The organism is Amycolatopsis melonis (assembly GCF_040064235.1).
GTDB classification, from domain to species: Bacteria; Actinomycetota; Actinomycetes; order Mycobacteriales; family Pseudonocardiaceae; genus Amycolatopsis; species Amycolatopsis melonis.
The window spans coordinates 376854-434524 of sequence record NZ_JBDZYD010000004.1 but is presented as its reverse complement, the minus strand read 5'-3'; the positions used below and the strand labels follow the sequence as shown (position 1 = coordinate 434524).

At 72.8% G+C, this 57671-nt stretch carries 46 protein-coding genes (1 of these 46 only partly in view); 27 read left to right on the top strand and 19 right to left on the bottom strand.

The genetic code is table 11. The features are described 5' to 3' along the window. From ABJI51_RS12905 to ABJI51_RS12885, 5 genes are all read left to right on the top strand, one after another. A protein-coding gene (locus tag ABJI51_RS12905; protein ID WP_348950453.1) for a hypothetical protein crosses the window boundary here: on the top strand, positions 1-353 show its 3' portion. Its footprint begins 262 nt before the window's first position; the window shows 353 of its 615 coding nt (coding positions 263-615); the start codon falls outside the window, past its left edge; it ends in the stop codon at positions 351-353. 3 nt (positions 354-356) lie between these two features. Continuing rightward, positions 357-1265 (top strand): copper resistance D family protein, encoded by a 909-nt coding sequence (locus tag ABJI51_RS12900; protein WP_348950451.1) that lies wholly within the window; start codon positions 357-359, stop codon positions 1263-1265. A gap of 28 nt (positions 1266-1293) precedes the next feature. After that, entirely contained in the window at positions 1294-2274 is a 981-nt protein-coding gene (locus ABJI51_RS12895; RefSeq protein ID WP_348950449.1) for a cupredoxin domain-containing protein, read from the top strand. A gap of 74 nt (positions 2275-2348) precedes the next feature. Then, positions 2349-2771 (top strand): hypothetical protein, encoded by a 423-nt coding sequence (locus ABJI51_RS12890; RefSeq protein ID WP_348950448.1) that lies wholly within the window; start codon positions 2349-2351, stop codon positions 2769-2771. Further along, positions 2768-3406, top strand: coding sequence for a cupredoxin domain-containing protein (locus tag ABJI51_RS12885; protein ID WP_348950446.1), 639 nt, complete (start codon positions 2768-2770; stop codon positions 3404-3406). The genes ABJI51_RS12890 and ABJI51_RS12885 overlap by 4 nt, the downstream gene beginning before the upstream one ends. A 450-nt stretch (positions 3407-3856) precedes the next feature. Here the strand turns inward: ABJI51_RS12885 and htpG are convergent, their stop codons facing one another. Beyond that, positions 3857-5752 (bottom strand): molecular chaperone HtpG, encoded by a 1896-nt coding sequence (gene htpG, locus ABJI51_RS12880; protein ID WP_348950444.1) that lies wholly within the window; start codon positions 5750-5752, stop codon positions 3857-3859. Between the two features lie 170 nt (positions 5753-5922). Between htpG and ABJI51_RS12875 the strand changes: the two genes are divergently transcribed. After that, on the top strand, positions 5923-6384 hold the full coding sequence (locus ABJI51_RS12875) for an HNH endonuclease (RefSeq protein WP_348950442.1): 462 nt from the start codon (positions 5923-5925) through the stop codon (positions 6382-6384). Positions 6385-6527: 143 nt separating this feature from the next. Further along, complete coding sequence (locus ABJI51_RS12870; protein ID WP_348950440.1) at positions 6528-7874, top strand: protein kinase domain-containing protein; 1347 nt, start codon at positions 6528-6530, stop codon at positions 7872-7874. Here the strand turns inward: ABJI51_RS12870 and ABJI51_RS12865 are convergent. After that, positions 7855-8757, bottom strand: a complete 903-nt coding sequence (locus ABJI51_RS12865; protein ID WP_348950438.1) for a LysR family transcriptional regulator — start codon at positions 8755-8757, stop codon at positions 7855-7857. The two genes, ABJI51_RS12870 and ABJI51_RS12865, sit on opposite strands and share 20 nt — an antisense overlap. A gap of 71 nt (positions 8758-8828) precedes the next feature. On the opposite strand from ABJI51_RS12865, the gene ABJI51_RS12860 reads away from it, so the two are divergent. Continuing rightward, a complete protein-coding gene (locus ABJI51_RS12860) occupies positions 8829-9725 on the top strand; it encodes a DMT family transporter (RefSeq protein WP_348950436.1) in 897 nt (298 codons plus the stop codon). Here the strand turns inward: ABJI51_RS12860 and ABJI51_RS12855 are convergent. Genes ABJI51_RS12855 through ABJI51_RS12835 form a run of 5 tightly spaced genes read right to left on the bottom strand, consistent with a single transcriptional unit; the run spans position 9691 to position 16019 of the window. Continuing rightward, the gene (locus ABJI51_RS12855) at positions 9691-10614 is read right to left on the bottom strand and encodes a dihydrodipicolinate synthase family protein (RefSeq protein WP_348950434.1); all 924 of its coding nucleotides are present in this window, start codon (positions 10612-10614) and stop codon (positions 9691-9693) included. The two genes, ABJI51_RS12860 and ABJI51_RS12855, sit on opposite strands and share 35 nt — an antisense overlap. Then, positions 10614-11552 carry an oligopeptide/dipeptide ABC transporter ATP-binding protein gene (locus ABJI51_RS12850; protein ID WP_348950432.1) on the bottom strand — a complete coding sequence of 313 codons (939 nt, stop codon included), beginning with the start codon at positions 11550-11552 and terminating at the stop codon, positions 10614-10616. The genes ABJI51_RS12855 and ABJI51_RS12850 overlap by 1 nt, the downstream gene beginning before the upstream one ends. Then, on the bottom strand, positions 11549-13453 hold the full coding sequence (locus ABJI51_RS12845; protein ID WP_348950430.1) for a dipeptide/oligopeptide/nickel ABC transporter permease/ATP-binding protein: 1905 nt from the start codon (positions 13451-13453) through the stop codon (positions 11549-11551). The genes ABJI51_RS12850 and ABJI51_RS12845 overlap by 4 nt, the downstream gene beginning before the upstream one ends. Then, the gene (locus ABJI51_RS12840; protein WP_348950428.1) at positions 13450-14409 is read right to left on the bottom strand and encodes an ABC transporter permease; all 960 of its coding nucleotides are present in this window, start codon (positions 14407-14409) and stop codon (positions 13450-13452) included. The genes ABJI51_RS12845 and ABJI51_RS12840 overlap by 4 nt, the downstream gene beginning before the upstream one ends. Positions 14410-14420: 11 nt before the next feature. Further along, positions 14421-16019, bottom strand: coding sequence for an ABC transporter substrate-binding protein (locus tag ABJI51_RS12835; protein WP_348950426.1), 1599 nt, complete (start codon positions 16017-16019; stop codon positions 14421-14423). A 142-nt stretch (positions 16020-16161) separates the two neighbouring features. Between ABJI51_RS12835 and ABJI51_RS12830 the strand changes: the two genes are divergently transcribed. The 3 genes from ABJI51_RS12830 (at position 16162) to ABJI51_RS12820 (ending at position 20293) form a co-directional block, all read left to right on the top strand. Next, complete coding sequence (locus ABJI51_RS12830; protein ID WP_348950424.1) at positions 16162-16887, top strand: FadR/GntR family transcriptional regulator; 726 nt, start codon at positions 16162-16164, stop codon at positions 16885-16887. 129 nt (positions 16888-17016) lie between these two features. Further along, positions 17017-19131, top strand: coding sequence for a hypothetical protein (locus tag ABJI51_RS12825; RefSeq protein WP_348950422.1), 2115 nt, complete (start codon positions 17017-17019; stop codon positions 19129-19131). A gap of 10 nt (positions 19132-19141) precedes the next feature. Further along, complete coding sequence (locus ABJI51_RS12820; RefSeq protein ID WP_348950420.1) at positions 19142-20293, top strand: S53 family peptidase; 1152 nt, start codon at positions 19142-19144, stop codon at positions 20291-20293. Between the two features lie 48 nt (positions 20294-20341). Here the strand turns inward: ABJI51_RS12820 and ABJI51_RS12815 are convergent, their stop codons facing one another. The 5 genes from ABJI51_RS12815 to ABJI51_RS12795 all read right to left on the bottom strand — a co-directional run bounded on the left by ABJI51_RS12815 (position 20342) and on the right by ABJI51_RS12795 (position 24727). Beyond that, a complete protein-coding gene (locus ABJI51_RS12815) occupies positions 20342-20974 on the bottom strand; it encodes a LuxR C-terminal-related transcriptional regulator (protein ID WP_348950418.1) in 633 nt (210 codons plus the stop codon). 3 nt (positions 20975-20977) lie between these two features. Beyond that, on the bottom strand, positions 20978-21367 hold the full coding sequence (locus ABJI51_RS12810) for a hypothetical protein (RefSeq protein WP_348950416.1): 390 nt from the start codon (positions 21365-21367) through the stop codon (positions 20978-20980). Positions 21368-21399: 32 nt separating this feature from the next. Continuing rightward, positions 21400-22608, bottom strand: a complete 1209-nt coding sequence (locus tag ABJI51_RS12805; RefSeq protein WP_348950415.1) for a cytochrome P450 — start codon at positions 22606-22608, stop codon at positions 21400-21402. A 115-nt stretch (positions 22609-22723) separates the two neighbouring features. Then, positions 22724-24115 carry an aspartate aminotransferase family protein gene (locus ABJI51_RS12800; protein WP_348950413.1) on the bottom strand — a complete coding sequence of 464 codons (1392 nt, stop codon included), beginning with the start codon at positions 24113-24115 and terminating at the stop codon, positions 22724-22726. 111 nt (positions 24116-24226) lie between these two features. Then, entirely contained in the window at positions 24227-24727 is a 501-nt protein-coding gene (locus tag ABJI51_RS12795; RefSeq protein ID WP_348950411.1) for an Lrp/AsnC family transcriptional regulator, read from the bottom strand. Between the two features lie 169 nt (positions 24728-24896). Between ABJI51_RS12795 and ABJI51_RS12790 the strand changes: the two genes are divergently transcribed. Beyond that, positions 24897-26252 carry an APC family permease gene (locus tag ABJI51_RS12790; RefSeq protein WP_348950409.1) on the top strand — a complete coding sequence of 452 codons (1356 nt, stop codon included), beginning with the start codon at positions 24897-24899 and terminating at the stop codon, positions 26250-26252. 1 nt (position 26253) lies between these two features. Here ABJI51_RS12790 and ABJI51_RS12785 read toward each other — a convergent pair whose 3' ends face one another. Beyond that, entirely contained in the window at positions 26254-26808 is a 555-nt protein-coding gene (locus tag ABJI51_RS12785; RefSeq protein WP_348950407.1) for a copper resistance CopC family protein, read from the bottom strand. A 196-nt stretch (positions 26809-27004) separates the two neighbouring features. On the opposite strand from ABJI51_RS12785, the gene ABJI51_RS12780 reads away from it, so the two are divergent. Genes ABJI51_RS12780 through ABJI51_RS12760 form a run of 5 tightly spaced genes read left to right on the top strand, consistent with a single transcriptional unit; the run spans position 27005 to position 29703 of the window. Next, positions 27005-27799, top strand: a complete 795-nt coding sequence (locus ABJI51_RS12780; RefSeq protein WP_348950405.1) for a putative protein N(5)-glutamine methyltransferase — start codon at positions 27005-27007, stop codon at positions 27797-27799. After that, positions 27796-28272 (top strand): RNA polymerase sigma factor, encoded by a 477-nt coding sequence (locus ABJI51_RS12775; protein ID WP_348950403.1) that lies wholly within the window; start codon positions 27796-27798, stop codon positions 28270-28272. Before ABJI51_RS12780 ends, ABJI51_RS12775 begins: the two co-directional genes overlap by 4 nt. Further along, complete coding sequence (locus ABJI51_RS12770) at positions 28269-28865, top strand: methylated-DNA--[protein]-cysteine S-methyltransferase (protein WP_348950401.1); 597 nt, start codon at positions 28269-28271, stop codon at positions 28863-28865. The genes ABJI51_RS12775 and ABJI51_RS12770 overlap by 4 nt, the downstream gene beginning before the upstream one ends. Beyond that, positions 28862-28993 carry a hypothetical protein gene (locus ABJI51_RS12765; RefSeq protein ID WP_348950399.1) on the top strand — a complete coding sequence of 44 codons (132 nt, stop codon included), beginning with the start codon at positions 28862-28864 and terminating at the stop codon, positions 28991-28993. The genes ABJI51_RS12770 and ABJI51_RS12765 overlap by 4 nt, the downstream gene beginning before the upstream one ends. Next, positions 28990-29703, top strand: coding sequence for a 2OG-Fe(II) oxygenase (locus ABJI51_RS12760; protein ID WP_348950397.1), 714 nt, complete (start codon positions 28990-28992; stop codon positions 29701-29703). The genes ABJI51_RS12765 and ABJI51_RS12760 overlap by 4 nt, the downstream gene beginning before the upstream one ends. A gap of 84 nt (positions 29704-29787) precedes the next feature. Here ABJI51_RS12760 and ABJI51_RS12755 read toward each other — a convergent pair whose 3' ends face one another. Beyond that, on the bottom strand, positions 29788-30387 hold the full coding sequence (locus ABJI51_RS12755) for a LysE/ArgO family amino acid transporter (protein ID WP_348950395.1): 600 nt from the start codon (positions 30385-30387) through the stop codon (positions 29788-29790). A gap of 69 nt (positions 30388-30456) precedes the next feature. On the opposite strand from ABJI51_RS12755, the gene ABJI51_RS12750 reads away from it, so the two are divergent. After that, positions 30457-31338, top strand: a complete 882-nt coding sequence (locus ABJI51_RS12750) for a LysR family transcriptional regulator ArgP (RefSeq protein ID WP_431605607.1) — start codon at positions 30457-30459, stop codon at positions 31336-31338. A 4-nt stretch (positions 31339-31342) separates the two neighbouring features. Here the strand turns inward: ABJI51_RS12750 and ABJI51_RS12745 are convergent, their stop codons facing one another. Next, positions 31343-31966: a TetR/AcrR family transcriptional regulator gene (locus ABJI51_RS12745; protein WP_348950391.1), complete on the bottom strand. Its 624-nt coding sequence runs from the start codon at positions 31964-31966 to the stop codon at positions 31343-31345. A gap of 64 nt (positions 31967-32030) precedes the next feature. On the opposite strand from ABJI51_RS12745, the gene ABJI51_RS12740 reads away from it, so the two are divergent. Both ABJI51_RS12740 and ABJI51_RS12735 read left to right on the top strand, forming a co-directional pair. Continuing rightward, the gene (locus ABJI51_RS12740; protein ID WP_348950390.1) at positions 32031-33548 is read left to right on the top strand and encodes an FAD-dependent monooxygenase; all 1518 of its coding nucleotides are present in this window, start codon (positions 32031-32033) and stop codon (positions 33546-33548) included. Positions 33549-33568: 20 nt separating this feature from the next. Further along, positions 33569-34228, top strand: coding sequence for an alpha/beta fold hydrolase (locus ABJI51_RS12735; RefSeq protein ID WP_348950388.1), 660 nt, complete (start codon positions 33569-33571; stop codon positions 34226-34228). 131 nt (positions 34229-34359) lie between these two features. Here ABJI51_RS12735 and dmpG read toward each other — a convergent pair whose 3' ends face one another. From dmpG to ABJI51_RS12720, 3 genes are read right to left on the bottom strand one after another with little or no spacing between them, the layout of a single operon-like run. Then, positions 34360-35388 (bottom strand): 4-hydroxy-2-oxovalerate aldolase, encoded by a 1029-nt coding sequence (dmpG, locus tag ABJI51_RS12730; RefSeq protein WP_348950386.1) that lies wholly within the window; start codon positions 35386-35388, stop codon positions 34360-34362. Beyond that, the gene (locus ABJI51_RS12725) at positions 35385-36284 is read right to left on the bottom strand and encodes an acetaldehyde dehydrogenase (acetylating) (RefSeq protein WP_348950384.1); all 900 of its coding nucleotides are present in this window, start codon (positions 36282-36284) and stop codon (positions 35385-35387) included. Before ABJI51_RS12725 ends, dmpG begins: the two co-directional genes overlap by 4 nt. A 37-nt stretch (positions 36285-36321) precedes the next feature. After that, on the bottom strand, positions 36322-37455 hold the full coding sequence (locus tag ABJI51_RS12720; RefSeq protein ID WP_348950382.1) for an MFS transporter: 1134 nt from the start codon (positions 37453-37455) through the stop codon (positions 36322-36324). A gap of 149 nt (positions 37456-37604) precedes the next feature. On the opposite strand from ABJI51_RS12720, the gene ABJI51_RS12715 reads away from it, so the two are divergent. The 7 genes from ABJI51_RS12715 (at position 37605) to ABJI51_RS12685 (ending at position 55926) form a co-directional block, all read left to right on the top strand. Beyond that, positions 37605-40028: an ATP-binding protein gene (locus ABJI51_RS12715; protein ID WP_348950380.1), complete on the top strand. Its 2424-nt coding sequence runs from the start codon at positions 37605-37607 to the stop codon at positions 40026-40028. A gap of 166 nt (positions 40029-40194) precedes the next feature. Further along, complete coding sequence (locus ABJI51_RS12710) at positions 40195-45225, top strand: amino acid adenylation domain-containing protein (RefSeq protein WP_348950378.1); 5031 nt, start codon at positions 40195-40197, stop codon at positions 45223-45225. Continuing rightward, a complete protein-coding gene (locus ABJI51_RS12705; protein ID WP_348950376.1) occupies positions 45222-52061 on the top strand; it encodes a non-ribosomal peptide synthetase/MFS transporter in 6840 nt (2279 codons plus the stop codon). Before ABJI51_RS12710 ends, ABJI51_RS12705 begins: the two co-directional genes overlap by 4 nt. Then, positions 52058-53002, top strand: a complete 945-nt coding sequence (locus ABJI51_RS12700; RefSeq protein WP_348950375.1) for a threonine ammonia-lyase — start codon at positions 52058-52060, stop codon at positions 53000-53002. The genes ABJI51_RS12705 and ABJI51_RS12700 overlap by 4 nt, the downstream gene beginning before the upstream one ends. Further along, positions 52989-53969, top strand: a complete 981-nt coding sequence (gene sbnA / locus ABJI51_RS12695) for a 2,3-diaminopropionate biosynthesis protein SbnA (RefSeq protein WP_348950373.1) — start codon at positions 52989-52991, stop codon at positions 53967-53969. Before ABJI51_RS12700 ends, sbnA begins: the two co-directional genes overlap by 14 nt. Before the next feature lie 8 nt (positions 53970-53977). Further along, on the top strand, positions 53978-54901 hold the full coding sequence (locus ABJI51_RS12690) for an ornithine carbamoyltransferase (RefSeq protein ID WP_348950371.1): 924 nt from the start codon (positions 53978-53980) through the stop codon (positions 54899-54901). Further along, positions 54898-55926, top strand: coding sequence for an ornithine cyclodeaminase (locus tag ABJI51_RS12685; RefSeq protein WP_348950369.1), 1029 nt, complete (start codon positions 54898-54900; stop codon positions 55924-55926). The genes ABJI51_RS12690 and ABJI51_RS12685 overlap by 4 nt, the downstream gene beginning before the upstream one ends. A 1-nt stretch (position 55927) precedes the next feature. On the opposite strand, the gene tuf is transcribed toward ABJI51_RS12685, so the two are convergent. Next, positions 55928-57118 (bottom strand): elongation factor Tu, encoded by a 1191-nt coding sequence (gene tuf / locus ABJI51_RS12680; protein WP_348950367.1) that lies wholly within the window; start codon positions 57116-57118, stop codon positions 55928-55930. Between the last annotated feature and the right edge of the window lie 553 nt (positions 57119-57671).

Here is a 57671-nt window from a genome sequence, read left to right as displayed (position 1 = left end):
CGGCAATGCCACCCGGCGACATCGTCGCGGCGCCGCCCGCGTCGTCCGACCCCGGCACCCCGCTACCCCCGCCCTCGTCGGAGTCGCCGGCACCGCCGACGTCACCGACGCTCCCGCCGCCTCCGCCGCCGGGGACCGACGTGCCCGCGTGCCAGCCCGGTGTGCCGCAACAGGTCTTGGACACCGTCGGCGGGCTGCCGCTGCTGGGCGCGGTCACCACCGGCCTCGGCGTGACCGGCCCGGACGGGCTCGGCGCGCAGGTCCTCGGCTACTGCCGCACGGCCGACGGCGGCCTGGAGCCCGCGATGGTGCCCGCGGCCGCCGTCACCCCGACCATCCTCAATGGACGGTGAGCCGTGGAACCGGTGAAGGCGTGGTACGTCGTCGCCCGCAGCGTCGACTACGCCGGGCTGACCCTGTTCGCCGGCGGGCTGCTGTTCGTGGCCGTGCTGTGGCCCGGCGGCGCCGCCCACCGCGGCACCCGGGTGCTGCTGGTGACCGGCTGGGTCCTCGGCCTGCTCGGCACGCTCGCCGGGCTGGGGCTGCAGGCGGCGTGGGCCGCGCAGCGCCCGCCCGGCGACTTCCTGGCGCTGGACCTGCTGAGCCAGGCGCTGGACAGCCAGTTCGGCCGCATCTGGTTCGCCCGCGCCCTGCTGTGGCTGCTCGGCGGCGTCGTGCTGGCGTGGCTGCTGCAACGCGACCGGGCCGCCGCGACCGCGTTGCCCTGGCGCGTCGGGGCAGGCGCGGTCCTCATCGGACTGCTCCGCACCACCGGCCTGACCGGCCACGCGGTGGAGAGCACCCGGCCGTGGCTGACACAGCTGGCGGACTTCGCCCACCTGGCAGGCGCTTCGGCGTGGATCGGCGGCCTGGCTGTGCTGCTGTTCGGTGTCCTGGCCCGCCGTGACCCCGGCGAGCTGGCCGCGGTCGTCCCCCGCTACTCGAAGCTGGCGATGGCGTCGGTCTCGCTGGTCGTCGCCGCGGGCGTGGTGCTGACGTGGCAGACCGTCGGCAGCGTCGGCCGGGTGTTCTCCACCTCCTACGGGCAGACCCTGCTGGTCAAGCTCGGCGTGCTCGCCACCGTGCTCGCCGCCGCGCAGTTCAGCCGCCGCTGGGTCGGGCGCCGCCTCGACTTCGCCGTCGTGCTGCGCGGGGACGCCGGCACGGTCCGCCCGTTCGTCTATTCCGTCGCCGCCGAGACCACGCTCGTGCTCGTGGTCCTGCTCGCGGCGAGCTTCCTCGTCACGGCCAGTCCCGGCCGTTGATTGCGCAGTACCCGAAAGGAGTCCTTCGATGGACAACCCCAACCCCGCCGCCCCCGAGCAGCCGGAGGTGGTGCGGCGACGGCGGAACTGGCCGATCGCCGTGGCGATCCTCGCACTGGCGACCGCGTTGTTCAGCCTCGCCACGCTGCGCGGCGGGCAGGCCGACCAGGCGGCGCCGGCGCAGCGCACCGACGTCGACCTCGCCGCGCTCGCGCGGCAGAGCCCCCTGGCCGTCCCGCTGTACCAGGGGCTGGCCCAGGAGCAGGCGGGCGGCGCCGCCGCTCCCGCCGCCGCGGCACCCGCGTCGTCGAAGTCGGTCGAGGCGATGGGCTACAAGTTCACCCCGGCGAGCCTGACGATCTCGGTCGGCGACACGGTGACGTGGACCAACCACGACACCGCGCCGCACAACATCGTGATCACCGACGGGCCGGAGAAGTTCACCTCCCCGACCCTGCAGACCGGGCAGACGTTCAGCCACACCTTCACCAAGGCCGGGACGTACTCGTACTACTGCTCGATCCACCCGGACATGAAGGCGACGGTGACCGTCACCGGCTCGGCCCCGACGACCGCCCCGCCCACTTCGGCCCCGACGTCCACCCCGACGACGTCCCCGACCCACACGATGCCGGCGCCGTCCACCCCGCCCGGCGGCGGCTCGTGCGTGCCGAAGTCGGTCCTGCAGCCGATCTTCGACCACATCAAGAGCGCGCACCTGGAGACCTCGCCTGCCCAGCAGGTGCAGGACATCCTCAACCTCGACCAGTACATCAAGACCCACACGGTGTGGCTGGAAACGGTGCTCGCCCCGGTGTTCGACGGGTCGGCCGACAAGGTCGTCACCGACACGCTGGCGCCGATCATCGCGCACATCAAGAGCGCGCACCTGGAGGAGTCGCTGGGCCAGCAGGTGACCGACCTGCTCAACCTCGACCAGTACATCAAGACGCACACGGTGTGGCTCGAAAACGTGCTCACGCCGTTGCTGAACCAGGCGAGCTGCTGACTCTCGCCCCGCCCCGGGTGGCCCGGTTCCCGGCCGGGCCACCCGTCCCCCTCGTTCCCGGAGGCTCTCCCCCGATGCCCGACACCGCCGTCCTGCCGGTCCCGCCCGCGACCGGCCTCGCCCTGCGCCGCGACCGGTGCGTCATCGAAGTTTCGGTCCTGCGCCTGCCGATGCTGCGCGCCCGCCTGACGGCGACCGGCGGGCACTGGACACCCGGCTCGGAGTTCACGGTGACCGTGACCCTGCCGTTCTCCCGCGGCACGGCGACCTTCACGGCCGCCGAGGTGACCGAAGAGGTGGTGATCGACGGCCGCATCGCGGGCCGCGAGGTCCGCCTGAGCGGCGACATCCGTTGCCGCGACGACGACAGCCTGGTCATCTGGGCGGCGGGAATCAGCCCACCACCCCGCCGCCGCCCCCGCCAGCTCGGCCGTCTCGCCCGGGCGCTGGCGGGCCGCCGCCTGCGCGTCGAGATCGCGATGGAGTTCACCCGATGAGGCGGCGCGCGGCCCTGCTCCTGACGGGCGTGCTGATGTTCCTGAACGTCCCCCTGCTCGTCCCGACGGCGGGAGCGGCAACGCAGCAGGTGATGATGCAGGACTACGCATTTTCCCCGGCATCACTGACGGTCCGGGTGGGCGACACGGTGACGTGGATGCAGCACGACACGGCACCACACGACGTGGTGACGACGAGTGCGCCGGTGGCGTTCCGCAGCCCGCAGCTGTCGGCCGGGCAGAGCTGGAGTTACACGTTCCGCCAGCCGGGCACGTACGCGTACTACTGTTCGGTGCACCCGGACATGCGAGCCTCGGTAACGGTCCTCCCGGCCCCGACAACGGCCCCACCAAAGCCGACAACAGCGGCGGCAGCACCCCGCCCGACGTCACCGAGGACGACATCCGCAGCAACATCACCGGCCGCGGCGGCACCGGCGGCGACTTCCCCGGGCACCACCGCCCCGGCTCAGGCCACGGACGCCCCAGCCACGGAGGTTCCGGCAACGGGACAGCCGGCGGTCCAGGCGGCCGCGGCGACGCCGCCGAGCCTGAACCCGATGCTGCTCGTAGCTGGGGTCGTTACGGGGATCGCAGTGCTGTGCCTGCTGCTGCTCGGCTCCCGCCGCGCCTGACCCGGATCCCGCTTGGAGCAGGACGTAACCCGCGTGATCAGAGCCGGAACTCGCGTGATTGGAGCCGGAACTCGTGTGCTTGGGCCCGCAACTCGCGTGATTGAGCCCGTAACTCGCGAGTTCCGGGCCTGGTCACGCGAATCACGGCACTGATCACGCGAGTTCCGGGCCCCACCAGGCGAATCGGAGCCGGGGCGGAGGCACCGCCCCGGCTCGGACGATGCGGAGCCACGCCGGAATCGGGCCCGAAGCCGCTGACCGCCGAGAGCCACCAGCGGCGGGGTGCCTTCTCCGTGCCTTCTCCGCTGGGGGCGGGCGCCTTCCCCGCCAGCGGCGAGATGCCTCCCCTTCCCCCGGCCCCCGGCCCCCGGCCCCCGGCCCCCGGCCCCCGGCCCCCGGAGGGAGGGTGCCTTCAGAGCCCGCCGAAGGCACCCCGCCCGGTCGCCACTATCAGAGGGTCTTCTCCAGCCGACCCGCCAGGAGCTTGATGAACCGCGACGGGTCGCTCAGCTCGCCGCCCTCGGCGAGGAGGGCCATGCCGTACAGGAGCTCCGCCGTCTCGGCCAGGCCCTCGTCGTCCGGGCGGGCCGTGTGGGCTTCGCGCAGGCCCTTCACCAGTGCGTGGTCCGGGTTGAGTTCCAGGATGCGCTTGATCGGCGGGAGTTCCTGGCCCATCGCGCGGTACATCTTCTCCAGCGTCGGCGTCAGGTCGTGCGTGTCGCCGACGATGCACGCCGGTGACGTCGTCAGCCGCGAGGACAGGCGGACCTCCTTCACCGTCTCGCCCAGCGCCGTCCCCATCCAGGACAGCAGGCCCTCGAACTCCTTCTTCTGCTGCTCGCGCGCGACCTCGGTGGCCTTCTTGTCCTCCTCCGACTCCAGGTCGACCTGGCCCTTGGCGATGGACTGGAACTGCTTGCCGTCGAAGCCCGGCACCGCGTCGACCCACATCTCGTCGATCGGGTCGGTCAGGACCAGCACCTCGTAGCCCTTGGCGCGGAACGCCTCCATGTGCGGCGAGTTCTCGATCGCCGACCGCGACTCGCCGGTCATGTAGTAGATGTGCTGTTGGCCGTCCTTCATCCGGTCGACGTACTCGCGCAGCGACGTCGGCTTCTCCGCGTCGTGCGTCGAGGCGAACGACGAGATCTCGAGGATGGCCTCGCGGTTCTCGAAGTCGTCGAGCAGGCCCTCCTTGACCGCGCGGCCGAACTCGCGCCAGAACGTCGCGTACTTCTCGGCGTCGGCGGTCATCATCGTCTTGACCGTCGAGAGCACCTTCTTCACCAGGCGGCGGCGGATCAGCTGGATCTGCCTGTCCTGCTGCAGGATCTCCCGCGACACGTTGAGCGAGAGGTCCTGCGCGTCGACGACGCCCTTGACAAACCGCAGGTACTCGGGGACGAGCGACTCGCAGTCGTCCATGATGAACACGCGCTTGACGTAGAGCTGCACGCCGCGCTTGCGCTCGCGCAGGAACAGGTCCATCGGCGCGTGCGAGGGCAGGAACAGCAGCGCCTGGTACTCGAACGTGCCCTCGGCCTGCAGCCGGATCGTCTCCAGCGGGTCCTGCCAGTCGTGGCTGACGTGCTTGTAGAACTCGTGGTACTCGTCCTCGGAGACCTCGCTCGACGAGCGCGCCCACAGCGCCTTCATCGAGTTGAGCGTCTCGACCTCCGCGTCGTCCCCCTCGCCCTTCATCCGGATGGGCCAGGTGATGAAGTCGGAGTACTTCTTGACGATCTGCCGGATCTTCGCCGCCGACGTGTAGTCGTAGAGGTGGTCCTCGGCGTCCTCGGGCTTGAGGTGCAGCGTGACGGCGGTGCCCTGCGGCGCGTCCTCGACCGGCTCGATCGTGTACGTGCCCTCGCCGGTCGACTCCCAGCGGACGCCCTCCGCCGTGCCCGCCTTGCGGGTCACCAGCGTGACCTTGTCCGCGACCATGAAGCTCGCGTAGAACCCGACGCCGAACTGCCCGATCAGGTCCTGCGACGCCGCCGCGTCCTTGGCCTCCTTGAGCTTGGCCAGGAACTCGGCGGTGCCCGACTTGGCGATCGTGCCGATCAGCGTGACCACCTCGTCGCGGGTCATGCCGATGCCGTTGTCCCGGACGGTGAGGGTCCGCGCGGCGGGGTCCGCCTCGATCGCGATGTGCAGGTCGGACGTGTCCGCCTCGAGGTCCTTGTCCCGGTACGACTCCAGCCGCAGCTTGTCGAGGGCGTCGGAGGCGTTGGACACGAGCTCGCGCAGGAAGGTGTCCTTGTTCGAGTAGATCGAATGGATCATCAGCTGCAGCAGCTGACGGGCTTCCGACTGGAACTCCAGTGTCTCGATCGGGGTGGTCACTTCCGTTCCTTTCCGGTTCAGCGAAGTTGGGTCGATCCTACCGAGCGGGTCCGACAGTTCCGGCACGCACCCGCCGCCATCCGCGGCGGTGAAACGCGATTGACGCAGGTCAACGGCTCGGTGACGATGTTGCGCACAAGTTTCCGCGTGGTGCGAAGGAAAGGTGCGCTGTGAAGGTTCTGGTCCTCAACGCCGGTTACGAGCCGCTGCAGACGGTTTCGGTGCCGCACGCGATCCGCATGCTGGTGCGGCGCGTCGCCGAGATCCACGAGGCCGAGGACGGCCTCGCCTACGGGCTGTTCCCGCGCCCGAAGATCGTGCGGTTGCTGAGGTACGTCGTCATGAAGTGGCGATATACGCAGCCGCCCCGCTGGTCCCGGAGAGGGGTGCTGACCCGCGACGGCCACCGCTGCGCGTACTGCGGCGCCCGCGCGACGACGATCGACCACGTGACGCCGATCAGCCGCGGCGGCGACCGGACGTCGTGGCTCAACACGGTCGCCGCGTGCGGCGGGACCCCGCGCAGCTGCAACGCCCGCAAGGCGGACAAGCTCCCGGCCGAGGCGGGGATGAAGCTGCGGTTCACGCCGTACGTGCCGACGTGGGACCAGCTGAACCGGGTCGCCGCCTGAGCCACGACATGAACGACTCGTTCATGACGTCAGACGAGGTGAACGACTCGTTCATGACGTCCGGTCACGGGTGTACCGGGCCGTTAAGCTCGAACCGGACGCCGTCCGCATCCGTGTGTTCCGGGGGAAGCCGGGAGGTCGTCGTGACCGACGCAGGAGAGCTGGTCGCCGGGCGGTACCGGCTGGCCGAGCGGATCGGCCAGGGCGCGATGGGCGTCGTCTGGCGGGCCTGGGACGAGCGGCTCGACCGGGTCGTCGCGGTCAAGCAGCTGGCGTACGACCCGGCCATCGGCCAGGCCGCCGGGCAGGAGGCGCGCCTGCGTGCCCTGCGCGAGGCGCGGCTGACCGCCCGCCTGCGGCACCCGCACGCGATCACCGTGCACGACGTCGTCGACGAGCCCGGCGGCCCCTACCTGGTCATGGAGTACCTGCCGTCGCGGACGCTGGCCGACGTCCTCCTCGACCGGGAACGCCTGCCCGCCGAGGAGGTCGCGCGCATCGGGCTGCAGGTCTCCTCGGCGCTCGCCGCCGCGCACGCCGAGGGTGTGGTGCACCGCGACGTCACGCCGGCCAACGTCCTCATCGGGGAGTCGGGCGTGGCCAAGATCGCCGACTTCGGCATCTCCCGCGCGACCGGCGAAGGCACGGTCACCGGCGGCGGTTTCATCGCGGGCACGCCCGCCTACCTGTCGCCCGAGGTCGCCGGCGGCCGCGAAGCGGGCTTCCCGGCGGACGTGTTCTCGCTCGGTTCGACGCTGTACCGCGCGCTGGAGGGCACGCCGCCGTTCGGCACCGACGACAACGCGATCGCGCTGCTGCTGCGCATCGCCCGCGACGACGTCATCCCGCCGAAGCACAGTGGCCCGCTCGCCGAGGTGCTGCTGCGCCTCCTGCAGCGCGACCCGGCCGCGCGCCCGGCCATGGCGGAGGTCCAGGAGCTGTTCGAGGCGGTCACCGGCGGCCGCCCGCTGCCCCCGCCCCGCCCCCGGCCGCGGGCAGGAACCCGGCTGCTGCGCGTGCGCCGGCCGCGTCGCAAGCTCCTCTTGGCGGGCGCCGCCGGGGCGGTGCTGCTGGCCGTGGGCGTCGTCATCGGGACGGCGCTGGTGCCGGACAGCGAACCGGTGGTAGCGGCCCCGGTTTCATCCGCTCCCCCGCCGCCGACCACCACCACGGCGGCCGACCTGGGCTGCGCGGCCCGCTACGAGGTGACGAACTCCTGGCCCGGCGGCTACCAGGTGCAGGTGACGGTGCACAACGACCGGACGGCGGACCTGCCCGGCTGGACCGTCCGGTGGACGCTGCCGCCCGGGCACCGGATCACCGGGCTGTGGAACGGGAACTACACGGTCGAGGGCTCGACGGTCACGGTCCGCAACGCCGACTGGAACGCCAAGCTGGCGGCGAACGCGACGACGACATTCGGGCTGATCGCGTTGACGCAGAACGGAAACGACGCCGCCCGGCCGGTCCTCAGCTGCCGGACGCTCTGAACCCGGCCGCCGCCCGTTCCAGCCGGTCCAGCACCGCCAGGACCTCCGGCCGCCGCGTGGTGCCGGCGCGGGTCAGCGCGAACACCTTGCGGGTCAACGGTTCCCGCAGCGGATGCAACCCGACGCCGAGCGGGCCCGCGGGCAACGCCAGCTCGGGCACCAACGCCACGCCCGCCCCGGCCGCCGCCAACGCCAGCAATACCGCGAAATCCGCCGACTCCGCCACCACCGACGGCACGAAACCCGCCGCGCCGCAGGCGCGCTGGATCATCTCGTAGCAGGACAGGTCCGCCGACGGCACCAGCCACGGCCGGTCGGCGAAGTCGGCCAGCCGGGCGGGCTCGCCGTCGGACAGGCCCGACAACGCCGGGGCCGCCGCCAGCCACACCGGGTCCGCCAGCAACGGCCGCTCGTCGCAGCGGGGCGGGATGTCCCGGGGCAGCAGCGAATAACTGTGCACCACCGCGATCTCGACCTCCTGGCGGCGCAACGACTCCAGCGCCGCGTCCGGCTCCTGCTCCACCAGGCGCAGGGAAACCGGCCCGGCCCACGCCCGCGGCAGCAGCTGCCGCGCGGCGGAGGCGAACGCCGCCACCCGGACCGTCGCCGGGCCGCCGGTGCCCGCCGCCGCGGCCAGTGCCGACTCCGCCGCCGCCAGGTCGTCCAGGATGACCTCGGCGTGGGACAGCAGCAGCCGCCCGGCCGGGGTGAACGTCAGGGTGCGGCCCTGCTTCTCCAGCAGCGGGACACCGGCCTCGCGTTCGAGCGCGGCCAGGTGCTGCGAGATCGCCGGCCCGGTCAGGTGCAGGGCCGCCGCCGTGGCCGCGACCGTCCGGTGCTGGGCGAGGGCGTGCAGGATGCGCAGCCGGCGCAGCTCCAACATGAAGTCCGACTTTCCGATGCCGTAAAGAACCGTAACTAGTGCTTTAGCATCGTAGCTCCGACGATGAAGCAGTGAACTTCAAAGCCACTGCCGCCCTGGCCGTCACCGTCGTCCTGTGGGCGGCCGCGTTCCCCGCGATCAAGGTCGGGCTCGATGGCTACGGCGTCGCCGGGCTGTCGTTCGCCCGGCTCGCGGTCGCCTCGGCCGTCCTGCTGCTCGCCGCACCGCTGCTCAAGGTGCGCGTGCCGCGCCGGAGCGATCTGCCGATGATCGGCGCGTGCGGGCTGGCCGGGATGAGCGCCTATCAGCTCCTGCTCAACTGGGGCGAGGTGCACGTCCCGGCGGGCACGGCGAGCCTGCTCATCTCCGTGGCTCCGGTCTTCAGCGCGCTGCTCGCGGCGGCCTTTCTCGGCGAGCGGCTGACGGCGGTGAAGGTGCTCGGCAGCGCGGTGGCCCTCGGCGGCAGCGCGCTCATCGCCACCGGCGGTGGCCTGGGGTTTTCCGGTGCGGCATGGGTCGTGCTGGCCGCGGCGGCGGTCCAGGCCGTCTACCACTTCGGCAGCAAGCCGCTGCTGAGGCGCTACACCGGGCTCGAAGTGGCCTGCTACGCGATGTGGGCCGGGACGCTCTTCCTCGCCCCGCTTGCCCCGCAGGCCTGGCACGCGGCCGCGACCGCACCGGCGGAAGCGACCCTGTCCGTGGTCTTCCTCGGCGTCCTTCCCTCGGCGGCCGGGTTCGTGGCCTGGGGTTACGCGGTCGCGCGGCACCCCATCGCCGTCGCGACCGGGGCGCTCTACCTCGTGCCTGCCGTCGCTCTCGCCGTCGCGTACGGGTGGCTCGGCGAGACGCCGGGGTGGGCGGACGTCGCCGGCGGCGCGCTCAGCATCGCCGGTGTCGTCCTCATCTCCCTCGGCCGCGGATCCGGCCGGATCGTCAGAGCAGCCCCGCTTCGGCGAGTTTCCCCTTGATCTGCAACAGTTCCTCGTCGTCCAGCGGCAGCTGCGGCGGCGCCGTGACAGCGTTGTCGACGAACCCGCGCAGCTTCATCGCGGCCTTGAACGCGCCGAGCGCGGCCGAGCCGCGGCCCATCCGGCTCGGCGGCGCCACGGACGTGATCGAGAACAGCTTGAGCAGGCGTTCCTGCTCGCGGCGGGCCGCGGCGAGGTTGCCGGCCTTGACGTGGTCGTGGATGAGCACGTAGCCGACCGGGTCGACGTTGCCCAGGCCCGGCACCGCGCCGTCCGCGCCCAGCTGCAGGGCCGCGTCCACCAGCAGCTCGGACCCGGTGAACACGGCGAAGGCGTCGAGGCCGCGCTCGCGCTTGCCCAGCAGCACGGCCCGGAACGCGGCTTCGTCGCCGCTGGAGTCCTTGAGCCCGGCGAGGACGCCGTCGGCCGCGAGGTCGAGCAGCATGCCGCCGTCGAGCTTGGTGTGCACGGCGACCGGGATGTCGTAGGCGACGATCGGCAGCGCCGTGCGCTCGTGCAGCAGGCGGAAGTGCCGGTCGATCTCGGCGACGTGCGTGCGCGTGTAGTACGGCGCGGTGACGACGACGGCGTCGGCCCCGGCGGCTTCGGCGGCGCGGATGTGCTCGGCGACCCGCAACGTCGTCATGTCGATACAGCCTGCCAGGACCGGGACGCGGCCGGCGACCTGGTCGACCGTGGTTTCGACGACGACGCGGCGCTGCGCGTCGGGCAGGAAGGCGACCTCGCTGGAGGAGCCGAGGACGAAGACGCCGTGCACGCCGGCGTCGAGCTGGACCTCGACGTGGCGGCGCAGCGAGTCGGTGTCCACGCTGAAGTCGTCGTTGAACGGCGTGCACAGCGGCGGGACGATTCCGGCGAACTTCGGCATCAGGCGCTCACTCCGGTCGGGGTCTCGGGATGGATGCAGCGGTAGGTGTGCCCGTCCTCGGCGGCGGCGAGTGGCGGCAGCTCGGCCGCGCAGGCGCCGGTGGCCTTCGGACAGCGGGTGCGGAACGGGCAGCCGCTCGGCGGCCGGGTCGCCGACGGCACCGGTCCGGTGAGCACGACCGGCTCGGCCGGGTGCAGCAGGCTGGGCGTCGCGGAGAACAAGGCCCGCGTGTACGGATGGCGGGCGACGGCGCCGACCGGGGCTTCCTCGACGATCCGGCCGAGGTACATGGTGACGATCCGGTCGCTCATCTTGGCGACGGTCTGGATGTCGTGCGACACGAACACCATCGCCAGTTCCAGCTGCTCGCGCAGGTCGAGCAGCAGGTTGAGGATCTGGGCGCGGACCGAGACGTCGAGGGCGGAGGTCGGTTCGTCGGCGACCAGCAGCGCGGGGCGCAGGGCCAGGGCCCGCGCGATCGCGACGCGCTGGCGCTGGCCGCCGGACAGCTGGCCCGGCACGGCGTCGGCGACGCTCGGGGGCAGGCCGACCAACCCCATCAGCTCGCGGACTCGCTCGTCGCGCTCGGCCGGGGTGCCGACGCGGTGGACGTCGAGCGGGTCGCGGATGATCCTGGCGACGGCCAGCCGCCGGTTGAGCGCGGTCGACGGGTCCTGGAAGACCATGCCGACCTCGCGCCCGGAGACGGACGGCTGCCCGCGGAAGCGCACGGTGCCCGAGGTCGGCCGCTGGAGGCCGACGATCACCCTGGCCAGCGTCGACTTCCCGCAGCCGGACTCGCCGACGATCCCGATCGTCTCGCCCGGGTTGACCACCAGGTGCGCGTCCGTCAGCGCGTAGACGTTGTCGTGGCCGAACAGGCGGGCGCCGCGGATCTTGTGTACGACGTGGACGCCGTCGACTTCGAGGAGATTCACGCCGTCGCCTCCTTCTCGCGGGCGAGGTCGACCGCCGGGAAGTGGCAGGCGACGAGGTGCTCGACCGGCTCGCCGAAGCGGACCGGCGTCTCGGTGTGGCACTTCGCGCGGGCCGCCGGGCACCGGTCGGCGAACCGGCAGCCCGCGGGGAACTCGGCCGGTGCCGGGACGACACCCTTGATCTGCGTCAGCCGCGCGTCGTTCTCCTCCAGCGACAGCACGGCGCTGAGCAGGCCGCGCGTGTAGTGGTGCCGCGGCGAGCCGACGACCTCCGCCGTCGTGCCCAGCTCGGCGACCTGCCCGCCGTACATGACCACGACGCGGTCGGCGATCTCGGACACCAGGGCCAGGTCGTGCGAGACGAGGATCAGCGCGAAGCCCAGTTCCTCCTGCAGCCGCAGCAGCAGCGCCATGATCTGGGCCTGCACGGTGACGTCGAGCGCGGTGGTCGGCTCGTCGGCGACGATCAGCTTGGGGCTGCGCGAGAGCGCCATCGCGATCAGCACGCGCTGGCGCTGGCCGCCGGACAGCTCGTGCGGATACGCCCGCAGCGTCCGTCCCGGGTCGAGGTTGACCAGGTCGAGGAGTTCGGCCGGGGTGCGGGTGCCGCCGCGGCGGGTGAACTGCTTGAGCTGCGCCCGGATGGTCATCGCCGGGTTGAGCGAGCTGAGCGCGTCCTGGTAGATCATCGCGATGTCGTGGCCGAGGTGACGGCGGCGCTCACCCGGCCGCAGTGCCAGCAGGTCGCGCTGGGCGAACCGGATCCGGCCCGACACCTTCGCGGCCGGAGGCTGGAGGCCGAGGATCGACAACGCCGTGAGGGTCTTGCCGCAGCCGGACTCCCCGATCAGGCCGAGGACTTCGCCCGCGCGGACGCTGAACGACACGCCGTCGACGACGTCCACGCCGTCGTGGCGGCCGGGAAACGAGATGGCCAGCCGGTCGACTTCCAGGACCGGCTCGCGGTCGTCGAGGAACCGGGCGGTCCGGGCGAGCCGCTCCCCCGCTTCCCGCAGGCCCGCGATGGGCAGGACCGGCGCGGTGTCGGCGTCGTCGCGTGCCTCGACGGCCTTGGCGACTTCGGCCGCCTTGACCGCGCGGGCCGAGGGCGCCGCCCACGCGTCGGAGATGCGCTCGGACAGGATGTTGAGCGCCAGCACGGTGATCAGGATGAGGAGGCCGGGGAACAGCGTGGCCCACCAGCCGCCGGTGAGCACGAGATCCTTGCCGTCGGCCAGAACCGAGCCCCACGACGGGTCCGGCGGCTGGATGCCCGCCCCGATGAACGACAGCGACGCCTCGAACACGATCGCGTCGGCCACCGTGACCGTGCAGTAGACCAGCACGGGCGCGGCGCAGTTGATCGCGACGTGCCGGGTCAGCACGAAGAACCGGCGGGCCCCGATGACGTGCTCGGCGGCGACGTAGTCCTCGCCGTACTGGGCCAGCACGTTCGCCCGCACGACCCGGGCCACCGCAGGCATGTTGAGGAAGCCGATGGCCAGGATCAGCACCGCGATGCCGTGGCCGAACACCGCGACCAGCACCGCGGCGAGCGCGATGCCGGGGAAGGCCATGACGACGTCGAGCACGCGCATGACGACCGCGTCCACCCGGCGGTGCGCCGTCGCGGCGAACGCGCCGATCAGCGCGCCCGACACCAGCGCGAGCGCCACCGCCCCCAGACCGATGGCGAGCGACCAGCGGGTGCCGGCGACCAGCCGGGAGAAGATGTCGCGGCCGGAAGCGTCGGTGCCGAACCAGTGCGTGCCGCTCGGGCCGCCGGTGTCGGTGCTCAGCGCGTCCGGGTTGTGCGTCGCGACGAGCGTGCCGAGCACGGCGACCAGCAGCAGGACACCGAGGATCGCGAGCGCGGGCCACCCACCGCGCAGGCGCTTCACGCGTGGCTCCGCAGACGCGGGTTCGCGATCAGGTAGAGGACGTCGACGATCAGGTTGACCAGCACGAACCCGAGCGCGATGGTGATGACGAAGCCCTGCACCTTGGCGGTGTCACCGTCGGTGACGGCCTGGATCATGTTCTGCCCCATCCCCGGCAGCGCGAACATCGTCTCGATGACGACGGCGCCGCCCAGCAGGTAGCCGACCCGCAGGCCGAGCACGGTGAGCGGGGTGACGAGCGCGTTGCGCAGCACGTTGCGCCCGATCACGACGACCGGCGGCAGGCCGCCGCCGCGCGCGGTGCGGACGTAGTCCTTGTCCAGTTCCTCGACCATCGACGTCCGGATCACCCGGGTCAGCTGCGCCGCGACCGGCAGGGCGAGCGACACCGCGGGCAGCGTCAGCGAGTTGAGCCAGCCGCCGAAGGAGTCGGCCGGGCTGACGTATCCGCTGGTGGGGAACAGGCCTTCGCCGACCGCGAGCCACTGCACCAGCAGCAGCGCCACCCAGAACGCGGGCGCGGCCACCCCGGCGAGGGTGACGACGCGGATCACCTTGTCCGGCCAGCGGTCGCGGAACAACGCCGACGTCACGCCGAGGACGAGCGAGGTCACCAGCGCGATGCCCAGCCCGAGCAGGGTGAGCTGCACGGTCAGCGGCAGCGCGGTCGCGATGGTCTCGCCGACCGGCTGCTTGGTGATCACGCTGGTGCCGAAGTCGCCCTGGGCCAGGTGCGCGACGAAGTGCACGTACTGCAGCGGCAGCGGGTCGAGCAGGCCGTTCTCCAGCCGGAACTGCCGGAGCTGCTCGGCGGTGGCGTTGGCGCCGTCGAACGCGGCCAGTGCCGGATCGGTGGGCGCGAAGCGCATCACGATGAACACGAACAGGATCACGCCGAGCAGCAGCGGGATCAGGGCGAGGACGCGGCTGAGCAGCATCCGCACGACGACGGCCACGGATTCGCCTCCTAGACCGGCTTGGCCTGGTTGAGCCAGATGCCGGGGTAGCCCTGTGCCCGCACGCCGGTGATCGCCTTCGGGTCCCACGCGGTGCCGAGCTGGGTGAACACCACCGGGTAGAGCACCGCCTGCTCGGCGATCCGGTCGACGATCTGCTTGGTCAGCGCGGCCCGCCTGGCCTCGTCGGCCTCCGCCGCGGCCTGGTCCAGCAGCGCGCGCAGTGCCTGGGCGTCCGGGCCGGTCCAGCGGGCGTACTTGGTGGTCAGGATGGCCTTGGCGTCGTAGTAGTAGCGGACGAGCAGGTCCGGGTCGTTGCCGAACTGCAGCGGGTTGTTGGTCGTCGCGACCACCTGGAAGTCCGTGCCGGCGTCGAGCTTGGAGAACAGCGCCTTGGTGTCCTGGGAGTCCAAAGTGGTCTGGACGCCGATCGCGTCCCAGCCCTCCTTGATCACCTTGACGCAGTCGGCGACCAGCGAGGTGTTCGTCGTGGACAGGGTCACCTTCAGGTTCGCGACCCCGGCCTGCTGCAGCAGCTGCCTGGCCTTGTCGGGGTTGTAGGCGAAGTCGAGTGCCGCGGGCTGCGAGGACGGCAGCTTCGGGTTGATGAACGACGTCGCCGCCGTGCCGGCGCCCTTGAGCCCGATGTCGACCATCTTCTTCTTGTCGATCGCGTAGTGCAGTGCCTGGCGGACGAGGTTCTTGTCGAACGGCGCGTGCGCGGTGTTGAAGAGCAGGAACAGGTTGTTGCCGCCGTCGGCGAACTCGACCGTGCGGCCGGCCTTGCGCAGCTGCTCGGCGTTGGCGGCCGGGATGTTCTCGGCGATCTGTGCGTCCGGCTTGGCTCCGGAGATCGCGGCGACGCGCGGCGCGGCATCCACAATGGATTTCCAGAGCATCCGGTCGTAGGCGGCCGGGCGGGGACCGTTGTAGGCGGCGAACTTCTCGAAGCCGGTGTGGCTCAGCGGTGCCTGCTCGACGACCTTGTACGGGCCGGAGCCGACGACCTTGCCGCTCTTGGCTTCGTCCCACTTGCCGTCGAAGACGTGCTTCGGGACGATCTTGCAGCACTGGATCCGTTGCAGCGCATACGGGAACGGGAACTTGAGGACGAACTCCACCGAGCGGTCGCCGGTCTTGCGGACCTCCTTCAGCCAGGTGGCGAAGAAGCTGTGGATGAGCACGTTCTCCTGCTCGTCCAGCGCGCGGGCGTAGGTGAAGACGACGTCGTCGGCGGTCACCGGCTGCCCGTCGTGCCACTGGGCGCCGTCTCTGAGGTCGAACTTCAGGCTCGTGCCGCCCGTATCGGCGGGCAGTGCCTTGGCCAGGCCGGGGAACGGGGCGCGGGTGATCGGGTCACCCTCCACAAGGGACTCGTAGCAGTGCAGGATCGCGGCCATCGAGAAGGCGGACGCGGTCTGCAGCGGGTCCCAGGTCTGGTTGTTGCCGTAGCCGAGGACGGCGGTCAGCGAGCCCGCCGAGCTGCCGGTCCGGTTGGTCGACGCCGGGCCGCCGCACGCGGCGAGCACGGTCGGGAATGCCAAGGCCGCCCCGGCGAACGTGGTGTAACGCAGTACCTGGCGGCGGCTGAGCGGCGGGCTCTGGGACATCGCTGTCTCCTGCGGGCCTCGAACGGTAGGACGTGGGACGTCCTATGACCGGCGTGAGCCTAGGATGCGTTCGCAAGCCGGTCAAGAGGGCTGGACGTATGACGTAGGATGTCCTCTCATGACGCATCCGGGGAGGACAGCCGTGGCCCGTCCGCAGCGCAGCGAAGAGATCACCAAGCGCATCATCGACCTGATCGTCGAGCGCGAGCTCCCACCGGGCGCGCCCATGCCCACCGAGCTGAGCCTGATGGAGGACATCGGTGTCAGCCGCAATTCCATCCGCGAGGCGATCAAGGCCCTGCAGGCGCTCGGCATCGTCGAGATCCGCCACGGCTACGGCACGTTCGTCGGCTCGGCGGGCTCGGAGTCCCTGCAGACGTGGCTGCTGTTCCGCACCCGCGCCCGCGGCGCCACGGACGTCGGGCGCCTGCGCGACCTGCTGGAAGTGCGGGAGATGCTGGAGACCGAGCTGACCCGCCGCGTCGCGGCCGACCACCGGCCGGAGCTGGTGGAGGAACTGCAGGCGTGCGTGTCCCGCATGCGCCGCAAGGGCCCCGACGCGGCCGAGGCCGACCGCGAGTTCCACGACCTGATCTGCGCCGAAGCGGGCTTCGACCTCGCGCGCGAGCTGACGGGACTGTTCTGGGACGTCTACCGCATCGCGGAAAGCGAGCTGGGCGGCCCGGCCTCCTCGGCCACGGCGACCGCGAAGCGGCACCAGGCCATCGTGGACGCACTCGTCCTGCGCGACGCCGACGCGGCCGCGGAAGCGGTGCACCGCCACTTCGACGAAGTCCGCAAGCGCGCGAAAGCCGGACCGTACGGCGGTTTCGGCGTCGCCCGCCCGGTACCCGCCGCACGTTCCTGACTTTGTGTCGTTGAGCCGATCGGCGTAATTCCGAAAGATCGCGGATCCGGCTCAACGACACGGCCCACTGGCTCGTCGGTAGTGGTGATCGATCACCACACGGAGGTGCCAGTGCGAAGAAGATTTTCGATGTTCGCGGTCCTGCTCGCCGGTGCGGCAGGGCTGGCCGGGCTCGCCCCGCCGTCCGCCGTCGCCGCGACGCCGTCGGCGACCGTCACCCTGATCACCGGGGACCGGGTCACCGTGCGGACCGCCGCGGACGGGCGGGACACCTTCGACGTCCAGCCGGCCGCGGCCACCGGTATGGCGCGGGCGCTGGTCCACCTGCGGCTCGGCGGCCGGGACTACGAGGTCCCCGGCACCGCGCTCCCCTACCTCGGGCGCGGGCTCGACCTGAGCCTGTTCGACGTCAAGGCGCTGCTGGACGGCGCCCCGCTGCCGGCCGACCCGCGGACCTTCGGTGCCGCCCTCGCGAAACAGTTCAAAGAGGACACTGCCAGGGGCCGGTTCGGCGGCCAGGGTCTGTTCGCCGGCGGCACCCGCTTCGCCCTTGCCGGGGCGCCGAAGCGGCAGGCCGTCCGGCCGCGGTCGGTGATGCGGACCGTGTCCGTCGACGGCACCGACATCGCGGGCAAGCCCGCCGACACCGGTGTCGCGTTCCTCTACAACACCGACGACGGCGCCACCCTGGCCCCGGACGAGAACTTCGGCTACTTCTTCGGCGGGACCGCCAAGTTCAGCGTGCCGGACGGCAACTACAGCGCACTCGGCCTGTTCTGGACGGCCGACGCCGACGGCAACCCCACCGAGGTGCGGTTCAGTGCGCAGCCGGAGTTCGCGGTCAAGGCGGACATGACCGTCCGGGTCGACGCGAAACGCGCGTCCAGCAAGGTGACCTGGGTGACGCCACGTCCGGCGCTGCTCGACGACACGGGGTTCCTGTTCCGCCGCGCGGCGAAGACGGGACCGGCCCTGCTCGTCGACTTCGACGCCGGGCCCGGCGTGCCGATTTCGGTGTCGCCGACCGCCGTTCCGGTGCGCACCGGCGCGCTGCAGACCTATCCGTACAGCCGGCTCGTGTCGCCGCCCGGGCCGGGCACGCCGTACGAATACGTCCTGCAGAAGGCGAGCACCGGCACGATTCCGCAGCAGCGGTACGTGATCACGGCGAAGGACGTCGCCACGGTGGACGCGACCTACTTCAGCGAGTACTCCTCCTCCGGCCTGCGGCAGCGCAGCGGGATGTTCGCCTTCGAAGACAGCAGCGGACGGCCGTCGCACCCGATCGCACTGCCGCGGAAGCAGACCGAGTACGTCTCGGCCGCGCCGGATCTGGCGTGGTTCGGCGGGTTCTCGAAGTACGTCCTGCCCGGGCCGTTCCCGGGCTGGGCCGGGGGCCAGCGCGAAGCGTTCCACGCCTACCAGGGCGGCACGGCGGTCACCGAGGACTGGAACCGGTTCCCGCTGCACCCGGTGGGCGCGGTGACGCTGTCGCCGCTGACCGACGGCCGGGACCTCACGCAACCGGGCGCGACCCGGGCCGGTGACCTGGTGCGGGTGCTGCTCACGCCGTTCAGCGACAACCAGCCCGGCCACACCGGCTTCGGCTTCTACGGCGAGTCCCGCGACACCATCACCGGGCACTACCGGTTCACCCAGGACGGCACGACCCTGGCCGAAGGCGATCCGACGGGCCCGGACGAACTCGTTCTCGCGCAGGAGGTGGGCGCCGGCCCGGCGACGCTGGGGCTCACGCTCGACGCCGGCCGGACCGGGCCGATGTACCGCCAGAGCACCGCGACCCACACCGAGTGGACGTGGCAGTCGCAGCACGTCGAGGGCACGACCCTGCCGACGGCGCTGTACTGTGCGCGCGGGGAGAACGGGCCGGACCGCTCGTGCGCGGTCGAGCCGCTGCTGACCCTCGGCTACGCCGTCGGCGGGCTGCGGCCGGACGGCTCCACCGTGTCCGGCCCGCAGAGCCTCGACCTCACGGTCGGGCATCTGCAGCTGAGCACGGGCAGCGCGGTGACCGGCGCGAAGGTGCAGTACTCCACCAACGGCACGACCTGGCAGGACGCCACGGTGACGCCCCGCGGCGACGGCGTCTTCCACGCGGAGTTCACCGCCACGACGGAGGCGTTCCGGGGCATGGACGTCTCCCTGCGCGTCACCGCGTCCGACGCCGCCGGGGCGACGATCGACGAGACGATCACCGCCGCCTACCACGTCTACCAGTCCTGAGGGGTCCATTGTGTACAGACGACTGATCGGAGTGCTGGCCGCCGTCGTCGCGGCGGCGGGCACGCTCACCCCGGCCGCGACGGCGGCCCCGGGCCCGCGGGCCGCGTGTCCCGAACCGGGCCCGGGCCTGCTGCGCTGCCTGACCACCTACACCCCGCACGCGGCCCGGTCACTGGCCGACGGGCCCGTCGGCTGGGGTGCCGGCGACCTCGCCTCCGCCTACCGGCTGCCGGACCAGCCCGGGCCCGACACCGTCGTCGGCATCTCGATCGCCTACGACGCCCCGAACCTGGAGGCGGACCTGGCGACCTACCGGGCGCAGTTCGGCCTTCCGCCGTGCACCACGGCGAACGGGTGCTTCCGCAAGGTGAACCAGCAGGGCGCGGCGGCACCGCTGCCGCCGTCGAACTTCGGCTGGGCCCTGGAGTCCACATTGGACGTCTCGATGGTGTCGGCGGCGTGCCCGTCCTGCCGGATCCTGGTGGTGGAAGGCAACACGCCGGGGTTCGCCGACCTCGCCGAGACCGAGGACACGGCGGTGCGGCTGGGCGCGAAGGTGGTGTCGAACAGCTACGGCGCCCGCGAAGGCGGCGCGCCGCTGGCGTATGCGAGCCACTACCAGCACCCGGGCGTGACGGTGGTGGCCTCCTCTGGCGACTCCGGCTTCACGGCGGCGAGCTACCCGGCAGTGCTGGCCTCGACGGTCGCGGTGGGCGGGACGTCGCTGGCCCGCGACCCGGATTCCCCGCGCGGCTGGGCGGAATGGGCGTGGCAGTACGGCGGCAGCGGCTGCTCGGCCTACATCGCGAAACCGAAGTGGCAGAAGGACACCCACTGCGGCAAGCGGACCGTCGCCGACGTCGCGGCGGTGGCGGAAAGCCTGGCCGTCTACCACGCCGACGCGGGTGGCTGGCTCCCGGTGGACGGGACGAGTGCCTCGGCGCCGTTCGTGGCGGGCCTGTACGGCCGCTCCGGCCGGGCGGGCACCGCCCAGCCCGCCGACCTGTACGCGCACGCGGCGGAGTTCACCGACATCACCGCGGGCAACAACGACCCGGCAGGCGCGGGCAAGAAGTGCGGCGGCGACTACCTGTGCGTGGCGGGCCCGGGCTACGACGCCCCGACCGGCGTCGGCGTCCCGAACACCCTGAGCGGCTTCTGACATAGCGGCTCTTTCCTGTCGTCCGGCGGCAGGAAAGAGCCGTTCAGGTCACCGGCAGAGGCCGCTCTCGTAGGCCAGCACCCCGGCCTCCGTCCGGTGCGCGCAACCCAGCTTCCGCACCACCCGCGCGACGCAGTCCCGCACCACCGGCTCCGGCAGGCCCAGCCGCAGGCCGATCTCCGCGTTCGTCAGCGCGTCACCGATGCCGGCGAGGACCGCGGTTTCGCGGTCCGACAACAGGTCCACGCGTGCTGTGCGTTCGTCTCGCGGGCCCGACAGCCTGGTCGCCGCGGACACCCAGCGCCGCGAGGCGGCGGCGGACAGCACCACGTGCCCGTCCGCGGCCAGGAGGACCACCTTGACCAGCTCACTGCGCCGGGCCGAGCGCAGCAGGTACCCGGCCGCGCCGTCGCGCAGCGCACGCAGGATGCCCGCGTCGGAGTCGAACGCCGCCAGCGCCACCACCGCCGGGCGCCGCGGCAGCGAACCCGGGGTCCGCAGCCGCAGGTCCAGCAGCACGACGTCCGGACGGCGGCGGCGGGTGGTGACCTCGGCCGCCGTCGCGTCGCCGGTCGCGCCGACGACGTCGATCCCGTCCACCGCACCCAGCACGGACAGCAGGCGGCCCCGCACCGCCGGGTCGCGGTCGGCCACCAGGACCCGGACCGGCGGGGCGGGCACCGGTCAGTCCCTGGCGCGCAGGCGGATCAGCGGCAGCTCCGTCTTCGACGCGCCGACCAGGTCACGGCCGCCCGGGCCGCGCAGCCGCAGCTCGCGGAACCGCACCGGCGACAGCTGCGCGGCCTCGATCGGGTAGACGTCGCCGTAGCGCCTGATCTTGTCCACCAGCTCCTTGCCGAGCAGCTCGACCAGGCCCGCGTGGCGGGTCGCGCCGCCGCCCAGCGGGACGTCCAGCTGCGCCCGCACCTCCGGGAACCGCTGGTCCAGCTCGACCGCCAGCTGGTGGATCGTGACGTACGCGCGGCCGAAGTCCCCGGCGTCCGGACCCGGCGGGATCGCCTCCAGCACCTTGACGAGCTTGCCGTCCATCCCGAGCCTGTCCCACAGGGTCACGGTTTCTTCCTCCCGGTCGCCGCCGCCGTTGTCTACCAGAGGACCGGCACGCGGTCCACTCCCCCGGTGACACGGTTGGTCCGCACCTGGAGTTCATCGACGCCGACCGCCAGGCGCAGCCCGGGAAACCGGCGGAACAGCGAGCCGAACACCACGCGCAGCTCGGTGCGGGCGAGGCTCGCGCCGATGCAGAACCAGCCGCCGTAGGCGAAGGCCACGTGCGAGTTCGGCTTGCGGTCCGGGTCGAACTTCTCCGGCTCCGGGAACTCGGCCTCGTCCCGGTTGGCCGCGCCGAGCGACAGCACGACCGCGTCGCCGCGGGCGATCGTGACGCCGCCGAGCTCGACGTCGTCGTGGGCGTAGCGCAGCACGCCGAGGCCGCCCGGCGAGGCCATCCGCAGGATCTCCTCGACCACCCCGTGCACGCGGCCGTCCGGGTCGGCGGCCAGCGCGTCGCGCCGGGTGAGGTCGGTGAGCAGGTACAGCACGCCGAGGTCGATGCGGGTGGACGTGGTTTCGTGACCGGCGAAGAGCAGGCCGGCGGCGGCGCGGGCGAGGTCGTCGTCGGTGAACGCCGGATCGCTCTCCTGCGCGCGGACCATGTCCGAGACGACGTCCTGGCCGGGCGAGCGCCGCTTGACCGCCGCGAGCCTGCCCATGTAGGCGGCGAACTCGTCGAGGGCGGCGTCCGCGTCCGCCCCGATGTCCATCCGGCCCATCCGCTCCGAGAGCACCCGGAACGTCTCGCGGTCTTCGTACGGGACACCGAGCAGCTCGCACATCACCAGCACCGGCAGCGGGAACGACAGGTGCTCGTGCAGGTCGACCGGCTCGTCCCCGGTCCGGGCCCGTTCCATGGCGTCGAAGCAGCCGTCGGCCAGTTCCTGGACGTGCCCGGCCAGCCGCCGCATGCGGTTGGCGGAGAACGCGGGCACCAGCATCCGCCGCATCCGCGCGTGCTCGGCGTGCTCGGTCTCGTGGTCGCCCTGCGGACGGCTGAGGATCGCCGCGTCCGACAGCGTCGGCGCCTCGTCCGGCGCCGGGTGCGAGCGGCCGAACCGCGGGTCGGTGAACATCGCGCGGACCTGCTCGAACCCGGTGACCAGCCAGGCGGGGTCGCCGGCCGGGGTGGTCACCGGCACGACCGGTCCCTGACGGCGCAGCACCGCGAACAGCGGCGCGATCTCCAGGACGTTCGGCCGGGCGAAGGGCAGGCGCGGGGTGTCCGTGGACGCGGTCATCGGGGTCTCCTCCCGGATGCGCGGCCGGTCGGCGCGGCACGGGCGGGCCGGTCACCGGCCGCTCCCCCGGTCCCCCTGCCGTCCACGGTACGCCGGAAGGCAAGGGGAAATCCGGTCACAGCAGCGCCCAGGCCCGGGTCAGGGTGTCCCGCAGGATCTGCTCCATCTCGTCGAACTGCCGCTGGTCGCAGATCAGCGGCGGCGACAGCTGCACGACGGGCTCGGCGCGGTCGTCGGCACGGCAGTACAGCCCGGCCTCGAACAGCGCGTCGGACAGGAACCCGCGCAGCACCCGCTCGGACTCCGCTGCGCTGAAGGTCTCCTTGGTCGCCTTGTCCTTCACCAGCTCGATGCCGTAGAAGAAGCCCGCGCCGCGGACGTCGCCGACGATCGGCAGGTCGGTCAGCTTGTCCAAAGTGGACCGGAACGCGGCCTCGTTCGCCAGGACGTGCCCGTAGAGGTCCTCGCGCTCGATGAGGTCGAGGTTGGCCAGCGCCACCGCGCACGAGACGGGGTGGCCGCCGTAGGTCGAGCCGTGCATGAACGTCGTGGCGCCGCGGGTGAACGGCGCCATCAGCCGCTCGCTCGCCAGCACCGCACCCAGCGGCGCATAGCCCGACGTCAGGCCCTTCGCGGTGGTGATGATGTCGGGCCGGTAGCCGTAGCGCTTGGCGGCGAAGTCGTACCCGACCCGGCCGAAGGCGCAGATCACCTCGTCGGACACCAGCAGGACGTCGTGGCGGTCGCAGATCTCCCGGACCCGCGCGAAGTAACCCGGCGGAGGCACGAAACAGCCGCCGGTGTTCTGCACCGGCTCCAGGAACACCGCCGCGACGGTGTCCGCGCCCTCGAACTCGATCGCCTCCTCGATCCGGTCGGCGGCCCAGCGGCCGTAGGCCTCGTAGTCGCCGGCGTGCTCGGGCGCGCGGTAGAAGTTCGTGTTCGGCACGCGCAGCGTGCTCGGCACCAGCGGCTCGAAGTCGGCCTTCGCGCCGGGGATGCCGGTGATCGACAGGGCACCCTGCGAAGTCCCGTGGTAGGCCAGCGCGCGGCTGATCACCTTGTGCTTGCCCGGTTTCCCGGTGAGCTTGAAGTACTGCTTGGCGAGCTTCCACGCCGTCTCGACCGACTCACCGCCGCTGACGGTGAAGAACACGCGGTTCAGGTCGCCGGGCGACGCGTCGGCCAGCCGGGCGGCCAGCTCGATCGCCGCCGGGTGCGCGTGGCCCCACAGCGGGAAGTACGCGAGCTGTTTCGTCTGCCGCGCCGCGGCTTCGGCGAGTTCCTCGCGGCCGTGCCCGACCTGGACGGCGAACAGACCCGCGAGCCCGTCGAGGTACCGCTTGCCGCGGGCGTCCCAGACGTACGCGCCTTCGCCGCGGACGATGACCGGGACGTCGGTTTCGTCGTAGGCGGAGTGGCGGGTGAAGTGCATCCAGAGGTTGCTGCGGGCGGCGCGGGACAGGCCGGCGGCGTCGGCGGTGGCGAGGTCGGCGGTAGTGGTCATGTCCCGGTTATCGCACGCGCCGTCGCGTCGACGCAAGCGATTCAGTCGTACAGCCGAACTTGGACGACTAATCCATGGTCAACATCGGTGTTGAATCTTCGGATTTCGTCGTCACGCTCCGCGAGTGCCCCACTGGTAGGTCTGCTTCCGCAGCTTGAGGTAGACCATCGCCTCCGCGTGCCGGACGCCGGGCAGCGCGCGGATCCGCGTCGAGATCAGCTGCAGCAGTGCCTCGTCGTCGGCGCAGACGGCCTCGCACAGCAGGTCGTAGCGTCCCGCGCAAAGGATCACGTACGCGATTTCGTCCATTTCGGCCAGTGCGTCGCCGACCGGTTCGAGCGGGCCGTCGACGGTGATCGCGATCATCGCCTGCCGGAACAGCCCGACCTGCAAGGGATCCGACACGGCCACGATCTGGATGACACCGGAGTCCGACAGCCGCTGCACCCGCTGCCGGACCGCGGCCTCCGACAGGCCGACCGCCTTGCCGATCGCCGCGTAGGGCCGCCGCCCGTCCTCCTGCAGCTGCGCGATGATCTGCCGCGAGATGTCGTCGAGCACCGGCGGCGCGGGCCGGCTGGGAGTGTCCTGGCTGCTCACGCCCCGGATCATTCCCGACGCGGACGAGGTCCGGCAATCCCGCCACGCCGTCACGACCGGTAACCGATTACGAAGGTGCGCGGCCACGCAGACAACGGATTCAGTCGTCTTGACGGCGTTGACAACACCGAATCGGTGCTGTTCCATCCGTCGCACCTTGCCCCTGGCCGGAGGGAACGCCATGCCCCGCACTCCCGCCCCGCCCGACACCGCCGCTCCCGCCGCAAGCCGCTCGCTCACCCGCTCCATCGGCGTCGGCGGCGGCACCCTGCTCACGCTCAGCTGCGTGACGCCGGCGTCGTCCCTGTTCGTCCTGGTGCCCCCGCTGTTCGCCGAACTCGGCACCGGCACCGCGCTCGCCATCGCCCTCGCGGTGCTCCTCTGCGTGGGAATCGCCTTCTGCTACTGCGAACTCGGCACGCTGGTGCCCAGTGCCGGCGGCGAATACGCGATGGTCACGACGGTGGCGAACCGGTTCGCCGGCTGGCTGACGTTCATGCTGTCCTTCGTCGTCATCCTCGTCGTGCCGCCGATCATCGCGATCGGCGTCGCGGACTACGTCGCCGCGATCGCCGACGTCGACCCGTCGGTCGCGGGCGCGGCCGTGATGCTCGCGGCCACCGTCATGGGCCTGCTGAACCTGCGGTCCAACGCCTGGATCACCGGGATCTTCCTGGTCGTCGAGCTCGTCGCCGTTTTCGTGGTGTCCCTGCTGGCGTTCGGCCACGCCACGCAGAGCCCGGCGGTGCTGCTGAAGCCGGCGCTGGGCACGAACGCGATCGGCCTGATCGCCGTCGTCGCCGGGCTCGCCGTCGCGCTGTTCGTCGTGCAGGGCTTCAGCACCGCGGTCTACCTGGCCGAGGAGATGCGCGAGCCGCGCCGGACGGTCGCGCGCACGGTGTTCTGGACGCTCGGGATCAGCGCCGTGGTCATCCTCGTGCCGGTCGTGGCGATCACCCTGGCCGTGCCGGACACCGCCGCGCTCGACCTCACCGCACTGGTCACCGCGTGGAGCGGCCCGGGCGCGGGGATGGCGATCAGCCTCGCCATCGCGGCGGCGATCGTCAACGCGGTGATCGTCATGGTCGTCCAGAACTCGCGCGTGCTCTACGCGGCGGCCCGCGACCAGGCCTGGCCTGCGCCGGTCAACCGCGCGATGAGCGTGGTCGGCGCCAGGTTCGGTTCGCCGTGGGTCGCGACGCTGGTGACCGGGCTGTCGGAAGCGGTCCTGTGTTTCGTGCCGGTGGACACGCTCAGCGGCGTCACCGGAGTCGCCGTCGTCGCGCTGTACCTGGGCGTCGCGGCCGCCACGCTGCGAGCGCGGCGGGCGGCGCACCGGCACCCGCAGGTGTGGCGGATGCCCGCCTGGCCGCTGGTGCCGGGCCTCGCCGTCGCGGCGCTGGCCTACGTCCTGGTCGAGCAGAAGGCCGTCGACCTGGCCATCACGGCCGGGGTCCTGATCGTGTCGGCGCTGTACTGGTGGGGTTACCTGCGCCGCCGTCCCGGCCGGTGGGTCGTGACGGTCCCCCAGGAGTAGGTCAGTCCTTCGGCCCGCCGCGCAGCTGCCGGACGCCGACGACGATCACCGCGAGCAGGCCGGCGACGGCGGCCAGCACCCAGATCCAGGTGGGGACGCCTGCCGAATCGAGGTTCGTGGGAGACACGGCGGTCGTCGTCGGTGTCGCCGGTGCTGCCGGTGTCGCCGGTGCTGCCGCGCTGGAGGCTGCCGCGGTGAGGGTGAAGTCCAGGGCACCGGTGACGTTGTCCCCGTCCTTCGCGACCACTTTCCAGCTGATCGTGTACTTCTGGGCGGGCCCGGACGGCGTCACGGGCACGGTCACGACGCCCCCGGCCACGCTCGCGGCGCCGACCTGCCACGAGGTACCGTCGCGGCCGGTGACCTGGACCGGGTCCGGCGGCAGCGTGACGGGTTCGCCGAAGGTCAGCTGGATCTGCGTCGGCGCGGAGGTCAGCGAAGCACCGTCGGCGGGTGAGCTGGACTCGAGTTCGGTGTGGGCCGAGGCGGGCCCGGCGAGGACGACGAGCCCGGCGACGGCGACGAGCACGGCTCCGGTCAGGCGGCGCAGGATCATCCGGACATCCTGCCCTATCCCCGGCGGCGCGATCATCCGGTGCCGGTTCCCCGGCGGCACGGCCATCTGGCGCCGGTTCCCCGGCGACGAATCCCCTCGGCTGCGTCACCGGCGCCGAATCCCCTCGGCTGCGTCACCGGCGCCGAATCCCCGGCGGCGCGGTCACCCGGTGCCGGTCCGGTAGGCTTCGTCCCTTGTGGACACCTCACCGGTCGTCGCCCGGCTGCGGGCCGCGGGCTGCGTGTTCGCCGAGGACGAGGCCGCGCTCCTCGTCGCCGCGGCCGCGACCCCCGAAGAACTCGACGCGCTGGTCGAGCGGCGGGTCGCCGGGCTGCCGCTGGAGCACCTGCTCGGCTGGGCGGAGTTCCACGGCCTGCGCGTAACCGTGCGGCCCGGGGTGTTCGTGCCGCGCCGGCGCACCGAGTTCCTGGTCGACGTGGCCGTCTCGCTCGCCCCGCGGGACCCGGTCGTGGTGGACCTGTGCTGCGGCTCCGGCGCGCTGGCTGCCGCGTTCGCCTCGCTGCTGCGGCCACGCGAGCTGCACGCCGCCGACGTCGAACCCGCCGCCGTCGAATGTGCCCGGCTGAACCTGCCGGACGCGCACGTCCACCAGGGCGATCTCTATGACGCGCTGCCGCTGTCACTGCGCGGCCGCGTCGACGTCCTGCTGGCCAACGTGCCGTACGTCCCGTCGGAAGCCGTCGCGACCATGCCGCCGGAGGCGCGCCTGCACGAGCCGCTGACGGCGCTCGACGGCGGCACCGACGGCCTCGACCTCGCCCGCCGCGTCGCCGCGGGCGCGCCGCGGTGGCTGGCGCCGGGCGGGACCGTGCTGGTCGAGGCGAGCGGACGGCAGGCCCCGGTGCTGGCGGCGGTCTTCACCGCGGCCGGCCTGGCCGCGCGGGTGCACGAGTCGGAGGAACTGGGCGCGACGGTCGTCTCCGGAACCCGATCTCACGTTCCGCCGCCCCCGGACGTCTACCAGGTGTGACGACGAAACCCTTCGAGCAGATCGTGACCGAGCACGGTCCGATGGTTCTTCGCGTCTGCCGGGCCATGCTGGGCCCGGCAGACGCCGAAGACGCGTGGTCCGAGACGTTCCTGGCCGCGCTGCGGGCGTATCCCGAGCTGCCCGCGGACGCGAACGTCCAGGCATGGCTCGTCACGATCGCGCACCGCAAGGCCCTCGACGTCACCCGGGCGCAGGCCCGCCGTCCCGTACCGGTAGCCGACGTCCCCGACGCGCCGGGCCGCGCCGAGACCTGGCACGGCGATCTCTGGGACGCGCTCGCGAAGCTGCCGAACAAGCAGCGCATGGCCGTCGCCTACCACTACCTGGCCGGGCTGCCCTACCGCGAGATCGCGGAGATCACCGGGGGAACCGCCGACGCCGCCCGCCGCGCCGCCGCCGACGGCATCAAGACCCTGCGGGCGGCCTACCCCTTGGAAGGAGCGCTCTCATGACGGACATCATCTTCCCCCCGTTCCCGGAGCGGTTCGAGCTGAACCCAAACCGCCTGCACGAGCGGCTCACCGAGGCCGCGGACCAGGAGGGCCTGCTGGACGTCGCCTACCGGACGCTGGACACCCCGGTCGGGCCGCTGCTGCTGGCCGCAACCGAGCGCGGCCTGGTGAAGGTGGCCTTCGACCGCCAGGACCACGACGCGGTACTGGCCGAGCTGGCAGCGCGGATCAGCCCCCGCATCCTGCGGGCACCGGCCCGGCTGGACCCGGTAGTCCACCAGCTCGAGGAGTACTTCACCGGCCAGCGACGGACGTTCGACGTCCCCCTGGACCTCCGCCTGGCCCGCGGCTTCCGCCTGTCGGTGCTGGAGCACCTGCCAGAGATCGCCTACGGCCACACCGAGAGCTACGCCGAGGTCGCGGCGGCCGCAGGAAGCCCGAAGGCGGTCCGCGCAGTAGGGACGGCGTGCGCCCTGAACCCCCTGCCGGTGGTGGTGCCCTGCCACCGGGTAGTCCGATCCGACGGATCGTACGGCCAGTACGCCGGCGGCGAAGAAGCCAAGCGGCTCCTGCTGACCATGGAGGCGGCATGACCAGCTACACCCAACGCGTCGCCACGGCAGACTGGGACGCGGTGGCCGCAGAGGTCGACGACTACGGCTGCGCACTCCTGCCAACACCGACTGAATCCGCCCGGCTGGCGACGCTGGAGGCAGCATGACCAGCTACGCCCAGCGCGTCGCCGCGGCGGACTGGGACGCGGTAGCCGCGGAGGTCGACGACTACGGCTGCGCACTCCTGCCACAGCTGCTGACACCGGCCGAATGCGCCCGGCTGGTAGTACTGTGGGACGAGCCATCGCAGTTCCGTGCGACCGTGAACCTGCGACGCCACCGCTTCGGCGACCATGGCGACTACCGGTACTTCGCTGCCCCGTTCCCGGAGCCGGTCCAGCAGCTGCGGCAGGCGCTCTACCCACGGCTGCTGCCGATCGCCCGCGACTGGCACGCCCGACTGGGCCGCGAGGCGGAATGGCCGTCCACTTTGGACGAGTGGCTGGCGATCTGCCACGCGGCCGGCCAGCAGCGACCGACGCCGATCCTGCTGCGCTACGAGACGGGCGGCTGGAACGCACTGCACCGCGACCTGTACGGCGACAAGGTGTTCCCGCTGCAGGTGGTGATCAACCTCAGCAACCCGGGCACCGACCACACCGGCGGCGAGTTCCTGCTGGTGGAACAGCGCCCCCGGGCCCAGTCCCGCGGCACGGCGACGCTCATCCCCCAGGGCCACGGCCTGGTGTTCACCACCCGCGACCGCCCGGTCCGCTCGGCGCGGGGCTGGTCGGCAGCCCCGGTCCGCCACGGCGTCTCACCGGTCCGCTCGGGACGGCGGCACACGCTGGGGCTGGTGTTCCACGATGCTGCCTGACGCCCACGCAAGCCCGGGCCTGGTGCCCGCCGAGATCGCGGGTCAAGCCGATGTACTGGACAGGCATGGCTTGACGGCCGGTGCTCAGACGTGGCTGAGCAGCATCGTCGCGCCCAGAGCGGTCATGGTCACGGCGATGAGGACGTCGAGCACCCGCCACGCCGCCGGCCTGGCGAACACCCCGGCCAGCCGCCGGGCGCCGAAGCCGAGCGCGCTGAACCAGACGGCGCTGGCGATCACGGCCCCGAGCCCGAACAGCCACCGCCCGTCGCCGTGGGCGACGGCGACCGAGCCGAGCAGGAGGATGTCGAGGTAGACGTGCGGGTTCAGCCAGGTGAACCCGATGCAGGCGAGCACGGCCTTCCGCAGCGGCGTCCGGTCGTCCCCGACGGTCATGACCGAGGGCCGCAGGGCGCGCCGCGCGGCGAGCGCGCCGTAGCCGAGCAGGAACAGGCCGCCGCCGACGGCCATGACGCCGATGGCGGACGGCCACTGCGCCAGCACGGCGCCGAGCCCGCTGACGCCGAGCCCGATGAGCACGAGGTCGGAGACGGCGCAGATGACGACGAGCGGTGCGACGGTGCCCCCGCGCAGTCCCTGCTGCAGGAGGAAGGCGTTCTGCGAACCGATGGCGACGATGAGCGAGAGACCGGTCCCGAACCCGGCGACGAGCAGAGCAAGCACGTCCTCGACGCTATGGTCGCGGGCAGCATTACTCCAGCTAAAGATTCTTACGTAACATTAGCGCTCGTGATGTCCGATCTCCCGCTCGACCAGGTCAAAACGCTGCTGGCCGTGGTGGACGAGCAAAGTTTCGACGCGGCGGCGGCGCGGTTGCACGTGACGCCGTCGGCGGTGAGCCAGCGGGTGAAGGCACTGGAGCAGCGCACCGGCCGGGTCCTGCTGCTGCGCACGAAACCGGTGTCGCTGACGCCGTCGGGCAAGGTGATCGTCCGGTTCGCGCGGTCGCTGGCCCAGCTGGAACAGGACGCCCTGACCGAGCTGGGCCTGGGCGCGGCGACCCGCACGCTGTCGATCGCGGTGAACGCGGACTCCCTGGCGACGTGGTTCCTGCCCGTGCTCGCGGCGCTGCCGGAGTCCCTGGGCATCTGCTTCGACCTGCAACGCGAGGACGAGGGCCACACGGCGGAACTGCTGCGCGAGGGCCTGGTGATGGCCGCGGTGACGGCGTCCCCGCAGCCGGTCCAGGGATGCACGTCCCACCGGCTGGGCCGGATGCGCTACCGGGCGATGGCCTCACCGGCGTTCGTCGCCCGCTGGCTCGCTGCGGGCCCGCTCCCGGTCCAGCTCCCCGCGGCACCGGTGATCGTGTTCGACCGCAAGGACGAGATGCAGGACCGGTTCCTGCGCGCCCTGACCCGCCGCCGCAGCTTCACCCTGGTCCGCCACTACATCCCGGCCTCGGAGTCGTTCACCGACGCGGTGGCGGCAGGCCTCGGCTGGGGCATGGTCCCGGAAGCCCAGGCGGCCGCGCGCGGTGACGCGCTGGTCGACCTGGCCCCGGACCGCCCGATCGACGTGCCGTTGTACTGGCAGCAGTGGAAACTCGATTCACCGGCCTTGGCCGCGGTGGCGGACGCGGTGGCCCAGGGCGCAAAGGCGGCGCTTCGCTAGCGGGTTACCCGGGAAAGTCCCCCACCCCGCGTTCCACCAGGTCGAACGCCTCGTCGATGAACCCGGCCTGCTCCCGCCGGACGACCTCGACGTCGTCGCCGGCCAGAACTCGGCCCATTGCGTGGGCGAAGATCGTCGTGATCGCCGTGGTCAGCAGGCCTGCCACCATCCGGGAGCGGAACACCTCGCCCGTCTCCTCGGCGAACACCTCCGCGAACGCCTCCGCGATCTCCCGTTCCTGCTCGTACCACCGCGCCATCAGGGCCGGGCTGGCCGTCAGGACCGACCAGAAGCCCGGGCCGCCCGAGATGGCGCCGGACAGCGGATGGCCCGAGGCCAGCAACTCGTGCTGGTGACGGCGCAGGGCCGCGCAGGGTGACGTCCCCGGCGGGCGGGAGCGGACCACCGCGGTCAGCTCGGCCAGGCGGTCCGCGTGGCGGTCCAGGAACAGGTCTTCCTTGCGGGGGAAGTAGTTGAACACCGTCATCTTGGAGACGCCCGCCGCTTCGGCGATCTCCGCCACCGTCACCTCCTCGAAGCCTCGCTGGACGAAGAGACCTGTTGCCACGTTCGAGATCAGCTGGCGTGTTGCCTGCTTCTTCCGCTCGCGCAGCCCGTGATCCGCCATGAGCGCAGAGTATAGACCAACTCTAAACTTTGACTCGGTATAAGTTTGTGGCATCATCGGCGCCATGAACACAGATGTGGTGATCTCCGGGGGCGGGCCGGTCGGCCTGATGCTGGCCTGTGAACTGCGGCTGGCCGGGGTGGACGTCCTCGTCGTCGAACGGCTGGCCGAACCGGACCAGACGATCAAGGCCGGGTCGGTCAACCTGACCACCGCCGAAGCCTTCTACCGCCGCGGGCTACTGCCCGCCATGGACGAGAACGTCCGGCAGAACGCCGAACGCATCCAGAAGTTCCTCGAGTCGCGGGGTGCCACCGGGCCGAAGCCCGCGCTGCCCGTCGGCCACTTCGCGGGGATCATGGTCGCCTCGAACGGCGTCCACTTCGACGATCCCGCTTTCCGCGACGTCGGGCCCGCCGCGCGGGTGGTCGTCATCCAGCAGCAGGCCGTCGAGGCCATCCTCGGTGCCCGCGCCGCCGAACTGGGCGTCGAGATCCGGCGCGGCGTGGAGCTGACCGGGTTCGACGCCGACGACGAGGGCGTCAGCGTGCACCTCCACGAAGGCGAAACCGTGCGTGCCGGGTGGCTCGTCGGGTGCGACGGCGGGCGCAGCCGGGTGCGCAAGCTGGCCGGGTTCGAGTTTCCCGGCACCGATCCGGCCATCACCGGGCGGCAGGCGATGGCCGAGCTGACCGGCGCGGACGTGCTGCCCGCCGGCTGGCAGCACGGCAACGGCGGCCTCTACGTCCACGGGCCGACGCCCGGGCGGATGCTCACCGTCGAGTTCGACGGCCCGCCCGCCGACCGGGAGTCGCCGGTGACCGCGCAGGAACTCGAAGACAGCTTCCGGCGCGTCTCCGGTGCCGACATCCGCGTGACGAAGGTGCACAGCGCGACGCGCTTCACCGACAACGCGCGCCAGGCGACGACCTACCGCCAGGGCCGCGTCCTGCTGGCCGGCGACGCCGCGCACGTCCACTCCCCCTTCGGCGGGCAGGGACTCAACCTCGGCATCGGCGACGCGGTCAACCTCGGCTGGAAGCTCGCCGCGACCATCCGGGGCTGGGCGCCGGACGGCCTGCTCGACACCTACACGACCGAACGGCACCCGATCGGCGAATGGGTCCTCGACTGGACGCGGGCGCAGGTGGCGCTGATGCGCGACGACGTCCGGACGAAGGCGCTGCGCCAGGTCGTCGGCGACCTGCTGCGCACCGACGACGGCGCGACCTACCTCGCCAAGAAGCTCTCCGGCGTGCTGCACCGCTACCCGATCGACGGCGAGCACGACCTCACCGGCCGCGGCGCGCCCGACTTCGCGTTCGCCGACGGCACCCGGCTCGGCGAGCACCTCCAGGACGGCAAGGCACTCCTGCTGGACCTCGCCGAGAACGCCGGACTCCGGGAGGCGGCCGGTGGCTGGGCCGGGCGCGTCACCGTGCTCACCACGAAGTGCGTGAGCGACGCGAATCTCACCGGCGTGCTGATCCGGCCCGACGGCTACATCGCCTGGGCCAGTGAAGACGGCGGTACCGCAGGCCTGGACACCGCGCTGCGCCGGTGGTTCGGCGAGCCTGCCTGAAGGACCGGCAGAATGCGGGCATGACCGAGCTGTACCCGCCGATCGAGCCCTACGCCCACGGAATGCTCGACGTCGGCGACGGGCACCAGGTGTACTGGGAGACCTGCGGAAACCCGGACGGCAAGCCCGCGGTGGTGCTGCACGGCGGACCGGGCCAGGGCTGCACGCCGGGCATGCGGCGGATGTTCGACCCCGCCCGGTACCGCGTCGTGCTGCTCGACCAGCGCGGCTGCGGCCGGAGCCGTCCGCACGCCGCCGATCCCGAGACGTCGTTGCGGCACAACACCACCGACCACCTCGTCGCCGATCTCGAACGGCTGCGGGAACACCTCGGCATCGAGCGCTGGCTGCTCACCGGCGGCTCGTGGGGCACGACACTGGCGCTGGTTTACGCAGAGCGTTTCCCGCACCGGGTGTCGGAAATCGTGGTCAGCGCGATCAGCACCACGCGGCGCTCGGAGATCGACCGGCTGTACCACGCGACCGCGCAGCGCTCGCGTGGTACGCCTGGGAAGAAACGGTCCTTTCCCTGGAACCCGGCGCCATCCTGGAGGTCCACAGTGGACCGGTCGACGACGCACTGCCGGCGTTCGTCCGGCTCACCGCGCGCTACTACGCCCATGCGGAAGGCGCCGCGATCCGTGACGCCGGGCGTCTGGCGGGCATTCCCGGCGGACTGATCCACGGCTGGCTCGACCTCAGCTGCCCGGGCGTGGCCGGGCGCCGAACTGCTCGTCGACGACCGGTCCGGGCACGGCGCCAGCGACCTCAAGCGCGCCTGGAAACTCGCCGCGCTGGACCGCTTTGCGCGCTAGTCCTTCTCCTCGGCCAGCCGGACCGCCACGTCGATGATCATGTCCTCCTGGCCGCCCACCAGCTCCAGCTCGCCGCAGCGGCGCAGGATTGCCTGTGCCGGGACGCCGTAGCGCTCGGCCGCCCGTTCCGCGTGGAGCAGGAAGCTCGAATAGACCCCGGCCCAGCCCTGGACGATCGCGTTGCGGTCCATCTTCGGCCAGCGGTCGAGGTACGGGCGGACGACCTCCTCGGCCGCGTCCATCAGGCCGCCGACGTCCAGGCCGGTGCCGATGCCCAGGCGGTCGAACACCGCCGCGAGCACCTCGGTCGGCGAGTTGCCCGCGCCCGCGCCGAGCGCGCACAGCGACCCGTCGATGTAGCGGACGCCTGCTTCGTAGGCCAGCACCGAATTCGCGACGCCGAGCGAGAGGTTCTGGTGCCCGTGGTAGCCGACCCACGCCGTGTCGCCGACCTCGGCGACCAGCGCTTCGAACCGGGCCCGTGCCTCGTGCATCAGCAACGCGCCCGCCGAGTCCGTCACGTACGCGGCCTGGCAGCCCGCGTCCACCATGATCCGCGCCTGCTTGGCCAGGTCCTCCGGCGGCGTGCGGTGCGCCATCATGAGGAACCCGGCCGTCTCCATGCCGAGGTCGCGCGCCAGCCCGAAGTGCTGGGGCGAGACGTCGGCCTCGGTGCAGTGCGTTGCCACCCGCACCATCTCCGCGCCCGCGTCGAACGCGCGCTGCAGGTCCTCGGCCGTGCCGATGCCGGGCACGAGCAGCACGGCGATCTTCGCCTGCCTCGCCTCTTCGCGCGCCGCGGCGATGAGCCGCAGCTCGTCGACGGCGGAAAAGCCGTAGGTGAACGACGAACCGCCGAGGCCGTCGCCGTGGGTCACCTCGATCACCTCGACACCGGCGCGGTCGAGCGCGCGGACGGTGTCGCGGACCTGCCGCTCGGTGAAGCGGTGGGCCATCGCGTGGCTGCCGTCGCGCAGGGTCGTGTCGACGATCCGGACGTCGTGGCGCAGCTCGGGGCGGGTCATGCGGGCACCTCCTGCTTCGCGCGGGCCACCAGCTCGCCGACGCGCGCGGCCGCGGCGGTCATGATGTCGAGGTTGCCTGCGTATTCCGGCAGGTAGTCGCCGTTGCCGCGGACCTCCAGGAAGATCCCGACGCGCGCGTGGCCGTCCCAGTCCTCGCGGGCGTCGTCGAACTGCGGGTCCGCGCGCAGGGTGTAGCCGGGGACGTACTGCTGGACCGCGGTCACCATGTCGTGCACGGACGCCGAAATCGCGTCGCGGTCGGCGTCGGGCGGGATCGCGCAGAACACCGTGTCCCGCATGATCATCGGCGGTTCGACCGGGTTGAGGATGATGATCGCCTTGCCGCGCCCTGCGCCGCCGACCTCGGCCACCGCCCGCGACGTCGTGCGCGTGAACTCGTCGATGTTCGCCCGCGTGCCGAGCCCGGCGCTGCGCGAGGCCACCGAGGCGACGATCTCCGCGTACGGCACCTCGGTGACCCGGGAAACCGCGTGCACCATGGGGATCGTCGCCTGTCCCCCGCAGGTGATCATGGAGACGTTCGGGGCGTCGAGGTGCGCGCCGAGGTTCACCGGCGGGCACACCATCGGGCCGAGGTGGGCCGGGGTGAGGTCGATCGCCTGGATGCCGGCTTCGGCGTACCGCGGCGCGTTCGCCGCGTGCGCCTTCGCCGAGGTCGCCTCGAACACCAGCTGCGGCAGGGGATCCTGGCGCAGCAGCCAGCCGACGCCCTCCGCGGACGCCGCGATTCCCTGCGCGCGGGCGCGTTCGAGCCCGTCGGACTCCACCACGCCGACCACGTAACCGACTTCGAGTACTTCACTGCGTCGCAGCTTCGCCAGCAAATCGGTGCCGATGTTGCCGGGGCCGACGATCGCCGCCATCACGGGAGCCATGCCCCGACCGTCGCACCGCGCTCGCCGGCGGCGACAGTCAGCCGTTCCGTTCACCGGAACGGACCCCCATGACCACCGCGGCGACGGCGGCGACCACGGCACCGCAGGTCATCACCGCCGGGACCGACACCGCGTCCACCACGACCCCGCCGGCCAGCGCCCCGGCCGAGATGGTGGCCTGGAAGGACGCGGTGAACAGGACGGTGGCGGCCTCCGGCGCGTCCGGCGCCGCCCGCGCGAACCAGGCCTGGGAGAAGACCGGCACCGCGCCGTAGGCGGCACCCCACCCGAGCAGCAGCACGAGCGCGCCGACCGGCCCGGCGTGCGGCAGCGCGAACACCGACACCGCGATCAGCGCCGCCGCCCCGGCGAAGGTGGCACGCGGCAGTCCCGCGAGGAACGTCCCGGCGATCCCCGCGGCACCGTAGGCGAGCAGGTACGCACTCAGCGCCTCCGGGCGGACGACGTCCCGCAGCAGCGGCGTGACATAGGTGTAGGTGCCGAAGTGGGCCAGCACGACGAGGAACGTCACGATCAGTCCACTTCGGACACTCTTGCGGCGCACCAGATCGCGCAGGACGGCCGGCCGGGTGGCTTCCGCGGGCGGCAGCGGCGGCGTCAGGATCAGCAGGGCGGCGGCGGTGCCGAGGCCGAGCAGGCCGAGCAGGAGGAACGCGGTCCGCCAGCCCGCAAGCTGCCCGGCGAGGGTGCCGAGCGGAACGCCCAGCACCGAGCCGAGCGGCACGGCGGCGAAGATGACGGAGGTCGCCCGCGGCGCGGCGGCGGTCCCGACCAGCCGCGGAGCCAGGCCCGCCCCGATCGACCAGAAGCCGCCGATGACAACGCCGACGAGAAAGCGCGCGACGAGCAGCACCCAGAAGACAGGCGCGGCCGCGGCGAGAAACCCGGCGACGGCGAGCACCAGCATGAGCACGCCGAGCATCAGCCGCCGATCGACCTGCCCGGTGGCCACGGTGACGACGGGAGCAGCGACGGCGGCAACGAACCCGGGCACGGTCATGGTCCACCCGGCGGTCCCGGCCGAGACACCGAAGCCGTCCGCGATCGGCGTCAGCAGCCCGATCGGCAGGATTTCGGTGGTGACAATGGCGAAGATCCCGACGGTGACGGCGAAGACGGCGGGCCAGCGGGTGATCGGGGGTGCGGTCATGCGGCCAGTAGATCGACTCCGCCGCGGCGGGGCTGGCAGGTTTGCGACAGCTCCGTGGCGGTGCAGGGTGATGGCGGATTTCCGCCGGGGTCCCGGCTTGTTCCGCTGAACGGCATCCCGGCCGGCGGCCGCCGGACTACGCTGCCCGGGTGGAAGGTCAGCCGGAGATGACACTGCTCGGCGAGCTGCGGCGGGTTGCCGGGCTCACTCAGGAAGAGTTGGCCGAACGCACCGGGCTGACGGTGCGCGGCATCAGCAACATCGAACGCGGCCGCGTCGCGCGGCCGCGGCGTAGCTCTCTCGAAGCGCTGGCGCGTGGGCTCGGGCTGCGGGACGCTCAGGTCGCGCGGTTCGTGCAGCACTACGTTCCCGAAGCGCCCGGCGCACCCAGCGACACGCCGCCCCCGCAAACCGTGGCCGTGCCGGCTCAGCTGCCCGCCGGCAGCAGCGCCTTCACCGGCCGGGAACGGGAAATCAAGGAACTCGACGCCCTCTACGCCGGACGCGGGCAGCGCGTCTTCGTCCTCGAAGGCATGGGCGGGGTCGGGAAAACCTCGCTGGCCGTCCACTGGGCACAGTCCGTGCGGCGGGACTTCCCGGACGGTCAGCTGTTCGCGAACCTGCGCGGCTACGGCCCGGGCGCGCCGGCCGAGCCCGGGGAGGTGCTGCACTCGTTCCTGCGCGCCTTCGGCGTTCCCGCCGCGGACGTCCCCGCGGACCTCGACGGGCGGTCCGCGCTGCTGCGCAGCGTGCTGGCCACCCGGTCGGTCTTCCTGCTGCTGGACAACGCGCGGTCCGCCGACCAGGTGCGACCACTGCTGCCGGGGCATGCCGGGTGCGTCGTGCTGGTCACCACCCGCACCACGCTGCACGGCCTCGCCGTCAGCGACGACGCCCACCGGGTGCTCGTGCCGCCGCTGGACGACGACGAAGCGCTGTCGCTGCTCGGCCGGCTGGTCGACCGGGGGCGGCTGACCGACCGGGCCGCACTCGCCGACGTCGTGGCCGGGTGCAGCGGGCTGCCGCTCGCGCTGCGGATCGTCGCCGAGCGGCTCGCGCACGACCGGGGGCTGGCCGAGGTCGCCTCGGCGATGCGCTCGGCCGGGGACCGTCTCGACGCCCTGACCACGGAGGAGGCGGCGACGTCGCTGCCCGCCGTGCTGTCGTGGTCCTACCGCGCGCTGCCCGCCGGCGTCGCCGCCGCCCTGCGGCTGCTCGGGCGGCACCCCGGTCCGCACTGGGACAGCGCCGCGGCCGCCGCGGCGCTGGGCACCGGGGTGCCGGAGGCCCGCCGTCTCCTGCAGGCGCTGGTCGCCGGGCATCTGCTCGACCACCGGGCCGACGGCCGGTACGAGTTCCACGACCTCGTCCGCGACTACGCGCGCAGCCTCGACACCGAGACCGACCCGGCCACGCGCCTTGCCCGGCACTACCTCGCCGGGGCGGTCGTCGCCGCGGACGCGGTCGCGCCCCGCGATCCGCACCGCCGTCCGCTGCTCACCGACGTCGACGGTGACGGCTTCGCGTTCGGCAGCGCCGACGACGCCGCGGCGTGGCTGGCCGTCGAACTGCCCACGCTGCTCGCGATCGCCGAGTGGTCCGCGGCCGCCGGGGACGCCTACGCCCGCGATCTGTCCACTGTGCTCTGGCAGGCCCTGCGCGTCCACGGCCACTACGGCGCCCTGCACACGCTCCACGGCCACGCGCTCGCCGAAGCGCGCCGGGACGGCGACTCCGTCGGCCAGCAGCAGGCGCTGTCCGACCTCGCGGCGATCTGCGCCCGGGTCGGGCGCTACGACGAGGCCATCGAGCACCTCACCGCGAGCCTCGACGTCGAGGGCAGCGTCGTCGGGACCGCCCGCGCGCTGACCACGCTCGGGACGGTGTACGCGCAGCTGGGCCAGTACGAGTCCGCGGCGCACCACCTCCGCCGGGCCGTGACGCTGGCGCTGGAAGCGGGCGACACCCTGGCCGAAGGTCGCGCGTACGGGAACCTGGGGTTCGTCCACGAGCACCGCCGCGAACTCGACGCCGCGCTCGAGTGCTACCACCGGCAGCTCGACATCGCCCTCGCCATCGGCGACCGCGCCAGCGAGGCGATCTCCCTGCACAACCTCGGGGACGTCTACCGCGCGCTCGGCCGGTACGAGGAAGCCCGCGAGTACCTGGTCCGGTCGCTCGGCGTCAGCCGGGCGGCGGGGCATCGCGAGGCCGAGGGCTACGCGCTGGTCTACCTGGGGCTCGTCCACCTGCACCTCGGCGACGCGGCCACCGGGCGCAGCGCCGAGGAGGAGGCTCTCGCCGTCGCCGCGGCGACCGGCATCCGGCCACTCGAAACGCTGGCCCACAACGCCCTCGGCGACATCGCCCGGGCGACGGCCGACCGGGCGGCAGCCCTGGAGCACTACCTGCGGGCTCGCGAGGTCGCCCAGCTCACCAGCGAGCAGCACGAGGAAGCCCGCGCTCTCGAAGGCATCGCCGGGACGTACGAGGACGCGGGCGAAGCCGAGAAGGGCCGCCCGTACCGGCGACGCGCGCAGGACCTGTACCAGGCCATGGGAATCCGCAGCTGAAGCACGGTCCGCGACCGGCCGGACACCCACCGGAGCGAGTGGCGCCGACCGGAACTTTCCGGGCCGGAACTTCCGGCCGGTTGTTCATGGACCCCGCCCGTGGCACCCCAGTTCAATCGGCGCCAGGTCCGGACCGGACCTACTGGGGCAAGAGGAGTTCGGCGCGGTGCGGGCAGATCTGGGTGTGGTCGACCGGGTACACGAAGCGTTCGAGGCGCAGGCGAAACGGACACCGCACCGCTGTGCGCTCGTCGCCGGCGAGCGGCGGCTGAGTTACCGGGAACTGGACGAGGCCGCCAACGCGGTCGCGAACGCGCTTCTCGCGCACGGCATGTTGCCCGGCGAACTGGTGGGCGTGCGCCTGCGCCGCGGGCCGTGGCTCGTGCCGGTGCTGCTCGGCGTGCTGAAGGCGGGTTGCGCGTACGTGCCGCTCGATCCGGCCGCGCCGCCCGCGTCGGTCGCCGCGATCGTGGACGACGCGGGCCTGCGGCTGGTCGTCGCCGACGAGCCGGGCGTCGACGTCCTGGCCGTCGCGGACATCGACGAGACGAAGACGTCCTCCCCCGGCGTCCCGGGCGCCGGCACCGATCTCGCCTACGTGATCTACACGTCCGGCTCGACCGGCCGCCCCAAGGGCGTCGAGGTGGAACACCGCAACGTGCTCGCGCTGCTGCGCTGGGCGGCGGCGACCTACTCCGACGACGAGCTGCGGGGCGTGCTCGGTGCCGCGTCCGTCTGTTTCGACGCCTCGGTCGCGGAGATCTTCCCGCCGCTGGTCACCGGCGGCAGCCTCGTCCTCGCGGACAACCTGCTGGCCCTGCCCGGACTGGCCGCGCGCGACGAGGTCACGTTCGTGCAGGGCGTGCCGTCCGTGCTCGCCGTGCTGGTCCGGACGCCGCTGCCGCCTTCGGTGCGGACCGTCGCGATCGCGGGCGAGGCACTGACCCGGTCGCTGGTCGAGCGCGTCTACCGCAACGAGGGCGTGCGCCGCGTCGTCAACTGCTACGGCCCCACCGAGGCCACGGTGAACTGCTCCTGCATCGAGGTCGGCCGCGACGACCGGGGTGACCCGCCGATCGGGCTTCCGTTGCCCGGCGCGGCGTTCTCCGTGCGCGACGAGCGCGGCCACCCGGTCGCCGACGGCGACGCCGGGGAGCTGTGGGTCAGCGGCACCTTCGTGACCAGGGGATACCTGGGACAGCCGGAGCTGACCGCACGGAAGTACGTCGTCGACGACGGCGTCCGGTACTACCGCACCGGGGACGTCGTCCGCCGCCGCGACGGCGTCTACCACTTCGTCGGCCGCGCGGACGACCAGGTCAAGGTGCGCGGGTTCCGCGTCGAACCCGGGCAGGTGCAGGCCGAGCTGCTCGCCCACCCCGGCGTCGGCAACGCCGTCGTGCTCGCCCCGGCCGACGAGACCGGCGAGCGCCGTCTCGTCGGGTTCGTCGATTCGGTGGGCGGCACGCTGACCGAAGCGGCCTTGCGCGAGTGGCTGCGGGCGCGGCTGCCGGGGCACCTGGTCCCGTCCCGGATCGCCGTGCTCGACACGATTCCCCTGGGCAGCACCGGAAAGGCGGACCGGGCCGCGCTCGCGGCGTGGGTCTTCGACCGGGACTCCGCCACCGGGTTCGTCGCGCCGCGCACGGATTCCGAACGCATGGTCGCCGACGTCGTCGCGGACGCGTTCGGGCTGCCGGAGATCGGGGTGCACGACCGGTTCGCCGATTCCGGCGGGCATTCGCTCGCCGCGGCGCGGGCCGTCGCGCGGCTGCGCGAAACCACCCGGCGCGTCCTGACGCTGGAGGACTTCCTCGCCGACGGCACGGTCGAGGCCGTCGCCGCGCGGCTGGACGCGGCCGCGGCCGCCGGACCGGCCGTCGTCACCACACCCGAGCCCGGCCGCGTCGCCGCTCCCCTGACCCACACCCAGCGCGACCTGTGGACGCTCGCCCAGCTCGGCTCGACCGGCACGGCGACGACGGCCGCGTGGCGGTTGCGGTGCCACGGCCCGGTTTCCCGGGACGCGCTGCAGGCCGCGGCGGACGCCCTGGTGGTCCGGCACGAGGCCTTACGCGGCACGGTCCGCGACCACGACGGCGAGCCGATGATGGTCACCGTGGCCCCGGCGCCGGTGCCGGTGGAGGTGCACGACCTGCGCGGCGAGGGCCGTGAACGGGCCGGCGAACTGGCCGAGGCCGCAGCCGGGCACGCCTTCGACCTGACCTCGGAGACGCCGCTGCTGCGCATCACCGCGCTGCGCCTGGCCGACGACGTCACCGATCTGGTCGTCGTGTCCGACCACATTGCCACCGACGGCGCTTCGATCGGCGTGCTCATGGCCGACCTCGCGGCGAGTCTGGGCGCGGCGGAGGACCTGCCCGAGCCCGGGATGCCCGTCGGGGAGATCGCGCTGCGCGAACGGGCCCTCGCCGGCGCGCACCGGGCGGAGTGGGCGCGGTTCTGGGCCCGCGAGCTGGCCGGGGCGACCCCGCCGGACAGCCTGTTCGACCGCGGTGACCAGCGGTTCGCCGGGGAACGGATCACCCGCCCGCTGCCGGAATCCCTGCGGTCGGCGGTGCGGGCGCTGGCCGAGTCCACCGGCGTGACGCCGTTCGCGATCCACCTCTCGGCGCTCGGTGTCCTCGTCGGCGCGCTGACCGGCAGCACGGACGTCCTGCTCGGGACGGCGGCGGCCCAGCGCGACCGGCCCGAGGTCGAACGCACCGTCGGGCCGCTGGTCGACGTACTGCCGGTCCGCCTGCGGCTGGGGGACGGCTCGTTCCGTGACCTGCTGCGCGCGGCGATGACGACGACCGCGCGGGCCCTCGACCACCGCGGCCTGCCCAGCGGTGAGCTGACGACGCTGTGGGGTGGCGACCGTCCCGCCGGGATGCCGCTGACGCCGGTGTCGCTCGCGGTCCAGCCGTCCGGCCTCCCGGTGTCCGCGCACGGCACGGACGTCCGGGTCGACCTGCTGGGCGAGCTGCCGACCGGCGGCAGCCACGCGCCGCTGACGGTCTTCGTCAACGAACACGTCGGGGGTGCCGAGCTGATCGTCGAGCACGACCCGGCACTGCTGTCCCCGGCGCGGGCGCGGTGGTTCGCCGAATCGCTGCTGCACGTCCTGCACACGGCGGTGTCCACTCCGGACGTTCCTTTGTCTACTCTGGACCTCACGACCGCCGGGCAGCGTGCCCTGCTGACGGAGTGGGGCACCGGCGCGGCCCTGCCGGAGTCCGATGTCGTCAGCGTGCCGGACGCCGTGCTGCGCCAAGCCGGACGGAACCCGGACGCGATCACAGTGTCCACAACGGACGGACATCTGACCTACGCCGATCTGGTGGCGTGCGCCGACCGTGTCGCCCGCCTGCTGATCGCCACTGGGGTGCAGCCGGGCGACGCGGTCGGCGTCTGCCTGCCCCGCGACGAGGTGCTTCCGGCGCTGCTGTTCGCCGTGTGGCGGGCGGGCGCCGGGTACCTGCCGCTCGATCCGGACCAGCCGGTGCAGCGACTGGCCGGGATCGCCGCCGACGCAGACATCCGGGTCCTCCTGACCCGGGGTGGCGCCCGCGAGGTCGCCGCGGCCATTCCGGGGCTGATCGTGGTCGATGCCGACGCCGACGCGGGCACCGAGCCGGTCGATCTCGTGGTCCCGGGCGGCGACGCGCTCGCGTACGTGCTGTACACGTCGGGGTCGACCGGACGGCCGAAGGGCGTCGAGGTCACGCACGCCAACCTGCATGCGTTCGTCCGCTCGCGCGGGCTGTCCCACGGCCTGGCCCGCGACGACGCGATGGCGGCGATCGCGCCGCTCGCCTTCGACGTGTCCGTCGAGGAACTCTGGTGGCCGCTGGCGACCGGAGCGCGCTGCGTCGTCGCCGATCGCGACCACGCCGTCGACGGCCACCGGCTCGCGCAGTGGCTCGCCGGCACCGGCGTCACCGTCGCCGACCTGACCCCGACCAGCCTGCGGATGCTGCTCGCTGCCGGCTGGACCGGCAATCCCGCGCTGCGCCTGCTGCTCGGCGGCGAGGTCCTGGAACCCGGACTGGCCGCCCGGGCCCTGCCCCTGGTCGGCGAGCTGTGGAACGGCTACGGCCCCACTGAGACCACGGTCGCCGCGACCGCGTACCGGATCACCGGCCCCGGACGCGTCCCGATCGGCGGGCCGATCCCCGGCGCCCGGCTTGCCGTCCGCGACGCCGCGGGACGGCTCGCCCCGCCCGGCGCGATCGGGGAACTGTGGATCGGCGGGACCGGGGTCGCCCGCGGCTACCGTGGACGGCCGGAGCTGACTGCCGCGGCGTTCGGCGAAACCGGGTATCGCACCGGCGATCTCGTCCGATGGCGGCCGGACGGCACGTGCGAGTTCCTCGGCCGCACCGACGACCAGGTCAAGGTGCGCGGCAACCGGTTCGAGCTCGGCGAGGTCGAGTCGGTCCTGCGTGGACTGTCCGGAGTGGACGACGCGGCGGTGACGGTCGTCGCGGACGGCGCCGACCCGCACCTGGCCGGTCACCTCACGCCCGCGACCGCCGACCCGGCGGCCGTCGAGCGCGAGCTGCGGCACCTGCTGCCCGGGTACATGGTGCCGAGCCGCTGGCAGACCCTCGACGCGCTTCCCCTGCTGCCCAACGGAAAGGTCGACCGACGCGCCCTCCGCCCGGTCCCGCCTGCCGTCCCGGCCCCGGCGGCCCCGCTGTCCCCGGCCGAGGCGATGGTCGCGGACGTGTGGCACTCCTGCCTGGAGGTCACCGGGATCGGGCCGGACAGCGACTTCTTCGCCCTCGGCGGCCGGTCCCTCGCCGCGACCCGGGTCGTCGGCCTGCTCCACGACCGCTTCGGCACCCGGATCACCGTGCGCACCCTGTTCGACCACCCGGTGCTGGCCGACTTCACCGCCCAGCTCGGGAACTTGCCGGTCCCGCCCGAGGGCGCCATCGAAGAACTAGTCGCGGTCGTCTGGGCGGAGGTGCTCGGCCGGGCCCGGGTCGGTGCGCTGGACGACTTCACTGCCCTCGGCGGCACGCCCGCCCACGCGGCCGAGGTCGCCGATCGCCTCGGTGAGGCGCTGGGGTTCCCGATCCCGGTGCGCGCCCTGCTCGACCACCCGGTGCTGCGCGAGTTCGCCGCAAGCCTGGACCACCTCGCCATGACGGCCCTCGACGCCGTCCCGACCGGAGGCACCGCATGACCGAGTCGGTCCTCACCCCCGCCGAGCGCGTGCGGGCCCTGCTCGAAAGCCGCGCCGCGGCGGCACTGCGTGCCCCGGCCCGCAAGCCGGAGCGGGACGCGCCGCTGTCCTCGGCCCAGGCCCGGCTGTGGTTCCTGGCCCGCTTCGATCCGGCCGGGCATGCCTACAACATCCCCGTCGCGTTGGAGCTGACCGGACCGGCGGACGCCACGGCCCTGCAGGCGGCGGTCCGGGACGTCGCGGACCGCCACGTCGTCCTGCGCAGCGTCTACCGCGAGGTCGGCGGCGAGCCGAAAGCCTGCCCCCGTCCCGCCTCCGACGTCCCGGTGTCCTTTGTGGACCTGGCCGAGTCCGATCTGGACGATGCGCTCACCGCCGAGGCGGAGCGCCCGTTCGCCCTGGCCGACGAGCCGCCGATGCGGGCGGTGCTGTTCCGGCTCGGCGGCGACCGGCACGTGCTGGCGCTGACCTTCCACCACATCGCCATGGACGCCCCGTCGGTCGACGTGGTCCTCGACGACCTCGCCGCCTGCTACGCCGCCCGGCTGGGGACACGGCCCGCGCCCGAACCCCCGGCCCTGCAGTACGCCGATGTCGCGGCCCGGCACCAGGACCCCGGCGACCTCGACTGGTGGTGCGAGCGGCTCGCGGGTCTCCCGCCCGTGCTGGAGCTTCCCACCGACCGGCCCCGGCCGGTGGTCGCCGGCGAGGACGGCGACGAGGTCCCGGTCGAGGTGCCGCCCGCGCTCACCGCGCGGCTGGCGCAGGTCGAGGGCTGCACGCCGTTCATGGTGCTGCTCGCCTGCTGGCAGGCCCTGCTCGGCTGGCTCGCGGACACCGGCGACGTCGCGGTGGGCGTGCCGGAGTCCGGCCGCCGTGGCCCGGCCGAAGACCGCGTCGTCGGCTGCTTCGTCAACACCCTGGTGCTGCGCACGGACCTGTCCGGCGTGACCACGGGACGCACGCTCCTGGCCGCCGCGCGCGACACGGTGCTCGACGCGTTCGCGCACGCGGGCGTGCCGTTCGAACGCATCGTGGAACGGGTCGCGCCGAAGCGGAGCCTCGACGCCTCGCCGGTGTTCCAGGTGCTGCTCAACGTCCTCGACGACCCGCCCGGCGACCCCGGCCTGCCCGGTTTGGACGCGCGCCTGAGGCCGGCGCCGGTGCGCAGCGTCAAGTTCGACCTCAGCCTCGCACTGTCTCGGGTGGACGGTGGCTACCGCGGCGGCCTCGCGTACCGCACCGATCTCTTCGACCGCGGCACAGCCGAACGGATCGTCCGCTGGTTCGTGTCGCTGGTGGACGGTGTCACCGCCGACCTCGACCGTCCCGTCTCCGAGATCCCGCTCGAAGCGGTGACCGGACCGGTGCTCGCCGGCCCGGAACCGGAGCGGACCGGCCTGGTCCCGGTGCCGGTCCTCATCGAGCGGACCGTCGACCGCTGCCCGGACGCCGTCGCCGTCGTCGGCGCGACCGGCAGCCTCACCTACCGGCAGCTGGACGAGCGCGCCAACCGGCTCGCGCACCGGCTGCGTGCCCTCGGCGTCCGCGCCAACGAGCCGGTCGGGATGCTGCTGGAGCAGGGCACCGAGGTCGCCGTCGCGGTGCTCGGCATCATGAAGGCGGGCGGGGCGTACCTGCCGATGGACACGACCTATCCGCCGTCGCGGGTGGCCGCCATCCTCGGCACGGCGAAGGCGCGCATCCTCCTGGCCGAGCCCGGCCTGGCGGTGGCGGCACCCGGCGTCACCGTCCTCACGGTCGACGACGCCGTCGCCGGGCAGCCGGCCACCCGCCCGGACGTCGCGATCGCCGGGCACGACCTCATCCACGTCATCTTCACCTCCGGCTCGACCGGCACCCCCAAGGGCGTCGCGGTCGAGCACCGCAACGTCGCCCACTACCTGGCGGGCATGCTGCCCCGGCTCGGCGACGTCGCCGGCGCCTCGTTCGCCGTCGTCTCCACTCCGGCCGCCGACTTCGGCCTGACCTGCGTCTACGGCGCCCTGACCACCGGCGGGACGGTGCACCTGGTCGAGCGGGACACCGCGATGTTCCCCGAGGCCTTCGCCGCCTACCTCGCCGAGCACCCGGTCGACGTCCTCAAGTGCGTGCCGAGTCATCTGGAACTCCTGGCGCGGCACGGCGATCTCGCGGCCGTGCTCCCCCGGCGGCTGCTCGTCCTCGCGGGGGAGGCGTGCCCGTGGCCGCTCGTCGAGCGCGTCGAGGCGGCCCGCCCGGACCTGCGGGTGCAGAGTCACTACGGGCACACCGAAAGCACGATGATCTCCCTGACCTGCGACGTGGCCGCCATCCCCGGCCACGAGCGAACCGGGTACGTCCCGCTCGGCACGCCGCTGCCCGGTGTGGTCGGCTACCTCGTCGACCGCACCGGCGCGGTCGTGCCGGCGGGCATGCCCGGTGAGCTGATGATCGGCGGGCCGCAGATCACCCGCGGCTACCTCGGCGACGACGCGCAGACGGCGGCCCGGTTCCGGCCCGATCCCCTGGGTGAGAGTGTCCGCTGTTTCCGCAGCGGCGACCTGCTGCGCGTGCGGGCCGACGGGTCCGTGGAGTTCCGCGGCCGGGCCGACGACCAGGTGAAGGTCCGCGGCCACCGCGTCGAGCTGGGCGAGGTGACCGCGGCGCTGCGGGACGTCGACGGCGTGGCCGAGGCCGTGGTGCTCCCGGTCGGCGCCGGGCTCGACCGGCGGCTCGCCGCCTGGCTCGTCGGTCCCGGGCTCGACGTCGCCGCCGTGCGCCGCACCCTGCGCGAACGGCTGCCCGACTACATGGTGCCCGCGTCGCTGACCGTCCTGGACCGCCTGCCGCTCAACGCGAACGGCAAGATCGACCGCGCCGCCCTGCCGGACGCGGCCGCCCCGGCCCCGGCGGTCCGGCGACCGGTCGCCACCCCGGCCGAACGGCTCGTCGCCCGGATCTGGACCGACGTCCTGGGCCTGGCCGGGGTCGGCGCCGACGACGACTTCTTCGCCGTGGGCGGGCAGTCGTTCGCCGCAGTGCGCGTGGCCGGGCGGCTCAGCGAAGCCCTGCGCCGGGACGTGGCCGTGCGGACGGTGTTCGAGTACCCCGTGCTGGCGGACCTCGCCGCCGCACTGGAGTCCGGTTCGGACGGTCCGTTCGGCGGCGACCCCATCCCGGTGCGGCCCGACCCGGAAGCACCGGCGCCGCTGTCGTCGGCCCAGGCCCGCCTGTGGTTCCTGGATCTTCTCGAACCGGGCCCGGCCTACAACCGGGGCATGGTGCTGCGCCTGCGCGGCCCCCTCGACACCGGCGCGATGGCGCGGGCGGTCCGTGACGTCGCGGCGCGGCACGTCGTCCTGCGCAGCGTGATCGAGGAACGCGACGGCACTCCGGTGGCCGTGCCCGTTCCCGCCGAGCGCATCACGATGTCTATTGAGGACACCGACGACGTCGAGGCGTCCTGGCGGTCCGAAGTGGAGCTTCCGTTCGCGCTCGACCGCGAGCCGCCGTTGCGGGCCAAGCTGTTCCGCGTCGCCGCCGACGACCACGTCCTGGCGATCACCGTCCACCACATCGCCACCGACAACTGGTCGAGGGGCGTCCTCGGCGCCGACCTGGCCGCCGCCTACGCCGGGCGGACGCCCGCCGCGGTCCCCGTCCAGTACGCCGATTACGCCGCCTGGCTGGCCACGCGGCAGCGGCCGGAGGACCTCGACTGGTGGTGCGAGCGCCTGGCCGGGCTGCCCCCGCTGCTGAACCTTCCCACAGATCGCCCCCGGCCCCCGGTGGCGGGCTGGTCCGGTGGCCACGTCCGGTACACGCTCCCGGCCGGGCTGACCGCGGCGGTCCGGCGGGTCGCCGGGGAAACCGGGGTCACCCCGTTCATGGTGCTGCTCGCCGGATGGCAGGTGCTGCTCGGGCGGCTCGCGGGCACCGCCGACGTCGCCGTCGGCGTCCCCGAATCGGGCCGTCACCATCCGGACGTCGAAGCGACCGTCGGCTGTTTCGTCAACACTCTCGTGCTGCGCACCGACCTCGGCGGCGGCCCGACCGTGCGGGACCTGCTCGCCCGGGTCCGGGAGACCGTGCTGGGCGCGTTCGCCCACGCCGAGACGCCGCTGGAAGCCATCATCGAGCGGCTGCGGCCGGACCGCACGATGGCCGCGACACCACTGTTCCAGGTGCTGCTCAACGTCCTGGACGAGCCCGCGCCCGACCCGGCGATCCCCGGGCTCGACGTCACGACGCTGAGCGCCACGGCCGAACGCGTGAAATTCGACCTCAGCATGGCGCTGGTCAACGACGGCGACACCTATCTCGGCGAACTCGCCTACCGGACCGACCTGTTCGATCAGAGCACCGCCGAACGCATCGTGGCCGACTTCCAGTGTCTGCTCGAAGAGCTGTTGTCCGATGTGGACGCCACGGTGAGCGTCACCGAGAGTCCACAAGAGACCGTCCCGTCCGTGGCAAAGAAGAGCGGCGGCGATCCGGCCACGCCGACCGAACAGCGGATCGCGCAGGTGTGGGCGGACGTCCTCGACGTCCCGCGCGTCGGCGTGGACGACGACTTCTTCGCCCTCGGCGGGCATTCGTTCACCGCGGTCCGCGCGGTGCGGCTGCTCGACGAGCGGCTGCGTGTCATCGACCTGTTCCTGCACCCGACCGTGCGCGAGCTGGCCGCCTACCTCGACGCCGGGCAGGAGACCGGCGGCATGCTGCACCGGCTCTCCCCCGCCCGGCCCGGCACCCCGGACGTCACGCTCGTCTGCGTGCCCTACGGCGGCGCGTCGGCCGCGGTGTTCCAGCCGCTGGCGAACGAACTCGACGGCATCGACGTCCGCGCGGTCGAACTGCCCGGCCACGACGTCGCCCGCCCCGACGAGCCGTTCCGGACCGTGGACGAGATCGTGGACCTCCTCGCCGAGGAGATCGGCCGGACCGTGACCGGGCCGGTCGCGCTGTACGGGCACTGCGTCGGCTCGGCCGTGGCCACTGCGCTCGCCGCCCGGCTCGAAGCCGACGGGCGCGAGGTCGCGGGCGTGATCGTGGCCGGGAGCTTCCCCGCCGCGCGCCTGCCCGGCAGGCTGTCGGCCTGGCTGCAGCGTCGCTTCCCGCGCGAGCGCTGGGTGTCCGACCGGCTCTACCGGGACACGCTGCGCGCGGGCGGCGGCCTGCTCGACGACATGGACGAGCAGGCCAGTACCGCGATGCTGCGCGGGCTGCGGCACGACGCCGCCGAGGCCCAGTCCTGGTTCGGGCGCGAACTCGCCTCCCCGGCCCGGCTGGCGGCGCCGGTCCTGTGCGTGGTCGGGTCGAGCGACCCGGCGACCGAGCTGTACCCGGAGCGGTATCGCGAGTGGGGTGCGTTCGCCGAGCGTGTCGAACTGGCCGTGATTCCCCAGGCGGGGCACTACTTCCTGCGGCACCAGGCGGCCGAGGTCGCCGCGGTGCTCCGGACCCGGCTCGCCCGCTGGGCCGCCGGAGACCTCCCGCCCCGGGTTGCCGACGTCCCGGTCGCGGCGAAGCGCGGGTTGCGGGCCTTCTACACCGTGGCGGGCGGCCAGGCCGTCTCCATGATCGGCAACGAGCTGAGTTCGTTCGCCCTCGGCGTCTGGGCCTACCAGCGCAGCGGGCGGATCATCGACCTCGCCCTGGTCGTCCTGCTCGCGCGGGTGCCGAGCATGCTGCTGACCCCGGTCGGCGGCGCGCTCGCCGACCGCGTCGACCGCCGCCGGATCATGCTGGCCTGCGACTTCGCCAGTGGAGCCGCGATGGCCGCGCTCGCCGTGCTCATCGCACTCGGCCGCCTGGACCTGGTGAGCGTCTGCCTGATCGTCGGGGTCACGTCGATCGCGTCGGCGTTCCAGCGGCCCGCCTACCTGGCCGCGATCGCCCAGCTGGTCCCGAAACCGTACCTGCCGCAGGCCAACGCGCTCGCCGACATCGGCGCCGGGCTCGGCACCGTCCTCGGGCCGATCCTCGGCGGGCTGCTCATGGGCCTGTCCGGCCTGACGTCGGTCGTCGTGGTCGACGTCGCCACGTTCGTCGTGGGCGTCGCCACGCTGATGGCGGTGCGGTTCCCGGACCGGCTGTTCTTCAAGCAGCGGGAACCGTTCCGGAAGGCACTCACCGGCGGTCTGTCCTTTGTGGTGCGTCGCAAGCCGCTGCTGGCGATGATCGGCTACTTCGCCGTCGTCAACTACTTCACCGCGCTGATGTGGGTGGTGCTCACCCCGCTGGTCCTGTCCGTCGGCACCCCCGGCGAGCTGGGTCTGGTCAGTGCCGCCGGCGGCGTCGGGGCCGCGGCCGGCGCGGTGGTCGTGATCGGCTGGGGCGGCACGAAACGCCGGGCCACCGGCATGATCGCCTTCGTCATCGGGTCCGGGATCGGCGTGCTGCTGATGGGCGCGTGGCCGTCGGCGGTCGTCATCGGCGCCGGCCTGTTCGTCCGGCTGGCCTGCATGAGCATCGGCAACGCGCACTGGCTGTCGATCGTGCAGACGAAGGTCGGCCAGCACCTGCAGGGCCGGGTACTGGCGATCAACGTCATGCTGGCGACGGCGATGTCCCCGCTCGGTTTCCTCACGGCGGGCGCGTTGTCGGACTGGCTGGGTCCGCTGGTGCGCGGCGTCCCGGCGCTGGACCCGGTGACGGCCAACGACACGCACGCGGGAGTGGCCGCGCTGATGGTGGTCTCCGGGATCGTGCTCGTCGTCTGGGGCGTGCTCGGCCTGCGGTACCGGCGGCTGCGCCGGATCGAGGACCTGCTGCCGGACGCGGCCCCGCCCGCCGAGATCGACGACGACCTCGACCGCGTCCAGGCCCAGGCCGACCGGAGCCTGGCATGAACGGGCTCGTGACCGAAGCCGACGTCGCCCGCGCGGCCGCCCTGATCGGGCCCTCCATCCGCCGGACGCCGCTGATCGGACCGGTGGACGGCCTGTGGCTCAAACCGGAGAACCGGCAGCGAACCGGGTCGTTCAAGGTCCGCGGCGCACTCAACGCCGTTGCCCGGCTCACCGGCGTGCGGCACGTCCTGGCCCAGTCGTCGGGCAACCACGGCCGGGCGGTGGCCTACGCCGCGGCCCGGTACGGCCTGCGCGCCACCGTGGTCCTGCCCGACACGGCACCGGCGCTGAAGGTGGACGCCGTGCGCGCGCTCGGTGCCGACCTCGTCGTGGTGCCGCCGTCCCGCCGGGAATCCGCGACGGCCGAGCTGCGCGCGAGCACCGGTGCCGCGGTGATCGGGTCCGCCGACTTCGCCGTGATCGCCGGCCACGCCACCGTCGGCGCGGAGATCGTCCGGGAACTCCCGGACGTCGGCACGGTGCTGGTCCCGGTCTGCAACGGCGGCCTGCTCGCCGGGGTCGCCGTCGCGGTCAAGGCCCTCTCCCCCGGCACGCGGGTCGTCGGCGTCGAGCCGGAGCTGGCCGGGGACGCGGCCGAGTCGCTGCGCCTCGGGCGGCTGGTGCGCTGGCCGGTGTCGCGGACCTACCGCACGATCGCCGACGGGCTGCGGGCGCCGGTGCTCGGCGAGCTGGCCTGGCAGCACGTCAAGGCGCTCGTCGACGACATCGTGACCGTCGACGAGGACAGCATCGCCGACGCCCAGACGTTCCTCGCCGACCGGTTCGGCGTGGTCGCCGAACCGAGTGGCGCGGTCGCCACCGCGGCGTACCGCACCGGACGCGTTCCCGGTGGGACGGCGGTCGCCGTCGTGTCCGGCGGGAACGTCGCGAGTGTCCCGAATGGACCGGAAGAGAGCAGGTTGTTCGTTGAGCACGGCTGAGATCGGCGGGGTGCTCGCCACCATCGGCGGCACGCCACTGGTCGCCCTCGACCGCGTCGCACCCGGCCTGCGGGTGTTCGCGAAGATGGAGAAGTTCAACCCGGGTGGCAGCGTCAAGGACCGGACCGCCCTGCACATGCTGCAGGGCGATCTCCGGGCCGGGGTGCTGGTGCCGGGCCGCTCGGTGGTCGTCGAGTCCACTTCGGGCAACCTCGGCATCGGGCTGGCCCAGATGTGCGCCTACTTCGGGCTCGACCTCGTCTGCGTCGTCGACACCCGGACCACCGCGCAGACCGTCGCGCTGCTGCGGGCCTACGGCGCGACCGTCGAGGTCGTCACCGAACCCGCGGGCGGCGACCTGCTCGGCGCGCGGATCGCCCGGGTCCACGAGCTGCTCGCGACCCTGCCGGACGCCTACTGGCCCAACCAGTACGCGAACCCGCTCAACGCGGCGGCCCACGAGCAGACCATGCACGAGATCGCCGCGGAACTCGACGCCGACTACCTGTTCTGCTCGGTCAGCACCGGCGGCACGATGCGCGGCTGCGCCGACTACATCCGGCGGCACGGCCTGGCGACGAAGCTCGTCGCGGTGGACGCCGCGGGCAGCGCCATCTTCCACGTGCCCACCGAAGGCCGCCTGATCCCCGGACACGGCGCCGGGCGGCGGCCGCCGCTGGTCGACACCTCGGCCGTCAGCGAGGTCGTGCACGTGACGGACCTCGAATGCGTGCGCGCCTGCCGGACACTCGTGGCGCGCGAGGCGATCCTGGCCGGCGGCTCGTCGGGCGCGACCGTGGCCGCGCTGGCGAAGATCCGCGACCGGATCCCGGCCGGGTCGCGGTGCGTGCTCGTCTTCCCCGACGACGGCAACCGTTACCTCGACACCATCTACTCCGATTCCTGGGTCCGCGAGCACTTCGGCGAGGTGCCCTCCGGTGCCCGCCCGCTCGCCACCATCCACTGAGGAGCCCCATGACCGTCCGCCACCTCATCTCCCTGGACGACCTGACCGACGACGACCTGCGTGCCGTCGTCGCCAGGGCCGTGCGGCTGGCCACGGGGCCGGTCCCGCCGTCGCTGCGCGGCGACGTCGTCGGCATCTACTTCCGCAAGACCTCGACCCGCACGCGCACCGCGTTCTCCTCCGGCGCCCTGCGGCTCGGCGCGCAGATCGTCGCCTACGGCCCCGGCGACCTGCAGACGAACACCGGCGAGTCCATTGAGGACACCGGCCGCGTGCTGGCGTCGATGCTCGACGTGCTGGTGGCGCGGACCGCGGCCGACCCGGCGGAGCTGCGGGCCATCGCCGCGCAGGACCGGATGGCCGTGGTCAACGCCATGAGCGAGGACGAGCACCCGACGCAGGCACTGGCCGACCTGGCGACCGTCGTCCAGCGGTTCGGGAAGGTCGACGGGCTGCGGATGCTCTACCTCGGCGAGGGCAACAACTCGGCGGCGGCGCTGGCACTGGCGCTGACCCGGTTCCCGGGCACCGAGCTGCACCTGCGCACCCCGCCGGGCTACGGCCTCACCGCGGACGTCCTGGCGAGGGCGAGCGCGCACGCCGCCCGCTGCGGATCGTCCATTGTGGAGCGGCATGACGCCGACGACCTGCCGGAGGCCGACGTCGTCTACACGACCCGCTGGGAGACGACGGGCACGACCAAGCCCGACCCGGACTGGCGCAAGGTGTTCGCGCCGTTCCAGGTGACCACGGACGTCTGGCGGAGCAGTCCCCGCGCGGTGTTCATGCACGACCTGCCCGCGCACCGCGGCGAGGAGGTCACCGCCGAGGTCCTCGACGGCCCGCACAGCATTGCCTTCGCCCAGGCGGAAAACAAGCTGTACAGCGCGATGGCGGCCCTGGAGTGGTGCCGCGGCAAGGAGCTTTCGTGAACTGGTTCGACCAGGCGGAAACCGGGCTCGCCGGCGCAGGCGAGGTGACCGTGCTGTCCCGGCCCGACGTCCGGCGGTGCCTCGCCGGGATCGACCCGGTCGAGGTCGTCCGCGCGACGCTGGCCGCGCACGACCGCGGCGAGAGCCTCCTGCCCGCGGAGGCCTACTTGCGGTGGGAGAACTCCCAGGGCGCCTACACCCGCTCGATCGGCATGCCGGGCGCGGTGGGCGGGGTGCCCGGTATGAAGATCATCAACGCGAGCGTGTCCAACCCGGCGGCCGGGCTGGACCGCGCGAGCGGGATCGGGCTGTGCTTCGACCCGGAAACCGCGCGCATCACGACGATCCTGGAGGCCGGGCTGCTCAGCGCGGTCCGCACGGCGGCCGTCAGCGCCGTCGGGATCGAAGCCGCCGGGTACGGCGAAGCGACGTCTATGTCCATTGTGGGCTGTGGGGCGCAGGGCCGGATGCACGCGGCCCTGCTCGCGCGGCGGCTGCCCGGCCTGCGAAGCGTGGCGCTGTACGACCGGACACCGGAGGTGGCGCACCGCCTGGCCGCCTCGCTCGATCTCGAGGTGACCGTGCACGACGATGCCCGGTCCGCGGTGGCCGCGGGCGAGATCGCGGTGTTCACCACGACCGCCGACGACGGATACGTCGAGGCCGATTGGCCGCGGCCCGGCGCGCTACTGGTCAACGTCTCGCTCGGCGACCTCACCGACGAGGTGTTCCTCGGCGCGGGCGCGGTGTACGTCGACGACCTCGATCTCGTCGCCGACAACCCGCGCCGTCCCCTGGGCCGGTTGATGGGCGAGGGGGCGATCTCGCGCCCCGGCGGGGACGGCAAGGCCATCGACGCGACCCTCGGCGGGCTGCTCACCGGCCGGTACACCGCCCACGGTGTGGTGAAACCGTGGGCGGTGCTCAACCCGTTCGGCATGGGCGTGCTCGACGTCGCGCTCTACGGCGCGATCGCCGGGCAGGCCCGCCGCCTCGGTGCCGGGACGGCCGTGCGGCTGGGCTGACTCAGTCCAGCACTTCCCGCACGGTGCCCGCGGCGACGGTCAGCCGTCCCTCGCGCATCGCGAAGCCCAGCCCCGTGCTCATCGCCACCGGCTGGCCCAGCTCGACGGTCAGCTCGGCGGCCTCGCCCGGCCGGACCACGGAGACGCCGTCGGCGAGGGTCACCACCCCGACGACGTCGCTGGTGCGGAAGTGGAACTGCGGCCGGTAGTTCGCCGCGAACGGCGTCCGCCTGCCCCCCTCGGCGGTCGACAGGATGTGGACGTCCGCACGGAACCGCGTGTGCGGCCGGATGCTGCCGGGCAGGCAGACGACCTGGCCGCGCCGGACCTCGCCGCGCTTCACGCCCCGCAGCAGGATCGCGGCGTTGTCCCCGGCCTCGGCGCGCTCCATCGGCTTGCCGAAGGTCTCCAGCCCGGTGGCCACAGTGGACACCGCGGGCCCGAGCCCGACCACCTCGACCGCGTCGCCGACGGCGAGGGTGCCCTGCTCCACCGCGCCGGTCACGACGGTGCCGCGGCCGGTGATGGTCAGGACGTTCTCGATCGGCATGAGGAACGGCAGGTCCAGCCGCCGCGGCGGGATCGGCACGTGCTCGTCGACCGCCGCGAGGAGGTCGAGGATCCGTTGCGTCCACAGCGGGTCGCCCGCCAGCGCGCGCAGGCCGGACACCCGGACCACGGGCACGGCGTCGCCGTCGAACCCGTAGCGGGTGAGCAGCTCGCGGACCTCCAGCTCGACCAGGTCGAGCAGGTCCTCGTCGTCGGCGAGGTCGGCCTTGTTGAGCGCGACCACGAGGTGCTCGACCCCGATCCGCCGCGCGAGCACGACGTGCTCCCGCGTCTGCGGCATGGCGCCGTCCTGCGCCGAGACGACGAGCACCGCGCCGTCCAGCTGGGCGGCCCCGGTGATCATGTTCTTGACGTAGTCGGCGTGGCCGGGCATGTCGACGTGGGCGTAGTGCCGCGTCGGCGTCTCGTACTCGACGTGCGCGATGTTGATGGTGATCCCGCGCTCGATCTCCTCCGGCGCACGGTCGATGCGGTCGAAGGCGACGTAGCGGTTGGCGCCGCCCTGCTGCTCGGCGAGCACCTTGGTGATGGCGGCGGTGAGGGTGGTCTTGCCGTGGTCGACGTGCCCCATGGTGCCGATGTTCAGGTGCGGCTTGGTCCGCACGTACTGCTGCTTGGTCATGATTTTTCCCTGTGGCGGAAAGGAATGCGCGAAACCGGGTGGAGCGCGTCGACCCTCCCCCGGCGGTTCCGCACGCAGGACAGGGGGAATCGGGGAAGGGTCAGCTTCGAGCGCCGCCGGAGCGTGCCGACAGGGCGCTCGGCAGGGACAGGCCTGCGAGCGTCGCGCTATCGGACACGGGGAACATGACCGGAAGGGTGACACGGCCGAGGTGGCCGTGTCACCCGGTTTTCCCGGCTGCCGGCCGGGCCTGCCCTTGCGGCGAGGTCCCGCCCAGCTCCGAGGGTGAACCGACCGGGCTGCGCACCCGCAGGGTGCGTGCGGGCGGGCTGAAAGGGACTTTCGTCTCACCTGGTGCAGCGAAGGGGACTTTCCTCGCATCGGATGCCAGGAAAGCGCCTTTCAGCTCGCGCTCACCGGTCGATCCAGGTGGGAGGTTCTGAATGACTCATTCAAGACGCCCGGCCCGGTGACCGTATCTGCCGCCGGTCCGCGGTCGTGGGGGGGGGGTGGGGGGGGGGGGCCCCAGAAACCACACACCCCACCCCCGGCC

Excerpts from the sequence above, each read along its gene's own strand:
- ABJI51_RS12725 (WP_348950384.1), bottom strand. The coding sequence starts at position 36,284 with ATGGCTCCCGTGATGGCGGCGATCGTCGGCCCCGGCAACATCGGCACC.
- ABJI51_RS12885 (WP_348950446.1), top strand. The coding sequence starts at position 2,768 with ATGAGGCGGCGCGCGGCCCTGCTCCTGACGGGCGTGCTGATGTTCCTG.
- ABJI51_RS12895 (WP_348950449.1), top strand. The coding sequence starts at position 1,294 with ATGGACAACCCCAACCCCGCCGCCCCCGAGCAGCCGGAGGTGGTGCGG.
- ABJI51_RS12720 (WP_348950382.1), bottom strand. The coding sequence starts at position 37,455 with ATGACCGCACCCCCGATCACCCGCTGGCCCGCCGTCTTCGCCGTCACC.
- ABJI51_RS12835 (WP_348950426.1), bottom strand. The coding sequence starts at position 16,019 with ATGTCCCAGAGCCCGCCGCTCAGCCGCCGCCAGGTACTGCGTTACACC.
- ABJI51_RS12700 (WP_348950375.1), top strand. The coding sequence starts at position 52,058 with ATGAACGGGCTCGTGACCGAAGCCGACGTCGCCCGCGCGGCCGCCCTG.
- ABJI51_RS12760 (WP_348950397.1), top strand. The coding sequence starts at position 28,990 with ATGACCAGCTACGCCCAGCGCGTCGCCGCGGCGGACTGGGACGCGGTA.
- ABJI51_RS12745 (WP_348950391.1), bottom strand. The coding sequence starts at position 31,966 with ATGGCGGATCACGGGCTGCGCGAGCGGAAGAAGCAGGCAACACGCCAG.
- ABJI51_RS12785 (WP_348950407.1), bottom strand. The coding sequence starts at position 26,808 with ATGATCCTGCGCCGCCTGACCGGAGCCGTGCTCGTCGCCGTCGCCGGG.
- ABJI51_RS12770 (WP_348950401.1), top strand. The coding sequence starts at position 28,269 with ATGACGGACATCATCTTCCCCCCGTTCCCGGAGCGGTTCGAGCTGAAC.
- dmpG (WP_348950386.1), bottom strand. The coding sequence starts at position 35,388 with ATGACCCGCCCCGAGCTGCGCCACGACGTCCGGATCGTCGACACGACC.
- tuf (WP_348950367.1), bottom strand. The coding sequence starts at position 57,118 with ATGACCAAGCAGCAGTACGTGCGGACCAAGCCGCACCTGAACATCGGC.
- ABJI51_RS12795 (WP_348950411.1), bottom strand. The coding sequence starts at position 24,727 with ATGATCCGGGGCGTGAGCAGCCAGGACACTCCCAGCCGGCCCGCGCCG.
- ABJI51_RS12740 (WP_348950390.1), top strand. The coding sequence starts at position 32,031 with ATGAACACAGATGTGGTGATCTCCGGGGGCGGGCCGGTCGGCCTGATG.
- ABJI51_RS12800 (WP_348950413.1), bottom strand. The coding sequence starts at position 24,115 with ATGACCACTACCGCCGACCTCGCCACCGCCGACGCCGCCGGCCTGTCC.
- ABJI51_RS12750 (WP_431605607.1), top strand. The coding sequence starts at position 30,457 with ATGTCCGATCTCCCGCTCGACCAGGTCAAAACGCTGCTGGCCGTGGTG.
- ABJI51_RS12735 (WP_348950388.1), top strand. The coding sequence starts at position 33,569 with ATGACCGAGCTGTACCCGCCGATCGAGCCCTACGCCCACGGAATGCTC.
- ABJI51_RS12690 (WP_348950371.1), top strand. The coding sequence starts at position 53,978 with ATGACCGTCCGCCACCTCATCTCCCTGGACGACCTGACCGACGACGAC.
- ABJI51_RS12805 (WP_348950415.1), bottom strand. The coding sequence starts at position 22,608 with ATGACCGCGTCCACGGACACCCCGCGCCTGCCCTTCGCCCGGCCGAAC.
- ABJI51_RS12825 (WP_348950422.1), top strand. The coding sequence starts at position 17,017 with ATGTTCGCGGTCCTGCTCGCCGGTGCGGCAGGGCTGGCCGGGCTCGCC.
- ABJI51_RS12855 (WP_348950434.1), bottom strand. The coding sequence starts at position 10,614 with ATGCCGAAGTTCGCCGGAATCGTCCCGCCGCTGTGCACGCCGTTCAAC.
- ABJI51_RS12705 (WP_348950376.1), top strand. The coding sequence starts at position 45,222 with ATGACCGAGTCGGTCCTCACCCCCGCCGAGCGCGTGCGGGCCCTGCTC.
- ABJI51_RS12890 (WP_348950448.1), top strand. The coding sequence starts at position 2,349 with ATGCCCGACACCGCCGTCCTGCCGGTCCCGCCCGCGACCGGCCTCGCC.
- ABJI51_RS12790 (WP_348950409.1), top strand. The coding sequence starts at position 24,897 with ATGCCCCGCACTCCCGCCCCGCCCGACACCGCCGCTCCCGCCGCAAGC.
- ABJI51_RS12765 (WP_348950399.1), top strand. The coding sequence starts at position 28,862 with ATGACCAGCTACACCCAACGCGTCGCCACGGCAGACTGGGACGCGGTG.
- ABJI51_RS12865 (WP_348950438.1), bottom strand. The coding sequence starts at position 8,757 with ATGTTGGAGCTGCGCCGGCTGCGCATCCTGCACGCCCTCGCCCAGCAC.